52 protein-coding genes, 1 other RNA gene, 1 pseudogene and 1 riboswitch (1 of these 55 running past the window's edge) are annotated in these 57671 nt (G+C 40.9%); of the genes and pseudogenes, 32 read left to right on the top strand and 22 right to left on the bottom strand.

Features of this window, described 5'->3' with window-relative positions; translation table 11 throughout:
* A protein-coding gene (locus RI561_RS04410) for a TonB-dependent receptor domain-containing protein (RefSeq protein WP_395079015.1) crosses the window boundary here: on the bottom strand, positions 1 to 464 show its beginning. Its footprint begins 1393 nt before the window's first position; 464 of the gene's 1857 nt are visible here — the first part of the coding sequence; its start codon is at positions 462 to 464; its stop codon lies off the left edge, out of view.
* Between the two features lie 171 nt (positions 465 to 635).
* A riboswitch (cobalamin riboswitch) is annotated at positions 636 to 844 on the bottom strand.
* Between the two features lie 168 nt (positions 845 to 1012).
* Here RI561_RS04410 and RI561_RS04405 point away from each other — a divergent pair.
* Positions 1013 to 2683 (top strand): amidase, encoded by a 1671-nt coding sequence (locus tag RI561_RS04405; protein ID WP_395079014.1) that lies wholly within the window; start codon positions 1013 to 1015, stop codon positions 2681 to 2683.
* Between the two features lie 161 nt (positions 2684 to 2844).
* Positions 2845 to 3531 (top strand): hypothetical protein, encoded by a 687-nt coding sequence (locus RI561_RS04400; RefSeq protein WP_395079013.1) that lies wholly within the window; start codon positions 2845 to 2847, stop codon positions 3529 to 3531.
* 177 nt (positions 3532 to 3708) lie between these two features.
* Here the strand turns inward: RI561_RS04400 and RI561_RS04395 are convergent, their stop codons facing one another.
* The 3 genes from RI561_RS04395 to ssrA all read right to left on the bottom strand — a co-directional run bounded on the left by RI561_RS04395 (position 3709) and on the right by ssrA (position 6403).
* Positions 3709 to 4764, bottom strand: coding sequence for an alcohol dehydrogenase family protein (locus tag RI561_RS04395; protein WP_395079012.1), 1056 nt, complete (start codon positions 4762 to 4764; stop codon positions 3709 to 3711).
* 177 nt (positions 4765 to 4941) lie between these two features.
* Complete coding sequence (locus RI561_RS04390; protein WP_395079011.1) at positions 4942 to 5856, bottom strand: sensor histidine kinase; 915 nt, start codon at positions 5854 to 5856, stop codon at positions 4942 to 4944.
* A gap of 180 nt (positions 5857 to 6036) precedes the next feature.
* Positions 6037 to 6403, bottom strand: a transfer-messenger RNA (tmRNA) gene (gene ssrA, locus RI561_RS04385).
* A gap of 170 nt (positions 6404 to 6573) precedes the next feature.
* Between ssrA and RI561_RS04380 the strand changes: the two genes are divergently transcribed.
* From RI561_RS04380 to RI561_RS04365, 4 genes are all read left to right on the top strand, one after another.
* Entirely contained in the window at positions 6574 to 7461 is an 888-nt protein-coding gene (locus tag RI561_RS04380) for a DUF72 domain-containing protein (RefSeq protein WP_395079010.1), read from the top strand.
* Between the two features lie 69 nt (positions 7462 to 7530).
* Positions 7531 to 9798 carry a TonB-dependent receptor domain-containing protein gene (locus tag RI561_RS04375; RefSeq protein ID WP_395079009.1) on the top strand — a complete coding sequence of 756 codons (2268 nt, stop codon included), beginning with the start codon at positions 7531 to 7533 and terminating at the stop codon, positions 9796 to 9798.
* 4 nt (positions 9799 to 9802) lie between these two features.
* Entirely contained in the window at positions 9803 to 10708 is a 906-nt protein-coding gene (locus RI561_RS04370) for a DUF4249 family protein (RefSeq protein WP_395079008.1), read from the top strand.
* Between the two features lies 1 nt (position 10709).
* Positions 10710 to 11375, top strand: a complete 666-nt coding sequence (locus RI561_RS04365) for a DUF4159 domain-containing protein (RefSeq protein ID WP_395079007.1) — start codon at positions 10710 to 10712, stop codon at positions 11373 to 11375.
* Positions 11376 to 11516: 141 nt separating this feature from the next.
* Here the strand turns inward: RI561_RS04365 and dnaG are convergent, their stop codons facing one another.
* On the bottom strand, positions 11517 to 13523 hold the full coding sequence (gene dnaG, locus RI561_RS04360; protein ID WP_395079006.1) for a DNA primase: 2007 nt from the start codon (positions 13521 to 13523) through the stop codon (positions 11517 to 11519).
* A gap of 317 nt (positions 13524 to 13840) precedes the next feature.
* Between dnaG and RI561_RS04355 the strand changes: the two genes are divergently transcribed.
* The 6 genes from RI561_RS04355 to RI561_RS04330 all read left to right on the top strand — a co-directional run bounded on the left by RI561_RS04355 (position 13841) and on the right by RI561_RS04330 (position 19618).
* Positions 13841 to 14107 (top strand): GIY-YIG nuclease family protein, encoded by a 267-nt coding sequence (locus RI561_RS04355; protein WP_395079005.1) that lies wholly within the window; start codon positions 13841 to 13843, stop codon positions 14105 to 14107.
* Positions 14108 to 14577: 470 nt separating this feature from the next.
* Positions 14578 to 17475, top strand: coding sequence for a glycoside hydrolase family 3 N-terminal domain-containing protein (locus tag RI561_RS04350; RefSeq protein WP_395079004.1), 2898 nt, complete (start codon positions 14578 to 14580; stop codon positions 17473 to 17475).
* A gap of 5 nt (positions 17476 to 17480) precedes the next feature.
* Positions 17481 to 18185: a cytidine deaminase gene (locus RI561_RS04345; protein ID WP_395079003.1), complete on the top strand. Its 705-nt coding sequence runs from the start codon at positions 17481 to 17483 to the stop codon at positions 18183 to 18185.
* Positions 18186 to 18270: 85 nt separating this feature from the next.
* Complete coding sequence (locus RI561_RS04340; protein ID WP_395079002.1) at positions 18271 to 18915, top strand: hypothetical protein; 645 nt, start codon at positions 18271 to 18273, stop codon at positions 18913 to 18915.
* A gap of 128 nt (positions 18916 to 19043) precedes the next feature.
* Positions 19044 to 19220 carry a histone H1 gene (locus RI561_RS04335; RefSeq protein WP_395079001.1) on the top strand — a complete coding sequence of 59 codons (177 nt, stop codon included), beginning with the start codon at positions 19044 to 19046 and terminating at the stop codon, positions 19218 to 19220.
* 101 nt (positions 19221 to 19321) lie between these two features.
* Positions 19322 to 19618 (top strand): hypothetical protein, encoded by a 297-nt coding sequence (locus tag RI561_RS04330; protein ID WP_395079000.1) that lies wholly within the window; start codon positions 19322 to 19324, stop codon positions 19616 to 19618.
* A 27-nt stretch (positions 19619 to 19645) separates the two neighbouring features.
* On the opposite strand, the gene RI561_RS04325 is transcribed toward RI561_RS04330, so the two are convergent.
* Positions 19646 to 20080, bottom strand: a complete 435-nt coding sequence (locus RI561_RS04325; RefSeq protein WP_395078999.1) for a nuclear transport factor 2 family protein — start codon at positions 20078 to 20080, stop codon at positions 19646 to 19648.
* A gap of 563 nt (positions 20081 to 20643) precedes the next feature.
* On the opposite strand from RI561_RS04325, the gene RI561_RS04320 reads away from it, so the two are divergent.
* Entirely contained in the window at positions 20644 to 21225 is a 582-nt protein-coding gene (locus tag RI561_RS04320; RefSeq protein ID WP_395078998.1) for a DUF502 domain-containing protein, read from the top strand.
* 171 nt (positions 21226 to 21396) lie between these two features.
* Here RI561_RS04320 and RI561_RS04315 read toward each other — a convergent pair whose 3' ends face one another.
* The 4 genes from RI561_RS04315 to RI561_RS04300 form a co-directional block, all read right to left on the bottom strand.
* Positions 21397 to 22320, bottom strand: coding sequence for an FAD-binding oxidoreductase (locus RI561_RS04315; RefSeq protein ID WP_395078997.1), 924 nt, complete (start codon positions 22318 to 22320; stop codon positions 21397 to 21399).
* Between the two features lie 114 nt (positions 22321 to 22434).
* The gene (locus RI561_RS04310; protein WP_395078996.1) at positions 22435 to 23211 is read right to left on the bottom strand and encodes a hypothetical protein; all 777 of its coding nucleotides are present in this window, start codon (positions 23209 to 23211) and stop codon (positions 22435 to 22437) included.
* 59 nt (positions 23212 to 23270) lie between these two features.
* Positions 23271 to 23642, bottom strand: a complete 372-nt coding sequence (locus RI561_RS04305) for a response regulator (RefSeq protein ID WP_395078995.1) — start codon at positions 23640 to 23642, stop codon at positions 23271 to 23273.
* Positions 23643 to 23742: 100 nt separating this feature from the next.
* Complete coding sequence (locus RI561_RS04300) at positions 23743 to 24627, bottom strand: hypothetical protein (RefSeq protein WP_395078994.1); 885 nt, start codon at positions 24625 to 24627, stop codon at positions 23743 to 23745.
* A 101-nt stretch (positions 24628 to 24728) separates the two neighbouring features.
* Between RI561_RS04300 and RI561_RS04295 the strand changes: the two genes are divergently transcribed.
* Positions 24729 to 25838, top strand: coding sequence for an FAD-dependent oxidoreductase (locus RI561_RS04295; RefSeq protein WP_395078993.1), 1110 nt, complete (start codon positions 24729 to 24731; stop codon positions 25836 to 25838).
* A gap of 141 nt (positions 25839 to 25979) precedes the next feature.
* Here the strand turns inward: RI561_RS04295 and RI561_RS04290 are convergent, their stop codons facing one another.
* Positions 25980 to 26234: a TIGR03643 family protein gene (locus RI561_RS04290; RefSeq protein ID WP_395078992.1), complete on the bottom strand. Its 255-nt coding sequence runs from the start codon at positions 26232 to 26234 to the stop codon at positions 25980 to 25982.
* A gap of 564 nt (positions 26235 to 26798) precedes the next feature.
* On the bottom strand, positions 26799 to 27491 hold the full coding sequence (locus RI561_RS04285) for a Bax inhibitor-1/YccA family protein (protein ID WP_395078991.1): 693 nt from the start codon (positions 27489 to 27491) through the stop codon (positions 26799 to 26801).
* Positions 27492 to 27695: 204 nt separating this feature from the next.
* Here RI561_RS04285 and RI561_RS04280 point away from each other — a divergent pair, with 204 nt between their 5' ends.
* Positions 27696 to 27899: a DUF2892 domain-containing protein gene (locus RI561_RS04280; RefSeq protein WP_395078990.1), complete on the top strand. Its 204-nt coding sequence runs from the start codon at positions 27696 to 27698 to the stop codon at positions 27897 to 27899.
* Between the two features lie 717 nt (positions 27900 to 28616).
* Here the strand turns inward: RI561_RS04280 and RI561_RS04275 are convergent.
* From RI561_RS04275 to RI561_RS04250, 6 genes are all read right to left on the bottom strand, one after another.
* Positions 28617 to 31331: a DUF5916 domain-containing protein gene (locus RI561_RS04275; RefSeq protein WP_395078989.1), complete on the bottom strand. Its 2715-nt coding sequence runs from the start codon at positions 31329 to 31331 to the stop codon at positions 28617 to 28619.
* A 116-nt stretch (positions 31332 to 31447) separates the two neighbouring features.
* Positions 31448 to 32260 carry a DUF4097 family beta strand repeat-containing protein gene (locus RI561_RS04270; RefSeq protein ID WP_395078988.1) on the bottom strand — a complete coding sequence of 271 codons (813 nt, stop codon included), beginning with the start codon at positions 32258 to 32260 and terminating at the stop codon, positions 31448 to 31450.
* 11 nt (positions 32261 to 32271) lie between these two features.
* The gene (locus tag RI561_RS04265; protein ID WP_395078987.1) at positions 32272 to 32886 is read right to left on the bottom strand and encodes a hypothetical protein; all 615 of its coding nucleotides are present in this window, start codon (positions 32884 to 32886) and stop codon (positions 32272 to 32274) included.
* A 93-nt stretch (positions 32887 to 32979) separates the two neighbouring features.
* The gene (locus RI561_RS04260; protein WP_395078986.1) at positions 32980 to 33159 is read right to left on the bottom strand and encodes a hypothetical protein; all 180 of its coding nucleotides are present in this window, start codon (positions 33157 to 33159) and stop codon (positions 32980 to 32982) included.
* Between the two features lie 382 nt (positions 33160 to 33541).
* Positions 33542 to 34333, bottom strand: a complete 792-nt coding sequence (locus RI561_RS04255) for a HEAT repeat domain-containing protein (RefSeq protein ID WP_395078985.1) — start codon at positions 34331 to 34333, stop codon at positions 33542 to 33544.
* Complete coding sequence (locus tag RI561_RS04250; protein ID WP_395078984.1) at positions 34326 to 34889, bottom strand: RNA polymerase sigma factor; 564 nt, start codon at positions 34887 to 34889, stop codon at positions 34326 to 34328. Before RI561_RS04250 ends, RI561_RS04255 begins: the two co-directional genes overlap by 8 nt.
* Before the next feature lie 130 nt (positions 34890 to 35019).
* Here RI561_RS04250 and RI561_RS04245 point away from each other — a divergent pair.
* Positions 35020 to 35667 (top strand): annotated as a pseudogene (locus RI561_RS04245) (IS1595 family transposase).
* 354 nt (positions 35668 to 36021) lie between these two features.
* On the opposite strand, the gene RI561_RS04240 reads toward RI561_RS04245, so the two are convergent.
* Positions 36022 to 37356, bottom strand: a complete 1335-nt coding sequence (locus RI561_RS04240) for a nucleotide sugar dehydrogenase (RefSeq protein ID WP_395078983.1) — start codon at positions 37354 to 37356, stop codon at positions 36022 to 36024.
* 140 nt (positions 37357 to 37496) lie between these two features.
* On the bottom strand, positions 37497 to 40166 hold the full coding sequence (alaS, locus tag RI561_RS04235; RefSeq protein WP_395078982.1) for an alanine--tRNA ligase: 2670 nt from the start codon (positions 40164 to 40166) through the stop codon (positions 37497 to 37499).
* Positions 40167 to 40534: 368 nt separating this feature from the next.
* Between alaS and RI561_RS04230 the strand changes: the two genes are divergently transcribed.
* The 8 genes from RI561_RS04230 (at position 40535) to RI561_RS04195 (ending at position 48304) form a co-directional block, all read left to right on the top strand.
* The gene (locus RI561_RS04230) at positions 40535 to 41488 is read left to right on the top strand and encodes a Gfo/Idh/MocA family oxidoreductase (RefSeq protein ID WP_395078981.1); all 954 of its coding nucleotides are present in this window, start codon (positions 40535 to 40537) and stop codon (positions 41486 to 41488) included.
* A 57-nt stretch (positions 41489 to 41545) separates the two neighbouring features.
* Positions 41546 to 42196, top strand: coding sequence for an acyltransferase (locus RI561_RS04225; RefSeq protein ID WP_395078980.1), 651 nt, complete (start codon positions 41546 to 41548; stop codon positions 42194 to 42196).
* Between the two features lie 230 nt (positions 42197 to 42426).
* Positions 42427 to 42627 (top strand): GxxExxY protein, encoded by a 201-nt coding sequence (locus RI561_RS04220; RefSeq protein WP_395078979.1) that lies wholly within the window; start codon positions 42427 to 42429, stop codon positions 42625 to 42627.
* A gap of 86 nt (positions 42628 to 42713) precedes the next feature.
* Positions 42714 to 43811: a DegT/DnrJ/EryC1/StrS family aminotransferase gene (locus tag RI561_RS04215; RefSeq protein WP_395078978.1), complete on the top strand. Its 1098-nt coding sequence runs from the start codon at positions 42714 to 42716 to the stop codon at positions 43809 to 43811.
* Between the two features lie 147 nt (positions 43812 to 43958).
* On the top strand, positions 43959 to 44147 hold the full coding sequence (locus RI561_RS04210) for a hypothetical protein (RefSeq protein ID WP_395078977.1): 189 nt from the start codon (positions 43959 to 43961) through the stop codon (positions 44145 to 44147).
* A gap of 622 nt (positions 44148 to 44769) precedes the next feature.
* The gene (gene pdhA, locus RI561_RS04205; protein WP_395078976.1) at positions 44770 to 45870 is read left to right on the top strand and encodes a pyruvate dehydrogenase (acetyl-transferring) E1 component subunit alpha; all 1101 of its coding nucleotides are present in this window, start codon (positions 44770 to 44772) and stop codon (positions 45868 to 45870) included.
* A 23-nt stretch (positions 45871 to 45893) separates the two neighbouring features.
* On the top strand, positions 45894 to 46877 hold the full coding sequence (locus RI561_RS04200) for a pyruvate dehydrogenase complex E1 component subunit beta (RefSeq protein ID WP_395078975.1): 984 nt from the start codon (positions 45894 to 45896) through the stop codon (positions 46875 to 46877).
* Between the two features lie 140 nt (positions 46878 to 47017).
* Entirely contained in the window at positions 47018 to 48304 is a 1287-nt protein-coding gene (locus tag RI561_RS04195) for a pyruvate dehydrogenase complex dihydrolipoamide acetyltransferase (RefSeq protein WP_395078974.1), read from the top strand.
* A gap of 767 nt (positions 48305 to 49071) precedes the next feature.
* On the opposite strand, the gene RI561_RS04190 is transcribed toward RI561_RS04195, so the two are convergent.
* Complete coding sequence (locus RI561_RS04190) at positions 49072 to 49734, bottom strand: hypothetical protein (RefSeq protein WP_395078973.1); 663 nt, start codon at positions 49732 to 49734, stop codon at positions 49072 to 49074.
* Between the two features lie 748 nt (positions 49735 to 50482).
* Here RI561_RS04190 and RI561_RS04185 point away from each other — a divergent pair.
* The 8 genes from RI561_RS04185 to RI561_RS04150 all read left to right on the top strand — a co-directional run bounded on the left by RI561_RS04185 (position 50483) and on the right by RI561_RS04150 (position 56476).
* The gene (locus RI561_RS04185; RefSeq protein ID WP_395078972.1) at positions 50483 to 51088 is read left to right on the top strand and encodes a hypothetical protein; all 606 of its coding nucleotides are present in this window, start codon (positions 50483 to 50485) and stop codon (positions 51086 to 51088) included.
* 6 nt (positions 51089 to 51094) lie between these two features.
* Entirely contained in the window at positions 51095 to 51394 is a 300-nt protein-coding gene (locus RI561_RS04180) for a winged helix-turn-helix domain-containing protein (protein ID WP_395078971.1), read from the top strand.
* A gap of 2 nt (positions 51395 to 51396) precedes the next feature.
* Positions 51397 to 51591: a hypothetical protein gene (locus RI561_RS04175; protein ID WP_395078970.1), complete on the top strand. Its 195-nt coding sequence runs from the start codon at positions 51397 to 51399 to the stop codon at positions 51589 to 51591.
* Positions 51592 to 51656: 65 nt separating this feature from the next.
* On the top strand, positions 51657 to 52766 hold the full coding sequence (locus tag RI561_RS04170; protein WP_395078969.1) for a hypothetical protein: 1110 nt from the start codon (positions 51657 to 51659) through the stop codon (positions 52764 to 52766).
* Between the two features lie 52 nt (positions 52767 to 52818).
* Positions 52819 to 53397, top strand: a complete 579-nt coding sequence (locus tag RI561_RS04165; protein WP_395078968.1) for a hypothetical protein — start codon at positions 52819 to 52821, stop codon at positions 53395 to 53397.
* A gap of 121 nt (positions 53398 to 53518) precedes the next feature.
* Positions 53519 to 54298, top strand: a complete 780-nt coding sequence (locus RI561_RS04160) for a S1/P1 nuclease (protein WP_395078967.1) — start codon at positions 53519 to 53521, stop codon at positions 54296 to 54298.
* Positions 54299 to 54543: 245 nt separating this feature from the next.
* Entirely contained in the window at positions 54544 to 54753 is a 210-nt protein-coding gene (locus RI561_RS04155) for a cold-shock protein (RefSeq protein ID WP_395078966.1), read from the top strand.
* A 211-nt stretch (positions 54754 to 54964) separates the two neighbouring features.
* A complete protein-coding gene (locus RI561_RS04150) occupies positions 54965 to 56476 on the top strand; it encodes a capsule assembly Wzi family protein (RefSeq protein WP_395078965.1) in 1512 nt (503 codons plus the stop codon).
* A gap of 28 nt (positions 56477 to 56504) precedes the next feature.
* Here the strand turns inward: RI561_RS04150 and RI561_RS04145 are convergent, their stop codons facing one another.
* Complete coding sequence (locus RI561_RS04145) at positions 56505 to 57416, bottom strand: sirohydrochlorin chelatase (protein ID WP_395078964.1); 912 nt, start codon at positions 57414 to 57416, stop codon at positions 56505 to 56507.
* Positions 57417 to 57671 lie beyond the last annotated feature (255 nt).

The following is a 57671-nucleotide window of genomic DNA, read 5'->3' as shown; positions in this document are numbered from 1 at the left end:
ATATTAATGACCCCTGAGATAGCATCAGAGCCGTAAAGCGTACTCATACTTCCTTTTACAATTTCTATTCGTTCTACATTTTCGAGCGACATTAAGCGTAGATCAAACGCTCCACCCTCGCTGGAAGGATCGGTAACGGGATATCCATCAATTAATATCAGGGTGTACTGTGTTGATGCCCCGCGAAGGTATACAGATTTATCTTTTCCAGGGCTTGAAACCGCTCCATTTATCATTAGCCCATTTTGTTGATTTAGTAATTCTGCAACGGAAGCACTGGGTTGTTGCTCAATTTCAGCCCTACTTATAACGGTAACCGGTTTGGTAGTTTCCCGTTCGGTAGTAGGGGTTTTTGATGCCGTGATTACAATTTCCCCAAGATCGAGGGTGTCGGCAACTTGTGCGTGAACCAGTTGTGTGACCGCCAATAGAACAGTAGTAATTATGGTAATTGGATACTTCATGTATCTGTTTTTTTAAGTTTGAATTTAGATTATGGCGGGTAAAAGAAGATCTACAATACAATCAGGTATAGCTATTCCAAGAACTTATGAACGTTCAGATACGATATAGCTATTCTTTGATGGTGTGTAGAACATGAAAATAATTACGGCACGTCTTTTTACCCGAAAGAGGTGCTACGGTTCGATGATGGCAGGTCTCCTGACTTTCCGTTGGCAGCGCCTTCCCGTCCCTTCCGGAACAGTGGCAAAGGTAAGGCTGCAAGTGATCCACCAAACGGCGGATTCGGATTACAGTTGCGGGAACAGTTCTCGGTTTTCACGAGATTCCCTTTTAACTTCGGATCAAAAAATATCCAAAGACCATCATTAATCGGCTAAGAAACTAAACAGTATCTCAATTAATTCAAATATTTCTTTTCTACAGTTATCAAAAGAATTATAGTACACCTCAAATTCTTGTTAATGGCATTGACTTAGTCCTCGATTCTACCAATAATTGAGCCCCTTTTAATTGTTACGTAATAAATTAATAAACCTTCCAATCTACCATGAAAAAGTTTAATAAAATCATGCTTTTCGCTGGAGGAATAACACTTGGGTTCCTACTGGCATTTACAATCATTAAAGATAAAGATGCTCCCATTACTTCAGAAATGATCGCAGATGCTGCTACGGTGATCGGACTGGAGTTTACAGAAACAGAGCGTGATACCATGATACAAGCTCTTGAAAATACCCGAGAGGATCTGCAAAGTATCAGAGATCTCAAACTTGATAACTCGATACCTCCTGCTATCAACTTTAACCCCATACCGGTGGGTAAAAGATTTGATTTTCAACAAAGATCTCAAACCTGGGATTTACCGGAAAATATAGAGTTACCTGAAAACAGAGCTGACCTGGCCTTCTATACCATTGGCGAATTAGCCTCCCTCATCAAAGACCGGAAAATTACCTCCCTTGAGCTTACTGAGTTTTTCCTTGATCGTATTGAGAAGTATGATGAAAAACTGGAAGCTATTATAACGATAACCCGCGAACGTGCCTTAGAAAAAGCCCAACAAATGGATGCTGAACTGGAAAATGGTATTTATAGAGGTCCCTTGCACGGAATACCCTATGGTGCCAAAGATCTGTTGGCTGTGGAAGGATACAAAACGACATGGGGAGCAGAACCTTATAAGAATCAAACTATTGACCAAACGGCCAGTGTGGTTCAAAAATTGGATGAAGCCGGAGCCGTACTCATTGCAAAAACTACTTTGGGAGCATTGGCTTATGGCGACATTTGGTTTGGTGGACGCACCAACAATCCCTGGAATTTGGAACAAGGATCAAGCGGTTCTTCAGCAGGATCAGCGGCAGGCACTTCGGCAGGTCTATTCCCTTTTGCCATTGGCACGGAGACATTAGGTTCCATTGTATCTCCTTCTACCCGCAACGGCACCACCGGATTACGACCTACGTATGGTCGGGTATCAAGAACGGGAGCCATGGCTTTGAGCTGGAGCATGGATAAAATTGGCCCCATTACCCGAAGTATTGAAGATGCAGCCTTGGTTTTCAATGCAATGTACGGCCCGGACGGTGTAGACCAAACCATCATCGATTTACCCTTTAATTATAATGCAGAACTGGATCTGTCTACAGTAAAAATTGGATACCTAAAATCAGCTTTTGAACAAAACTACTGGAATAAAAAGCGAGACAGCCTGGTATTGGAAACATACCGAGATTTAGGGGTTGAACTTATTCCTATAGAATTACCTGATTACGATGTATCTCCTCTCCGTCTTATTTTAAATGCAGAAGCCGCCGCTGCCTTTGATCAGCTAACTCTATCGAATCAGGATGACCTTATGCACTGGCAAGAGCCGAATGCCTGGCCAAATACATTTAGGGCAGCACATTTCATACCCGCCACTGAATACATCAACGCCAACCGGGCTCGCTATGAACTTATTCAACGTATGGATTCTGTTTTCCAGGAAGTGGATGTGTATATCTCCCCTGCTTTTGGTGGAGGAAACTTATTGGTAACGAATTTGACCGGCCATCCGAGTGTGGTTTTACCAAATGGTTTTACAGATAATAGTCAGCCTACCAGCATCACTTTTACCGGAGATTTATTTGATGAGGCTACATTGCTTGCTGTAGCTAAGGCCTATCAGGAGGCAACAGACCATCACGATAAACATCCTTCTTTATTTTTGGAGTGATTTATAGATAAAGTAATTCATTGTACTTGGATATTGTGAGTTGGCTATTCGTTATTGGATATTCGATACTTCCATTTATGTCTTAAACACAAAACTTTTCCCGGGAACATATCTGATCTTTGCGTGTTTAAGGGATAGAACCATTAAATAAAAAAACCAAAATGAAACTATTAAAACTATTTGTTACTACGATACTAATTACTTCCTTTGCCTTTTTAACCGGATGTGATATTACCACTTCAAACAACGATGGTGACAAGTCGAAATCAGTGGCAGTGAATATGCAGGTTAAAACTAACACCGCTGCTAAATCTAAAGCTGTTAGTCTTGATTCCCTCACGGAAATCAAACTGCTTGTTGAGGAATTGGAACTGGAAAGTGTAAATGATGATTCTTCAGATTTCGAAGTTGAAAATTTCATCATCAACATTCCGGTCACAGGTGATTCCGTTCAGCTAACTACAAGTGAAATTCCTGTCGGAATATATGATGAATTCAGTATAGAAATTGAATATGACGACGACAACAATTCCATATCAAACCCTGATTTTACTGATGGAGATACTAACTATTCTTTTGTGGTTAAAGGAGTTTACAACGGTGAAGAATTCATGTTTCGATCTGCGGAAGATTTTGAGATTGAACTGGATCTAAATCCTGTTTTAGAAATTTCGGAAACTACCTCCTCTGCTGCAATTACTGTCAGTCTTGATACTTCCGGATGGTTTGTTGATGAAAATGGCAATCCCCTTGATCCCAATGAGTCATCTAACCGGGAACAAATTGAGCAAAACATAGAAAATTCTTTTGAAGCCGAAGGTGAAGAAGAAGATGATGACGATGATTAAACCTATTTAACGACAAATCGAAATAGTTTTCTGATACTTTTAAGCCTCATCATTATGGTGGGGCTTTTTTGTTTTGGTGGATACCAAAGGTTGGACTTTGCGAGGAACTTCATTGGAAAATTGATCTATCGTCCATGGGTTAATCGCAATTCTAAATGAAATGATTTACCCCGAATGCTATGGCTTTAACAAGACCTTAATGCATTCATCTTTTTGCTCATCAAACAACCGATAGGCCTCCACCCCTTCCTCCAAGGAAAATGTATGCGTGATGACGGTTGTTAAATCCAATTGTTCTTTTTGCACAAGAGGAATAAGCTTTTCCATATAAGATCGCGCCGGGCAGCGTCCGAATTTCATGGTAATATTCTTGTCATATAATCCCGGAGGATTGAATGGAAGCTGCTCATAGGCCTGAACTCCAACCGAGGCAAGAATACCTCCCGGCCGTACCATATCAAATGCAAGCTTCATCGTTGCTGCACTGCCCACGGCTTCCATCACCCCGTCAAACCCACGACCTTCGGTGTACTCGTTAACAACTTCCTTCCAGCTTTTGTCATTTGTGTTGATGGGTATCGCTCCCAGCTGCTTTGCTTTTTTCAGCCTGTTTTGCAGCAAATCAACAGCAAACACGTTTTCAGCTCCCTGCAGAAACGTTGAGATAATAGTCATCAAACCAATCGGACCGCATCCAATTACTCCAATTACTATGTACGTTTGATCCGGTTTTATCTCAGCCATTTCAGCACAAAAGTATCCGGTTGGAAAATTATCGCCCATCAATACGCCCGTCTCCCAGCTGATTTCATCCGGAAGTTTCACCAAGGTTGAGTCTCCGAATGGAACTCTTACATATTTGGTATGGACACCTTGCAACCCAATCCCATTTTCAACCCAGCCAAATAACCGGCTCTTTTCGCAGCGGGCCGATAGTCCTTTTTTACAATAAAAACAATCCCCACAGTTGAGAGTAAAAGGTGAAGCAACCCTGTCCCCTTGCTTAAAATTTGAAACTTCTTTTCCTGTCTCCATAACGGTTCCGGTGAATTCATGCCCCATCACCGTTCCCTCATCAATACCCGTTTCCCTCCCGTTATACACGTGCATATCCGAACCACAAAGGGCACCTCGTTCCACCCTTATAATTACATCCCTTGAATCCTGAATCCGAGGTTCCGGTACTTCAGCAATCTTAATCTTCCTTATTCCTTCAAATGTAATTGCTTTCATAGGCTGTCTTTTTTGGGTTGTGATTCCATAGACAGAGAAGTATTAAAAAATTTATTAGTAATTCTGTGCAGACTAAGCTAACAACACCTTCCAAGATTGGGACTCTTCCTTGCCTATCATGAAATACTTGTCGAGGTTTATTTTTAGTGAAAAGCAAATAAGTAGTTTGGAGTGTTATTAGATTTTAACTCTATCAGGAATGGGTATTTCTACAGTTATTTTAGTGCCCTCCCCTTTTTCTGATTCAATCCATAACTCCCCATTCAGTTCCCTAATCACATGATATGCTTTGGTCAATCCAAATCCCCCACCCATAGTACGTACAACATCTTTAACATTGCTTCCACGATATCCGTATTCAACTACTTGCTCAATTTCATTTTTAGGAATACCAAGCCCTGTGTCTTCAACAACAAACTTAAATACCTTCTCTTTTTGTGAGATTCCTATGGTGATTTCACCTCCCGGAGGAGTATACTTACGGGCATTTGCAATCAGATCTCTTATGACATCCTTCAAGATCAGGGGCATGTAAATAATGTCGTTGCCTTCGCTATTGATGGCAAAATTAACCAGATAATCTTTGTCTTCCTGCTCTGCAATATTGTATATAATATGGTACCTGCCTTTGCTGTTCTTTTCCATAGCATAAAAGAACTCCTTAAAATCATTAACAAAGTTTTCCACCTTAAAAGGAACCCATTTATTAGGGGCCTCCCATCGATTAATAATCTCTTTGAGTCGTACTTCAAACACATCAAAAACATTACCAAAGATTTTCAGATACTCATCAACCGCCGTCCCGTCATTCAAAACCGGCTGATCTTTCCTCAGATTATTTACGGATTCTTTAATTAATTCTTCAAATTCCTGAAGCGATTCTTCGTTAAAAAATGATTTATTCTTTGAGTGTGCGGCATCACCAAATTCTGAAGCTTTCTTTATAGCAGGATCAAGTAATTCCGGATGATCACTATCCATCTGCATCAATTGTAACTGACTACTAATGACGGATATAATATTTATAACCGAATGCATTTCAAGACTTTCGATATCTTCTTCAGTGGCTTTTATCTCTTTTTTAATTTTCATGTGCTTGCAAAGTTATTGTGATCGAATTATAAAATGTGAGTTATTTAACAAATTCAAAGAAATGTAATCTTTTTTACACTTGATGACTATGTAAAATTTAGCCTCCCCCATATAAGTACCTGAACAAGCCAAATTTTTTAAAAAAAAAGCCAACTCAGAATTCTGAGTTGGCTTAAATTATAGTGGAGGTGCGGGGAGTCGAACCCCGGTCCGGGAAGGTAGACCTGTTAGCATCTACATGTGTAGGTACTGATTGACATTCGCCTGAAGCCGAGCCCAGTACCTAAGCGACTTCAAACTATTCTGTTTTAGTTTTACGCTAAAGCGACAGAAAGCACTTTAACGCTATCCTATCTTGTATGACGTCCGGGCTGGCAATGATAGGCACTTAACCAGCGGGACGGCTCAACAGTTTAAGCTGCTAAGCGGTATGAGTAATTATTGTCAATTACTTTTGAACCATAATGATTGTTATTACGAGAATCATTGGACAATCTCGACATGCAACCAACGGTGATACTCAACCCGTCGAATCCAGAACACCCCCAATACGTCAATGAACTGATTTAATATACGAAAAACTAAGCTTTTTATTTGACTGTAATACTGCGTAATAATTTTCTGTCTTTCACTAATTTAGATTCTAAATGTTAAGTGTTAAATGTTAAATTGCATCCGCTATTTAACATTTAAAATTCAACATTTAACATTCCAGTTATGAAATTCGGTAAGGTAGATAATCCCGAAAATATTGATTTCACCCTCCCTCCTGATCATCCCGATACACTTAAAATTCTGCATCAAAAAGGCGGAGAAAATTTGGATACCTATGTTGGCTGTGCCAAATGGAACAAAAAAGACCTGAAGGGGTTTTATCCGCGAGGGACTAAAGATGAATTGGAGTACTATTCCCGTCAGTTTAATTCTATTGAGCTGAATGCCACATTTTATGGTAGAAAAAGTCCGGAACAGACAAAAGCATGGGCAGAAAAAACACCCGATGACTTCAAGTTCTTTCCCAAGGTGGTAAATTCCATTAGTCATTTTAAGCGATTAAAAAACATTGAAGCTTCTCTTGAAGAATACCTGCATGGCATGCGTGGCTTTGAAGATCAACTGGAAATGGTTTTCTTACAGCTTCGCGATGATTTTAAACCCAAAAATTTTGATCGTATTCAGCGTTTGGTAGAAATTTGGCCGGATGATATCCCCCTTGCCGTCGAATTAAGGCATAGTGATTGGTATAATGATGACGTGGTATCCAATCAATTATATAAGCTATTTGAAGAGAATAAGGTTACAAACATAATTACAGATACAGCCGGCCGAAGAGATTTATTACATATGCGACTTACCACCCCAGTGGCATTCGTCAGATATGTGGGAGCAAATCACCCAAGCGACTATTCCAGGCTCGATGACTGGATTGAAAGACTTCATTTTTGGAATGATAGCGGATTAGAAAAAATTTATTTCTTTGTTCATCAAAATGTAGAAAAAGAATCACCGTTACTTTCTGCTCACTTTATAAAAGGAATCAACAAGAAACTTGGAACTAATTTGAAAATTCCCAATGATGATATGCAAGGAAGTCTTGAGTTGTAATATGTACTTTATATCGAACCTTTTTACCATTTCATTCGTGAAAGTGCCTGCATTTAAATCATTCCTTCGATGAAGTATATTTTGAGATTTATTTTATTACTTACTTTTATGGGGGCAAAAAATGCATCTGCGCAAGAGGCTGCATCAATAAGTGGTTATGTAACCGATAGTGAATCTGGTGAAACCTTAATCAGTGCCAGTGTAGGCTTTCTTGAATTGAACCGTGGAGCAGCCACCAACTCCCTGGGATACTACACAATTACAAATATTAAACCCGGCACCTACACCATAGTGGGTACTTACGTTGGATATGAAACATTTAGACAACAAATTACGCTGGAAGAAGGACAAAATATCAGGCTTGATATTGAGCTTGATCCACAGAGTGTTCAGTTAGGAGAAATTGAAGTGCGTTCTTTCCGGGAAGAACAAGAGCTTAAAAATATTAGTATAAGTCAGGTGGAGACAGAGCTTATCAAAGAACTTCCTGCTGTTTTTGAGGCCGATGTATTTCGTTCAATTCAATTGCTTCCAGGCGTAAAAGCCGCTTCTGATTTCTCAAGTGGCTTATATATTCGAGGCGGGAGCCCTGACCAAACCTTAATCCTCCTTGACCGAACCACTGTATATAATCCCAGCCACTTTTTTGGTTTCTTTTCTACCTTTAATCCGGATGCCATAAAGGATGTCCGGCTTTACAAAGGGGGATATCCCTCAGAGTATGGGGGACGCTTAGGCTCGGTTCTCACTATCTATAACAAAGACGGAAATAGAAACGAAATGGAAGGTACAGTCACGGCCAGTTTACTTGCTTCCCGTGCCTCCATTGAAGGTCCTTATAGCAAAGGTTCCTGGATGATTGCTGCACGACGTTCTACCATTGAGCCGCTGCTTGCTGCCATTCGGCAATCGGAAGAAAACGTACCAAGTAAATTTTACTTTTATGATATAAACAGTAAAATTAATTTTGACGCATCAGATTCCGATAAATTTTCACTCGCTATCTACGCAGGACAAGACCGGGTAACCTTTCCTTTTAGTGAAGATGCAGAATTTGAACTTGATTATGGAAATCAAACCATCAGTGGAAATTGGACCCATATATTTTCTGAAAAACTTTTTTCAAATTTTGTACTCACCGGTTCCAGATACTTCAACTATCCCGAATTTGAAATAGCCGGCACTAATTTTCAGCGCAATAACATCCTCTATGATTTTTCTCTTAAATCTGATTTAGAGTACATCCCAAATCAAAAAAATTTGGTTAAAACCGGTTTTTGGGCCGGTAACTTTACTTTCAAACTTCGGGATAGGTTTGATGACTCCAACAATTTTACCAACCGTATTCAAAATCAATATGCATCACTGTATGTTCAAGATGAATGGAGGCCGGCTGAAAGATGGATTATCACTCCGGGACTTCGTCTAAATTACTTTTCCGATGGCGATTACCTGCGCCTGGCTCCCCGCCTGTCTGTAGAGCATCAGCCAAACAGTAAAGTACGTCTCCAAGCAGCCTATGGTCGCTATAATCAGTTTTTAACCCTGATTTCGAACGAAGCATTTTCTGGTTTTGATGTGTGGCTTACTTCAGCAGAAGGTGTCTCTCCGGCTTATGGAGATCAATACATTATTGGAGCCAAAACGATCCCATTTGAAGGCTATGGATTCGATGTGGAACTCTACTACCGAAATATGATTGATCTCTTTGAACTAGATCCTTTCTTACCTGATGTAGCCGGCTTGCCTTATCAAGATGTATTCCGCTTTGGAGAAGGATATGCGTACGGAATGGAGGTTTTTTTTGAAAAACGACAAGGTGATTTCTCTGGCTTTATCGGATATACCCTGGGATACACCTGGCGTAAATTTCCCGGGTTCAATTCCCCCATTGGTGCCGATTCTGAAAATGCCCGATTTTATCCTCCAAAGTATGATCGCCGACATGACATTAATATTGTTGCCAACTATCAAATTACAGATCGGTGGAAGCTAACATCATCGTTCAATTTTGCGACCGGTCAGTCTTACACCAAAGTACTTGGTCGCTATGCTCAATTTGAGTTACCATGGACCAATGATAACCGAAATGTATTCACAGTAGGTAAAGTAAATGCATCCCGCTTACCTAACTATCACCGATTGGACCTTTCTCTTTCCAGGACCGGATCCTTTTTCGGAATTGCAGAATCTATTCTTCAGCTTCAAGTTATAAATGTATACTCACGTCGAAACGTATGGTTCTACAATTTTGATTTTAGTGAAAACCCTGTGCTACGAACAGAAGCAAATTTGTTACCCATATTACCTTCAATTTCATATACCGTAAATTTTTAGTCCTATGCATAAACAACTTTTAATTGTTTTATTTCTTACCGGTATAGTTGCTTCATGCGAAACTTATCCTCAGGATGAATATCAGGAGCAATATGTGGTTGAAGCTTATTTGGTAGCTAACCGTCAATTACCGTCAATTTTGCTCTCTAAAACTGTTCGTGCTGATGTTTTATATGATTTTGAAGAACAATCCATCAACAATGCCAGTATTGAAGTTCAACTGCTTGAATCAGGACCTAATAGTGCTCCCGAGCAAATATTTACTTATCAAAATCAATTGCCCGGTATCTATATTCCTAACCCTAACCATAAAGTACTTCCCACCCGCACGTATCAACTTAAAATTACATTTCCGTATTCCGATGATATTGTAACTGCATACACTGTAGTGCCTGATACATTTAGAGTTGTTGGAGAAGTACAAGATACGGTTGAATATCAATCACCCGAACAATTGGAACTCACTTTAACACAAAGCAGTTACCCGGGACGGCAGAATATTTACGTATTTAACGCTCTGGCTCAAAATATTATACCACAAAACCTGACTCCGTTTTACAAAGAAGTGTATGATGAAAGTGAAACACCTGAACAAGAGTTGGAAAGCTTTTCCAACAATAGCTCCGGAATTATCAACGAGGGAAATTTTGAGCTTAATCCTAATGGTTCATTTACATTCGACTTTCCGTGGATTGGAATTGCTTTCTATCAAGAGAATTTTATAGTAGCTAATACCATCGATGACAATATTTATGATTTTATACGTTCTCAAGAAACTCAGTTAGGTGGAAGCACCTTTTCTCCAGGACAAATACAAAATGTTATTTATCGTATGAATGGCGGAATAGGTATCTTTGGTTCGTTAGCAACTGATACAGTAAAAACTTTTGTTGAATTACCGGTTCTTTAAAATGATCAAACACTCTACACTCCTTGTTCTTACACTCTTAATATTTGGTAGTCCTATAATGGCTCAAACCTCCGGAGAGTTTGAAATTGCCCGTGCTAAGTATCGGGGCGGTGGCGATTGGTATAACGATCCTTCCGCCCTCCAAAACCTAATTCAATTTACCAAGGCCAACGCACCTGTACCGATTTCAGAATCCTATACTGATGTTTCACTGGGTAGTGCCGACCTTCACTCTTATCCTTTCGTATTTCTTACAGGACATGGCAACATCACTCTTAATTCCTCTGAAACCCGCAATGTAAGAGAATACCTGCAAAATGGAGGGTTTCTGTACGTGGATGATGATTACGGATTGGATGAATACATCCGCCCGGTAATAGAGCAGGTTTTTCCTGATGAAGAGTTTATAGAAGTCCCCTTTAACCATTCAATTTACGATCAACTGTATACCTTCGAGAATGGATTACCTAAAATCCATGAACACGATAACCAGCCTCCTCAGGGATTTGCCATCTTTCATGAGGGTAGAATGGTTGTATTTTATACCTATGAATCTAATCTCGGGGATGGATGGGCTGATGCCAGAGTTCATAATACACCTGAGACACTCCGGCAACAGGCTTTTCAGATGGGGGCGAATATTCTTATTTATGCTTTGACGAAGTGATAAAGTGAAGAGTGATGAAGTAGGCTTTGGCTATTTTTCTATTTCTAAATATTATCCTTTAGATAATAAAAAAACTTATAGAACTGGCCGTTTGAAGAGGGTAGTTGCTAAATAAGGCTTACTTGATCACTCTTCACTTTATCACTTATCCCCTTTCATTTTGTATTGGAATACGTTTTCATTGACTTCATCGTAAAGGCCTGTTTCGGGGTCAGGAAATAAGTCATCGGGATCCGTAGTTTCTCTTCTTGTTAACTTTGACTTCACATCCTTTTGCCGCTTCATCAGCTCAAGTTTTTCATCTCCGCTAACACTCCCGATCCGGTCGGCCAGTTCGTTGACCTTTCGGCGATAAAAACTTATCTGGGCTGCACGGATCGAACTTTTTGCAGTTTTATAGGGATTTTTATCCTTTTCATATTTCATTCCAATTTTCTCTTCATGCCGATCGCTGGCGGTATGCTGCTCAAGGGACACATCTCCAACCAATCGAGGGAAAGGAGCTTCTGCTCCGGAATACGCACTCAGGGAAAAGTCTTTTTCGGCTTTATATTTTTCGATGATGTCGTTGTAAAACATCCGCAGTTCATCATCTTCAAAAAGTTTGGCATTGGTAAAAGAGCATATGTATTCCACCATATTGCGCCCATAACTGATCATCAGGCGAATCAACTCTTTCTCATAATGCGGCTTCTTTTTTGATGCCACAGCAGCGGTCTTTGTGCCGGGGTGAGGTGGTTCTTCATCTGTCTCACTCCGCTCGTCATTATTAGCTTGTTGCTGAACTTTCTTTCTCGCCTCTTCTCTCCTTTTCGAACGCTTTTCTTCCCAACGCTTATCATTCATGATGCGCTCTAATTGCTCAAACAGATCTTTCTCTTTTACTTTCTGGAACTTTTGAATTTTCTGATGAAAATATTGTACGTAGACCTGTCGCTGTATGGAATCTTCGATATTGGCTATAGATTCCAAAATCTCAGTTATAACTTTCGGTTTCTCAGTAGGCTTATCGAGGCGGCCTTCTTCCCCGGCTTTCATGAGCAAGAAATCGACGAAGTCACAGGCTTCTTCTTTTTTAAGGTCTTCAAAAGATTCCTTTCCAAACTGTTTGACGAATGAATCCGGGTCCTGATCTTCGGGCAGTTCAAGCAACTCTACTTCCATGCCTTCTGCCAGTGCAATATTAATGCCGCGCTTCATGGCGGTTTGCCCGGCACTGTCGGAGTCGTATATCATCACAATGCGTTCTCCGTATCGGTGCAAGATCTTCATTTGTCCCGGAGTAAGTGAGGTTCCACTGCTTGCTACTACATTGCCTATGCCATGCTCCATCAGTGTAATAACATCCGTATAACCTTCCACAAGAATTACTTCTTTGTGTTTACGAATCTCATTTTTCGCAAAATTCACCCCATACACTACTTCACTTTTATTATATACTTTGGTCTGCGAGGAATTGATGTACTTGGCCGTTTTTTCATTTCCCAACACTCTTCCGGCAAACGCGATTACCTTTCCGGTGGGATTAAAAATTGGGAACATCAATCGTCCCCGAAATGTATCGTAATATCCACTACCCCTGTTACTTGGTTTTATTAAGTCCGCTTCTACCAGGTATTTTTCATCGATGCCTGCATTTTTAGCGGCTTTCAATAATTCTTCACCTCCGGAAGGTGCGTAGCCCAAGCCATACTTTTTGAACACTTTTCCGGAATATCTTCGCCCCTCCAAATAGGTGAGCGCTTTTTCGGCTTCAGAATTTTCAATCAAATTTCGATAGAAGAAAACACCTGCAAATTTCAGTGCATGTAAAATTCCTTCCCGAAGCTGTTTATCTTCCGTATGCTCGTCATCTTCTTCCTCCGGGATGTACACCCCATAGCGCTCAGCAAGCTGCCGAATGGCTTCCGTGAATCCCACTCCTTCCTGATCCATCACAAACTTAAATACATCACCCGATTCGCCACAGCCGAAGCATTTAAAAATTTGGAGTCTCGGAGTGACGTTAAAGGATGGCGTTTTTTCATCATGATAGGGACACAACCCTACAAAACTGCTACCCGAGCGCTTAAGTTTAACATAATCTTGCACCACTTCTACAATATCTGCAGCGGCCCTGACTTCCTCTTTTTTTTCGTCACTGATCATGGTCAATAATGAGCATTTAGAAACTGGAAATAAAGTAAAAACCTGAGTTCGATTAAAAGTTTCAAGAAGTTGTCATTCTGAGCGCTTAGAATGCATTTTAAAAAAATAGTTCCTTAACGCGAAGGATCTCAAAACCCTTAAATGCTAACGATGTTGGTGTTCTTTTGAGACTCTTCGCGTTACACATCGATACTAATTGAAACTTTCGGTACGCTCAGAGTGGTAGATGTTATGCAATTCGATGACAAATAAAAAAATTTGTAAGCAATTGTATTCTCATCGCTCTAACAAGTATGAAAAAGCGTTTTTATGTTTATATGCTAGGTAATACCTCCAAAATGATCTATACCGGGATGACCGGTAATCTTGAGCGAAGAATCTATGAGCATAAGAATAAGTTAGTAGAAGGCTTTACCAAAAAATATAACCTACACTCATTGGTCTATTACGACTGGACGGACGATGTTGGATATGCTATACAAAGAGAGAAGGAGATTAAAGGGTGGAGTCGAAAAAAGAAAATTGAGCTTATTGAAAGTATGAACCCTAACTGGGAAGATCTCGCTAAGGATTGGTTTTCTTGAATACCCTCAATAGTTGTCATCCAAAGCGCCCGGCGGGTTGCATGGGGCCTGTTATGGTGAACGCGATGGATCTCAAGGTTTGAACGACATCCCTAATAAGACGTTGAGATCCCTCGTGTTCACTTATATAATTATAATCTTTTGATTTTTATGGGGCACTCGGGATGACAACTTTTGGGAATGTAGTATTAGTTTTGGAAGTATTAGGGCAACCTCATTTTTGTCATCGAATTATCTAATATCTACAAGAGTGACAACTAAGGTTATTTGCAAATCAATATAAATCGAACTCAGGTCAAAATTATAAATTCATTCATTTTCAATCATATTCAAAAACTTAGACGACTTTGTACCGGAACTACCATTTCCATATTCACTGTTTACAAAACTTGAAATAATTCATTGGTTTAGACTGTTTGTATAACGTACATTTCGAAAGTCAACGACTATCATTTACGGCACATAATTCTATGAAACCAGTCTTCAACGTTTTCTTTCTGTTACTTAGCTTATCGCTTTTACTCACGAATCCTGCATCAGCTCAAAATTTTCCGTGGTCCTTTTCCGGTGAAGCTGAAAATAATATATCTGCACGTAGTATTGACGATGAATATGAAAAATATATTGATTCCTTAGTCGCTCATACTCCACTGAAGGAAAAAATTGGTCAACTATTTTTTGTGCGGGCTGAAGGTGAATTCACTCCAAGATATTCTCAAAGCTTTCATGAACTTGAGAAAATGGTAACCGATTACCATGTGGGCGGCCTCATTTTTATGCAGGGTGAAATTTATGGGCAGGCTGTTCTGAATAACAAACTCCAGCAAATGGCAAAATTCCCTTTATGGATCACCCAGGATATGGAATTTGGTGCAGCTATGCGGATCAGCCGAACTACCCGATTCACTCCGGCTATGGGAGTGGCTGCCACCGGCGATAAGAGAAATGCTTTTATGATGGGCAAAATCACGGCCATTGAAGCAAAAGCTTTGGGAGTCCATCAAATATTTGCCCCGGTGCTGGATGTCAACAACAACCCCGAGAACCCGGTGATTAATGTCCGCTCTTTTTCAGCAGATCCTGATATTGTAGGTGATTTTGGTACGGCCTTTATGCAGGGGGTTCAAAGTGAACAAATTATCCCTACCGGCAAGCATTTTCCGGGCCATGGCGATACCGATGTTGATTCACATCTCGACTTCCCCATCATCGACCATAACTACAGCAGTCTTGATTCAGTAGAACTTAAACCTTTCAGAGCGGCTATCAATAAAGGTATGCCCAGCATCATGAGTGCCCATATAGCCTTCCCTAAAATTAATAACGGACAGAACCTTCTGGCAACCTTAGATTCCCTGATTTTGGGAGATGTTCTGCAAGATTCTTTAAAATTTAACGGCATGGTTGTAACCGATGGACTTGATATGCGGGGTATTACGTCTCAATTTTCTCCCGGACAGGCCGTGGTAAGGGCTTTAAAAGCCGGGGCCGATATCATGCTAATCAGTCCTGATACCTTCACTGCTATTAATGAAGTAGAAGCCGCAGTAAATAACGGGGAATTAAGTGAGGAACGGATCAATAAATCCTTTGCCAAATTGATGGTTTGGAAGCAGATTCATGGGCTTTTCGATTCTAACAATCAGATCGTACTTAATGATCTTGATACCAAAATTAATACGTCTTTTCATCAGGCAGAAGCAGCAAGGATTGCCCGAGAGTCCATTTCCGTATTGAAGAATGAAGATCAGATTCTACCTATACAAGCTAAGGAATATCCTGAGGTGATGATGCTCGCTGTATCAGACGATGAAGATGGCCGGACAGGAAGCACTTTTGCACGAGCATTAAGAGACTATCACCCTGACGTCAATTACAGAGTGTATGACAACAGAACGAGTGAAAAGGAAAAACAAGAAATTCTCAGAGAAGCGGCTGAAGCTGACCTTGTCATTATCGGCTCATTTATCTATCTCCGTTTTGCCCAACCTATCCACCTGACAGGAGAGAAATTGGCCTTTCTTAAACAAGTTCTTAATCGTAACAATAAGTCAGTACTTGTTTCTTTTGGTAATCCTTACATAGTATCTGACCTGGAAGAGGCTGATGTCCATATTCAGGGTTGGGCTAATACGAACGAACAAATCGATGGAGTAACAGCAGCTCTTTTTGGGGCTTCTAAAGTTGATGCGAAACTACCCATAGATATTCCTAATTTATATGAGATTGGCGATGGACTTTCTTTCGAACATACCGCTCTTCGCTATGGCTCACCGGAGGAAGTTGGTCTTGACCCTAAAGAGTTGTTTAAAGTTGATGATATCATTAATGATGCCATCAGGGATTCTGTATTTCCGGGAGCGGTTGTTGGTATTATGAAGGATGGCGTTTTAGCTTACAATCGGGGATATGGCTATCAAGATTATACAAAAACCGAAGCTGTTCAGCCTACTGATGTTTACGATCTTGCCTCGATAACAAAAGTGATGGCTACCACTGCCTCAACCATGAAATTAATTGACGAGGGTAAGCTTTCACTGGATGACCGAATCGCTTATTTCTTCCCTGAATTTGATACCGATGAAAAACGAAAAATTACGATTCGGGATATTTTGCTGCATCAATCGGGACTTCCCCCTTTCAGGGTCTATGTAGATTCTATCCGAACCCGACCGGAAATCATCAATGCCATCAAAAATGAACCTTTGACTTATGAAACAGGCACGGATTATGTGTACAGTGACTTGGGAATGATTTTATTGGGCGAAATTATCCATGAAGTTTCTGGTAAACCATTGGATGTGTATTCCAGAAGCGAATTTTATTATCCCATGGGTATGTACAGTACATTCTTCAATCCCCATAGCCAGAGTCGATGGTTGGTAAATCGTATCCCTCCCACTGAAATTGACACCGTATATGATCGCGGTTTGGTGCATGCCAAAGTTCATGATGAACGGGCATATTATATGGATGGAGTTGCCGGACATGCCGGACTTTTTTCATCGGCAGCAGATATTGCCAAATTCGCAACTATGCTTTTGAATGAAGGGGTCTATGGAGATCAGCGTTATTTAGATAGTGAAACCGTAGAACTATTTACTACCAAACAATCTGAACACAGCGGGCGCGGACTTGGTTTTGACCGTAGAAGCGCTGAAGGATTTACTACCGCCGGAAGTCTGTCCGGTTCCGATACTTTTGGTCATCTTGGCTTTACAGGTACCAGTTTCTGGATTGACCGGAAGAAGAATATGGCTGTTATTTTGTTGACAAACCGTACCTTCCCTAACCGCTCGTACGGAAGTAGAATTAGCCGAATCAGAGCTGAAGTTGCCGATGCAGCTTACTCTGCAATCATAGATTAGTCAGTATGAATTGGAAATCCATTTTAGATAAAGCGTACACCCCTTATTCAAAATCACCGAAAGCTTGTGTAGTGGAAAGTGAAAAAGGAAATCTCTATGTCGGAGTTCGGGTTGAAAATATTTCGTACCCAATCACCATATCAGCCATACAAGCTGCTTGTTCCATTTGTTTGAGCGAGGGAGAAATTCCATCAAAAGTATATGTTCAAAACCAACCGCTTTCTCAATTTCATTTTTGGGTACATGAATTCAATCTTGAAGTTATAGAAACGGAGGGGCTTCCAAATAAACCAACGGCAAATCTGCTGCATACTTTAAACCCTGACATGAATGTATCTCAACATTTAAAAGATCTTTTAGGTCAGGCTGTCGTCCCAAATTCTGATTTCCCGGTTTCTTGCTTACTCTTCACTGAAAACGGATATTTTGAGGGAGTAAACGTTGAAGTTAGTGACTGGAGTCAAGGTCTATGTGCTGAGCGTGTTGCCATATCAAAAGCTATTGCAGCCGGTTTCCGATCATTTACGGGGATTGAAGTGCATACCAAAAAAGGTGAGGTCAGCAGTCCCTGTGGTGCTTGCCGGCAGGTCATTGCCGAGCACCTTCCCTATAATAACATAACTCTTCACCATTCTGATGATACCGTATCTGAACACATCACTATAGACTTGTTGCCCCTTAATTTTAAATCTTCAATTCTTCAGAAGTGATTACTTTACCAAATTATTATTCCCGGTATATAGTTATTACAGTACTACAAAAATTTTAATTCTTCCTTTAGAAATCCAATTATAGATGTCCATTCAATTTATTGCCGTTCTGGATCATGAACACTTAGACAATTCCGTATTCTTAACTGCATTCGCACGTTCACTGTCAAATCTTGGAGACCGAAAAGGATTGGTCGTACATGGAGACAGTCCCTATACCGACCGGCTCATTCAAACCGGGATGATGCGTGAAGATGCCAGGCTCAGAGCCATCAAAGATTTAAACAAACGCTTGATCGGTCTTTTTGCAGATCAGGGAATTCCAACCATTGGTCTTCATGGATTCCAAAAGGGGCTAATCACTAAAAAAAGTACTTTCCTCCACGTTGATATAGAAGGATTAAATAAACTCCATTCTGCTCCTAATTTATTGATTTCAAACCTGGTGGACAAGAATGGAGAGCCTGAACATATCCCACTGCCCGACTTTATTAACTCACTCTCCGGCACTTTTACCAATGCAGAAGTGCTGTTATTCTCAAAAAATGAAAAGGATGAGATTATAATTTCTGAATCAGAAGATGAATTTACCTGGAATAAATTACCATCTACCGTCTCAGAAGAGACTATTCCCGAAGAATTCAAGAATTACGGGCAACCGGTTAAAGTCACAACTGCAAGTGATTTCAGTAACTGGCCTGATTTAAAAAAAGTGACTGCTATACAGTAAAATCAGCGGGAAAAAATAATTTATAAAAAAACTCACTTTTTATTTGACTCAATACCCCCAATTGAATAGCTTCAACGCACTTCTAATAACAATACACTTAATCAATAAATAATTTAACGGAGCTATAAATGAGCAGAGTTGAAGAAATCAAAAATCTCGTAGATGAAACCGCAGTTGAAATGGAAAAATTCTACGACAAAGGCAATAAAGCTGCCGGAACCCGTGCACGCAAAGGCCTTCAGGAATTAAAAAAATTAGCCCAGGAAATCCGCCTGGAAATTCAGGATATTAAAAACAACGGCTAATTTATAGTTCTGCGTTTTTTACGATATAATTAAAGCCGCTTGAACGAGCGGCTTTTTTATTTTGTATTATATAAATGAAAATCAATTAAAGTAAGATCCTCATGTACAGAGACTTAGCCGAAGCTACTGAAGCCCTTAAAGAAAAAGGATTTGATCACACATTTGAGCTTGGTAAAAACTGTATTACCTGCAAAACGTTAGACACTGAATATGGAGCTGACAAGCTCACAATCAAAGAAACGCATGAGTTTGATCAGGGTACCGATCCCGCCTCCGAAGCCACTTTATATGCTATCGAAGCCGATTCCGGTATTAAGGGAACACTTATCATTTCCTATGGAAAGTATGTAGATCCGGATAAGGCAAAGTTAATTGATAAGCTTTTGAGCTCGATTTAAGACCTGTCAGCTTTCAGGCTTCAGCTCTCAACTACAGTTTTCTTGGCGGCGAGTATCTACAATGTGGAAGATTTTCCAGCCGTCTGCTGTTTTCATAAGCTGAAAAGAATTTGCACCGCAATGTGAGAATTCCTCGCCTACATAAAATTCATAGGGCGTCCACGCTGATGCGAGTTCACCGTCAATTTTTATTTCGTATCCTTTAATTTTTTCGTTCAGTCGAGCCGATTCTGCGCCATTGATGCTGTTTACAAATGCTTCTAAACTCCCCTCACGCACCATTACTTCTCCTGCTTCATTTTTAACGATGGTCTGCATAATTGCATTATTGTAAAATGTACCTGATACTTTTTCACCGTTGGCTTCTAACATTCCCTCAAATAAAGTTTCTATTGTGGCTTTTACCTGTTCTTCTGCAGAGGACTGGCTTGCAAATCGGTAGTACAGAAAGCAATTAAACATATAGGAAGCAGTAAATGTAAATAGGATCTCATTGAATATAATTTGGTTAAAGTTATTTAGTCAATTACGGAAATATTTGGGATAAGTTTAATGGAAATTTTTTTTTAGCACAAGGACGGATTAATGCAGTTTGAGCCTTGGTGGGAGATCCCGGATTGGCGACTCCATTTCATTTTGTCTTTTCTGGGATGATGGGGGTTTATAGGGTTCGGAGGTGGTTTAAACGAAAATTCCAATGGCTGCTTTCTTTGTTCATTTTGGCTTGACCCAAAACGAACCAAAAACTCAAGAAAACATTAAATCGCATACGTTTTGGACTATTTTGAATTGATTACTTAACTGATCTAAAGTTCAATTAACTATACTTTCCCGATGTTTTCGGAAATTGACGCGCTAATCGAACTGCTTCGCTTTTATTTTTGCCAAAGACTCTTTGTACTATCTCCTGAACCAAATCCGGGATGACGGGCTACTACTACTGTATGAAATGAAAATTACCCTGTAGCTTCACATCTTTAAAGTTTTCATGGTAGATTCTTTAAAACTTATAAATCATCTCTCCTATGAAAACGATTTTAAATTACTTCTTTAGAGGAATGCTCGTGATTTTGCCGGTCACGGCAACAGTGTACTTGGTATATATCACGCTGGTATCAATAAATAATCTATTTAATGACTTATTCTACAGCTGGTTTGATCTTGAAATCCCCGGCCTTGGCATCTTAACTGGATTTTTTGCCATTACTTTGGTTGGGTTTATTCTTACTCAAAAATATGCCCGCCCCCTTCTACACTTATTTGAAAAACTTTTGGCTAAAACGCCTTTAGTTAATATTGTTTATGCCTCCCTTAAAGATTTGACTGAAGCATTTGTAGGCGATAAAAAGAAATTCACTAAACCGGTTTCTATAGAATTCAGTGAGCCCGGAGGCATGAAACGACTCGGTTTTATCACCGAAGAATCGCTTGGGCAGTTTGGTTTAAGGGATGAAGTAGCCGTTTACTGTCCCCACTCCTATAATTTTTCGGGAAATTTATACATCGTACCTAAGGAAAAGGTAACCCCTATTAAAACCGATTCCACAAACTTTATGCGGTTTATTGTATCGGGTGGTGTTACCAAAATACATACCCAAAATGATTAATAGAACGTGTTTACCGATTAAAAATAGCCTGGAGAAACCTCTGAGCAAAGTAACCTCGCAGCGTCCGAAGAACCTGCGAGCGTTACGGGATTCTTACCAGAAAGCAAAACACTACGAGGACTTACAGACGCTCGCAGGTTCTCCAGATAAAATTACTAACCGGTAAACGAGTTAATAGACTTCCTCAAAAGTGCGGTCGCCGGGTTTAACTTTACGGCGCATTTCATCCCAATCCCATTCATCGGGATGCATATCCATATAATCTCCTTTAATGAGTAGATACTCAGGATAACCTTTCTTGGACAAGCTTTTGTAGATGCCATTTTCCATCCCCTTGATACCACAAATATAAATAAGCGTGTTTTCTTGTTTTAGGATGGGATCAAGGATTTCTGCCTCATCTTCGATGGCGGTTTGCACATAATATTTAGAACCATCAGGACGACGATCTTCTCTCGATATTTTTGCGATATAGTGAAAATTATCATGCTGCTTTTCCATTTCCATGAAATAATCGGGATAAATGAGATCGGTTCTGTAGGCTGCACCAAAAACTAATGCGATGTGTCCTTGGAAACCCGAGTCAAGCAGCTCCATAATCATTCCCCGAAATGGTGCAATTCCGGTTCCGGTTGCAAAAAAAACGTAATTAAAATCTTTTGGATTTTCGGGTAACAAAAATCGCTTTCCGCTGGGCCCTGTGGCCTTTACCGTGTCACCGGGTTTTAAGTCAGCAAGGTAATTGGAACAAACTCCGGTGTATAATTTACCATCAAGCTCCTCAATGGTTCTTTTAACTGTGGTTGAAATAAGGTGAGACTTCCCGTCTTCTCCTTCCGTGGGCGAAGAAACAGAGTATAGACGAAGTTTATGAGGTCTTCCCCTTTCGTTTTCACCGGGAGGCAATATTCCAATTGACTGACCAATCCGAACCCTTCCCTCCAAATCGGTTCCAGAGACATCGAAAGTCATGTGTCGTACAAAATTTGGGCTGCTTTCTTTGGTACAAATATAGTTTTCTACAACAGTAATCTCAGTTGGATCTTTGGGAGAGTAGATATTGAGTTCAACTTCAGGAAGGGTAATTTCCGCCATTTTAGGTATTGGTGATTAAGTTCAAATAAAAAAGCCCGCACCTTCATCGGTTGCGGGCTCCAAAAATAGGTGTTTCTGACTTAGAAATAAAATGTTAGTCCGGCTGAAATAACATTACTGGTTACTGATTCTGTCGCGTACCAGTTCATCTATGGTTGGGCGTTCCCCTCTTTCATTCATCAATTGTTCAGCTCTTTGGTGTGTAACCCCAAATTCACGCATTCTTGTCAGGTTTTCTTTGGTAAGTTCTTCTAAAGTGTATCCAAGATCCAACATATTGCTGGTGAAATAAGCCGTTACACCTGCATTTTCAAGATCTAATAAATCTTGAACAGAAAGTTCGTATCCCAATTCTTTCATCATTCTTGTGAAAGTAACACTGACTCCGGCATTCTCAAGTTCTATAAGTTGATCTATGGTGATATCAGGATAACCGACTTCTTTTATTCCGGCAATGTATGAAGAGCTTACTCCTGCATTTCCCAATTCTACCATCTGGTCAAGGGTTACATCGGGAAAGCCGGCTTCTCTTACATTACTGGTAAATGTAGCGGTAACGCCTTCGTTTCTTAAATCAATAAGTTCCTCACGGGTGAGGGTTCCATATCCCATTTCCTCCATCCATTCGCCCATGCCCGTCAAAATTTCTTCATCCGGCTGATTTAGGGTTTGAACAATATTGTCAACCGGATTAAAGACAATGTTAGAAAAGTTCAGCCTTGATCCGGTGTAAAAAATCAACGTAGCGAGGAAGGCAAATAGCAATATATAATTCGCAATATTTGACGTTGAGGATCCCCCGGAATTTCCCGAACGCTCATTGATATCGAGATTTCGGCCTTGCTCGAGGTCCTCTAAATCATTCTTTAAATTCTTGAATTTTGTACTCATAAAGTAGCCCTTTTGTTCAACACGCTATATTACGAATAAAAGAAAGAAAAGATACAATCTCAGGAGGGAATCAAATCAAGCGATCGGGTAAGCTCACCAATGGTAAATGGTTTGGATACAAGGTCAATACAACCGCTTTGTTTGGCACGATCATAATTTACTTTATCAGAATTTCCGGTTAGATAAATCACATTTGTATCAATGTGATTTTTAATTTCATTAATAGCCTCAATACCATCCATCTCCCCTTTTAAGCGAATATCCATGAGTATAATCTCAGGTTCATGTTCTTTAGCAAGATTTATACTTTCTGCTCCGGATGCAGCTTTTCCAACTAAGGTATACCCCAATTTTTTGATCATATTTTCGACCACGAGTGCAATAATCATATCATCTTCTACAATGAGTACCTTTCCTTTAGAATCAGCCAATGTATTACCTAAATGTCTTGGTATGTTTAATACTTATTTTAGTTATATATAATAGAGTAGCAAAGAACTGTTTTGTTACAAAATTTTATCGAATATTTTGTTATTGATATTTTTCCTGAACCATTTTTATCGATTTTAGTTCAACAAAAAATCCTTCCTCAATATCAATAAAAGCTATCCAACCCTCAAAATTTTCTCCGGAATAATTAATGGGAACGGCCCAGCAATATCTAATCTCTATTATATCATCTTCATCATTTTTAAAAGGAAGTATTACTTTTTGGGGCCTCTCTGTAACATCATCTTCTTGAACGACATAAATTTCATCTTCTCCCGTGAAACGTCGCATATCAATCTGCCAGTCCACTAAACCTGCTTGTACTTCAAGGTATCCATAGTTCACAAATTGCGGTATCATTACATCCTTATACCAATTTCCCCATATTCTATTTACACCTTCTGCATCCACAAAAACCGTTATTTCAGTATCTAAGACTTCTACAGAATCTATGGTTTGATTTTCAAATGTCAGTTTCCATTCAATATTTGCACTATACTCATCGGGGCGGCCACAATTTATGCACCCCGGAAGTGGAACCATTTCTTTTAATACCAATTCGGTGGTATCATCAACACCCGTGTATGAACTGTTTTTCAGTAGAATTTCTTTTGCTGCCGTTAAAAGTGTATCCGTTCTAGTAACTTCTATCCTAACTATCTCTCTATTAGCCGGCTCACAAGGATTTTCCCCATCTTCAAACAAAACCTCACTAAAACCTGTTAAACCATATTCATTTAGGGTTGAACATAATTGACCATTGTTTGCTGCATGATATTCTTCGTTCAATGCTTCTAACTCAGGTTTTTCAAGGGGGGAAATGCGGGTGGGGTATCCTCCATAGTCTTCTTGTACTGTGAGTAGATCACATGAGGAAAATGCGATACCAAAACTTAAGAAAACTGCTAAATAAACTGTTTTTTGCACGGTTACGGCCTGTAATATGATATACTGATATTACCGAAATAAGCACCTTTATACAACCTTGTTAATTTGTAATTTCAGCTAAAACACTTTTTTTATCATCTATGAAGCATTCAAAAAATGTATTTGTAATTGGATGTGGTGTCAGTGGCCTCAGCTGTGCTTTACTGCTCCATAACAAGGGGTGGAATGTGACTATTATCACCAAAGAGCATCCAGAGCAGGTCTCTAAAAATCCTGAATTTGCCAGTTTAATACCGGCTGCTTCCATTATTCCTCACACTCTAAGCTCTGATATTTCGGAGGAACTTTTCGCCGGCAGTAAGGCCTATTTTAAAAAACTTCATGAACAAGGATTTCCGGGAGTTAAAATTGACGAGCATTATGAGCTATTTGGCCACTACAGAGACGTCCCTCATTATGCAACTCAAATGGATCATTTTGAATCCTTTTCTACCTTTAAAAAAGGTTTTTACCCTCATCATCCCGATATCGAGATTTTGACAGGCTGGAAATTTGACTGCTATTTTGCTGATTGGAGTCAATACTTCCCTGCCTTGTTAGAAGAGGTTAAAAAGTCCGGTATTGATATAATAGTACAAAAACTGAACCGAGATGACCTAACTGCCCTTCCATCTGAAATTATTGTCAACTGTACTGAAATTGGCGCAATTGAATTATTTAATGACCCTCATGCCATAATCTATCGGGGACATATTTTAAAAATCCCTGGAGCACCCACTCTTACAAACCCGGAAGGAAAACGAGTTTCCTATAATTTCTCACCGGGTGGCGATATTTTTCAAAGTGAAAGTGGTTTTCAGCAAGATGTGTATTGTTACTCACGATCTGATGGTTGGGTTTGGGGTGGCAGTAGGCAAAGGGGCATTCTTTCAGATTCCGGTTCATGGGATATTGAAGATAATAAAGGGGAAACACATTCGATTGATGGTCATGATGTGCCTGTAGAAATATCACAACTCAATAAAGAAATTATAGAGCATTCTTTTGGTATTAATACGGCTGAATTTGAACCTGTTTCTACAAAAATGGGGTATCGTTATGTGCGTAAAAATCAAAATGGACTTCGGCTTGAAAAGGAAAAATTGGGCGACAAATTGATTATTCATAATTATGGCCATGGCGGTGCCGGGGTTACTTTGAGTTGGGGGTGTGCGGAGAAAATGGTTGAAATGTTAAATGTTGAATTTTAAATGTTAAATGGTAGGCATTTAACATTTAAAATTACTGTAGCCAGTATTAGGGAGATCCCGGATCGGCGTCTACGCATGCGCTCCGACTTGTCCGGGATGACGGACTATTATTACATAGGAAGTTGTTTTGAACAATACGTGTCAATACTGGTTGGGGCTTACGAATCTGTTTACTTCATCTTTGCGTTTTTTGCGGTGTTTGGTATACCGGCCGGAAACACGTTTTCGCCACATTTTGAAGCTTGAGGATTTCATTTCAGATCGCATGAGCTCAATGGTATCTTTTTCATTTAGTCCAAACTGGAATTCTATCGCATCGAAAGGGGTACGGTCTTCCCATGCCATTTCAATGATTCTGCTTTTATCAGCTTTACTGAGTTTTTTGTGCTTTGCCATATCTTTGTTTTGATATGTATTACAAAAAATTAGCGCATTTCAATCCGCTGGGATTACGGTAAGGAAGAATATTCAATATTGAACAGAGGAATATTCTATATCGAAGTGTAGTTGTCCGGGTTTTTTAAAACGAAGCTACCCAAAGGCTGTCATCCCGCACGGAATGAACATGGAAATGTGGGGTCTCCCGCCATTGGGGATTTATTTACCAATGGGACGTTGTTGAACAACACAAGTTGTATTAGGGGGATTGCTTCGTTGTTAGAGTATCCCCACCTACGTTATATGTTGTTTCCGCCTCGCAATGACGGGTTTTCATGGGTTTTAAAGTGGTATTTTAAAAACCCCTCCACCAACCCGTCATTGCGAAGGCTGACTTGAGCGATAGCGAATACAGCCTGCGGCAATCTGTTTAATCATAGCAATGCAATATCCTCTGTCTCGCTGTTTCACATCCCAAGCCGAATCAGGGAGATCCCGGTTCTGCAATTTCGCTTTGCTGCATCTTGTCAGGGATGACGGGGTTTTTTATGTGGTTCGGAGGTAGTTTTTTAGAACACTAAATCACTTACGATCACCGAATATGCGGAGCAGCATGATGAAGAGATTGATGAAATCGAGATACAGGGCTAATGCGCCCATGATAGCCCCTTTACTTCCCTCTTCACTGTTTATGTCCAGCTCAAGGCTCATTTTTTTAATTTTTTGGGTATCGTATGCTGTCAGTCCCACAAAGACTAACACCCCAATGTAGGTAATGGCCCAATAGAGCGTCTCATTATGCCAAAATATATTTACTACGCTCGCAATAATGATTCCAATAAGTCCCATGAAGGCAATATTTCCTATGGATGTGAGATCCGTTTTAGTGAAGTAGCCATAGGCACTCATCACCCCAAAATTACCGGCGGTAATAAAAAATGTTGAAGCAATAGATCCCGCCGTATATACCAAAAATAAAATGGAAAAAGTGAGTCCGTTTAAAGCAGAATACAATAAGAAAAGGGAAATTGCTTTGGTCGCGTTCATGCTATCTATGCGCCCCGATAGCCACACTACCAATCCCAATTCTGCAATGATAATTCCAAAAAACAGAATCTGGTTACCGGCTATAATATCAATTAAACCTGTATTGGCTGTTCTGAGTGCTACAAAACCGGTAATAGCAAGGGCCAGGGCCATCCAACCGTATACCTTATTTATAAAACTTACCTGTATGGATTTGACCTGCTCGGCTGTTAATTGGTGTGTATTCATCTATTTTCTTTTTCTCAGTAAAATTAGTTAAGATTCAATTGGCCCTGTGAAGCTTCTATTAACTTCACAAAACCTTCAAAGTTAATGTTTATTGTGTGATGAAAATACTAAAACTTATAGCGGTTTGTGTACTTTGCGTACTGATTATTATTGGTTTGGTATTTCTATTTGATTCAATTTTTTAATTCTAATAATGAGGTTATTATGAAAAAGAATATGGGCTCTGCTGACAAAATAATTCGTTTTATCCTGGCTGCTATTTTTGTGGCTCTTTACTTTACCGGAACGGTTACTGGCACTGCCGGAATCGTGTTGATTGTCTTGGCCGGTGTGTTTGTGCTTACCAGCTTGGTGAGTTTTTGCCCTCTTTACGCTCCTTTTGGGTTGAGTACGTGTAAGGTGGAGTAGGGTGTTAGGTGTTAGGTGTTAGGGAGATCCCGGATCGGCGACTCCATTTCATTTCGTCTTTTCCGGGATGACGGACATTTATGGAGTTCAGAGTAGATTTAAACGAAACTACCTAGAGGCTGTCATCCCGCACGGAATAAACATGGAGATGCTGGGTCTCCTGCCATTGGGGCACTTACTTGCTAAGGGCGCGTTGGTGAACATCAAGCCTGTGTCCAGGAGATTGTTTCGTCGTTATATTTACCAAATCGACATTATACTTTGACGTTTCCTCGAAATTGTAGGTGTTAGATAATTCGTTGACAAAAGTTTAGGAAAGTGAAGTCTCCCCTGGAGGGGAGATAAATCAGTCAGTTGTTCCTGACTGATTTTGAGGGGTGTTGGTGCCAAGGAAAATGTAGTCTGATACAGCTCAGAATCAAAATTAATGGAGATAATGAGATAATAAAAGACGTGTTGCCCTTAGCTTCAACACCCACCGCCAGACTTCGCATCTGCTCAGTCAGGCACCTCCTTCAAGGGAGGACTTTAACGTATTATTTGAAAAACTAACTAGTAGGTGTCAACGAATTATCTAACATCTACAGCAATGATGGGGTTTTTATGGGTTGGTGGTGATATTTTTCCAACTCGCTATTGCGTAAAGTAAAAAAGGACATACAAGTTGTATGTCCTTTTCTATTTTGTGAATCTAACTCACTGAAACTTATGCCAACATTACCTGCCGAACCAGTAGCTTAGTTTTACTAAGAATACGTTGGTTGGTTTGGCATCGAAGAGGTCGTTGAGCTGGTCGCCAAGATTAAAGGCGCCGATTTGGGAATAGTCTTCGCGCTGTTGTTGCCATACTAAATACAGGGTTGAACCGGGGGTATATTCCCAACGGAATACGGCATTTCCTTGTACAGAACGGAAGTTGAAGTCCGGATCTGCAAAGCTGAATGAAGAAGAACTTCCGCTGCCATCGGGATCAATAGTGTACGTTCCATTCTGCTCTTCGATAGAGCCAATATCTTCCCCGTATACATCATAGTTATAGGTTCGGGGTTGAGCCACTTCCTTAAAGGAGGTGAAATCACCAGTGGAGACAAAGGGCCTGATGTAGGTCTGCAAACTCATTGTGGGACTAAAAGTCCAATTCAGGCGCAGATTGGCACTAATGGTATGCTGTTCGATATCTGAAAAGACATACCGCTTTCCATAGGTATGTGTGGCATTGTCATCTTCAACTGCCGTAATATACTGATCTATGTCTGCTTGGTGGGTGTATTGTGGGCCAAAACTAAGCTGAATAAAACTCGTTGGACGATAATTTACATTTGCCCAAATTGCATTATCAAATTCACCGGCTACTTCCCGTCGGATATTTCCACCGAGGTTAAAGCTGATGTCTTTACTGCGATCTGTATTGATATCCCCACGTAAATTCCAGTCCTTAGGTCGTTCTATAACAGGCCCGCCTCGACTAATGCGATCATTGTACTGCTTAAAGTTATAACCAAGATTGTACCTAAATGACCATTGGTTATTGAACGAAAAGTACCCCCCATTCATCACGCTATTTCGAATTTGATCTCCATCATAATTCCAACCTCTGTCATGGCCAAGAAAAACTTCATAATAACGAAGAAAATCAGGATCTGTTTCACGATATACCAATACGCCCCCTACCCATTTCAAGTCTGCACGGGTTTGGAAACCCAGGTCATTGACCTCATATCCGGGAGACGTTTGGGAGTAGGTTACAGCTGCAAGCCAGGGATCATCGCCGCCTTGTTTTTTGAGGCTTAGTTCCGTTGAAAACCCCTGAAGGGCTGTTTCATCTTCATCCACGGACAATACATCGGAATCCACCCTGTTGAAATATCGAACGGGGGAACGCTGGGTTCTTGCGATTGCATCAGGACTCCCTTGCACGCTGCTTACAGATAATGCTCCGCTTGCTACCCATTTTTGATCTGCAAACTGGTGTTCATAATCCGCTCCAACAACATAGGCAGAACTATGCATGAAATCTTCAAAATAGCGTCCATCCAGAGAGCGGTTTACTGCTGTAGCAAATCCACCCACATAGGTATTCCCTTTGTTGAAATCCTTTTTAACCCGTCCCACTAAGTAGTTGGTGGCCGGTTCTACTGCGATAGATCCATTGTTTCCATTGCCAAGGGTATAATCCGCATTTTCTTGGACTGTGTAGGCATCTAATAACCCAACTGACCAACCATTCTTAGTTTTACCACTTAATTTGGCTGCTGTAGCAATGGTTGTAAAGTCAGGTACATCGCTATACTCAGAATTCATGTCTGCCCGGCTTGGAGAACCCTGTGGAGAACGACCAATCCTTCTTGAGTAGAAAGGCCTTGGAGCGTTGTATCTCATAAATGTTTTTGTTTCCCCAAACTGAAAAATATCCCTCCCCTCCAAAAAGAACGGACGTTTTTCGGAAAAGAAATTCTCATTTGCTGTTAAATTTATGACAGCAGGATCCGCTTCCACCTGCCCAAAATCAGGATTGATGGTAGCTGATAATGTCATATCCGAAGTTATACCATATTTTATATCGGCACCGAGGCGGCCAGCAAAATCGTTATGCTCATAATAAGGGTTTGCCGTATTTTGATTAGGTACCCGTGTTAAATCAGCGGAAACGTATGGCATCACCTCCAGTCGTCTTGGCTCAGATAAATTTTTGATTCCATTCAGCTCAGCGAAGTTTGATACTATCCCGGAGGCCGACTGAGGAGTGGGTTTCCAAAATATATCCTCCCCGGTTCGCGCGATACTACGCTGGAAATTAACTCCCCACTGTTGTTCATCAGCCTTTGCATTAAAGCGAAGCTGCGATAACGGAATCTTCATTTCGGCAGACCAGCCGAAGTCCGTTATTTGAGCTTTTGCTTCCCAAACGGCATTCCAACTAAAATCTTCGTTGGTATCATTTATAATCATAAAATCTCTTTGAACGCCCCGGGGGTTCACTCCAAAAACAAATCCGGTTCGTTGATCATTGTAGCTGTCAAATCCCACGGTGACCCAATCACTTGACTCGTTTCCATCTCTTCGAAATAAAGGAGCCACAATGGAATCAGGGGCAGAATCATAAGCATTTATGCCTACATATATATGTGAATTGGTGTAGAGTACTTTTGCCTCTGTTCTTTTGGTAGCGCGGGCGCCATCATCGGGAGCACGCTGTGTAAAATGGGTGGCTGTTGGCAGGTTATTCCATACTTCTTCATTCACTAAACCATCCAGCTCCAGTTGTGCATCATTATCTAATTTAAAGGCATTTAGGGAGGGCGAATCTGCGCGACCTGACCTGATATTTTTCTCCTTTAAAGAGTCAATTATTCTCGTGTTTTGATAAGAATTTTGGGCCTGTGTGCTAATGGCAAAACACAGTAATCCCAGGGTTAAGCATACAAATCTCATAGTGATATTTTGTTTAGTTAGAAAGGAGTCCTATCCCTGTAACCACCTATATGGTAAATGATTACAGCTCCCAACGATTTTTTTTCTTACACGAAGAGCAGAAGAAAAAGTTACCCTTAATTTTCTTTTTTCCTGATGGAAATATCGCCATGCAATGTTTTAAACAGAAACTCAGGTCCGCCCCCGTTTACTTGTCCTATAATCCATTTATTGATGGCAATTTTAAACTCATTATCATCGTCAGACTCAGACTTTGAGCTGCTTCGGTCTATATCCATATCAAAGTTGGTGTACACATCGCCCCATTCGGTTTTCATTTTTGCTGTAAAGGCTGCATCCTCAGGAAATGAGACCTCCATATCTCCATTCACCCCGGTAAAAGACATCGGGTTTTCTTGATTGATGGCGGTGAAATCTATATTCATATCGCCGTTAACGCTATTGACCAGTACCGTACCTGCAACATCGGACACCTCAATATCACCGTTCACAGCACTTATTTCCATCTCTCCGCGAAGTCCGGAAACTTTTACATCTCCCTGTACCGTATTCAACTTCAACCCAAAGTTTCGGGGAACTAAAACCAGCATCTCCAGATCGCCATTGGGCATAGGGCCGGTTGTTATATGGACTTCATTATCTTCTTCGGTGACCTCAAGGCCGAGTCCGCCCCCGGAAATTCTGCGAAGCCCGTCTTTCATGGCTTCACTGTCGTCTTCATGCTGCTCTTCCCCATTATAATTAACAATCACGTTATTTTGGTTATGGGTTCGCACCTCAATTTCATCTGAGAACATGGCACTGATCACGAGCTTTCCGGGCTCTCCGGGGTTTGAAAGAGGCACGTCAATGCTGTTTTGAGCAAGTGCCGGGATGGTTAAAGCACTTATAATGATTCCTAAAAGGATTGTTGTTTTTAATTTCTTCATGGTAGTTATTTTTATGATTTAATTTTTTTGATGTAGGCGTTTCCATTTAGTAATTCGAAACGCAGTTCAGGTCCGCCTTCGCCAAATTGTATGGCATCGGAAACGTCAATGCTGAACCGTTTCATCCCATCCGTATTACGTTTCTTTCGGTTTGATACATGTTTGATTTGTTCGAAGTCGGTATATAATTCACCGCGTAAACTCTTAAAGGTTACAAGGGCTGATAAATTTTTTGGAGCAATGACCTCGATAGAGCCATTAATGGTTCCAAAATCTGCTTCTCCTGAGGGAGCTTCTGCATATTCCACCTTCACATCCCCGTTAATGGTTTTAGCTTTGACAGGTCCCCTTACTTCACTTACAAACACATTTCCATTTATATTTCCTGCGCTGGCGCCATTGAACATACCGGTAATACTGACTTCCTTCCCGTTAATGGTTGAAAGTTCCGACGTCATTTCTCTCGGAATTTTAATCTGTAAGTTGAATTCAAAATTGAGTTCATTTTCATCATAGCTGTGATTCCTTTTCTTTCGGTGGAAAGAGTAATGCAGTTCATTTCCTTCTAATTTTATTTCGGCATCAGGGTGTCTTACAAAAACAAAAAGGTTGTTCTGCCCACTCAATCGATCCAGGTAAATTTCATCGGGATTTATTCCGCTATTGCCTGATTTGTCTTTAATAATCTTCTCACCGGTAATCAGAATGTTATCACCATTCTATCCGACCGCCTCTAAAGTCCCGTTTATGTTCTTTAAATGAAAGATGGTCTTTGCATTAAACTCGGAAGCCGGAATTCGCATTTCTACATCTTCAGACGATGAGCTCGTTGAACTTGGTTGCTGTTCGGCACTAGTAAATCCAAGTCCCCATATCAATAACGGTATTATCCAATTCATAATTAATTACTTTATTCTATTCCCGTTTATAGTGTTTTCATTGTTATACACTGATGTCAGAAGAAAAGGTTACAGGGTTTTTGGGGTTGGGGATTTGAATATCGAATATTGAACAGAGGAATATTCAATGTCGAAGGGTATTTTTCCGGGCTTTTTAAAACAATGCTACCCAAGAATTGTCATCCCGAGTCGCTCGTAAATTATGGTGAGCTCGTTGTTTATCGCGAGGGATCTCAAATAATAAAACTACTTGCCAGATCAATATTTGAGACCCATCGCGTAATACTATCTATTCCTCCCTAACTCATTTCCTGCTCTGGGTGACAAGTTGTTGGAAGTTAATTTAGTAATAGCAATGACGGGGGTTTTTTGAAGAGAGGGATTACATTAGTACAGCGATGCTGCTTTGGAGTTTTTGTTCTACGGTGTAGTCGAATTCTCTCTCCTGCAGGAGACGTTCGAATTCTGAGGCTCCGTTTTTGAGTTCCAGTTCAATCATGGCGTCCGCAAGTTCAATGATCACAATAGGGGATTCTTGTTTGGCGATGGAGCGTACTAATCCCTCGCGTACATACTCATTATCTCCCAATCGCTTTAAGGCCTCAATAGCCTGTACGCGAACATTTACGCTGGAATCTTTATTGAGTGTGAAAAGCAGGGCTTGTATGGCTTCGGTGTCGGCTGAGGGGAGTTCGGTGCTGATATTCACGGCTTTCAGCCGATCGGCGGCGGATGAGCCTTCGAGCATATTTACCATCATCATTTCCTTCATGGCCTGCATCTCCTGACTCAGCTGTTCAATTTGAGTTTGGTTATTATTATTTAACAATGTCCCGGCAAATCCACCTATCAATAACAGTACCACCGTGTAGGCCAATCGCGGCATCGTAATTTCTGCTGCCACATTTTGTATGTGGTGAATAAGGTATTCACTCCATGATTTTGCTTTAGCCTTCTTTTCCTTTTCGAGCATCGTATAAAAGCGGGTACTCAGCTCATCGGATGGTTTGGGAGTTGAAATCGTATCCAGATCATCATACATCTTTTCCAGCTCACGAAACTCGGTAAAGTCAATTTCACCGTTTGCAATAAGTTCCTCCACTCTATTCTTACCGGCTTGTTCCAGGTTTCCGGATATATAATCGGCTATAAGTTGTTCATAGTTCTTATTCATAGCTGCATTCCTCACTTAACATGTTTACCAAATCTTTGATCTCTTTTAATGCCCTAAACATCTTTGTTTTGATGGCCCCTTCCGTGGTGTCCAGGATTTGAGCAATTTCTTTATATTTGAGTCCTTCAAAGCGACTCAATATCACAACTTCTCTTTTCTCATCATCCAGACGATCGAGGGCAATTTCGAGTAATTCTTTTTTCTCTTTTTTGTTTATCACTTCCGGCTCTTCGGTCTCTTCTGACTCCAACCGGTTTTCATAAATTTCAACCGGCACGGCCTCTCTTTGCTTCTTTCGATAATGATCGATGTGTGCATTTCGGGCTATGCTGAATATCCAGGTACTGAATTTACCATCGCCGGTATAGGTCTCTCGGTATTTCAGGATTCGTTCAAATACGGACTGCACAAGATCTTCGCTGGTGTCAGTGCATTTACACATCCGATAGAAAAAACTGAACAACGGCCGGTTATACCGTTCAAAAAGCAAACCTAACTTATCGAGGTCTCCTTTTTTTACCTTCATCATAAGTGCTTTATCCGATGTTGAATCCAACTTTTCTATCCCGGGTTTTGTGTTTTCATACTTATACACTCATCCCAGGGGAAAAGGTTACAGTTTCGTTATTGGTATTTTTAAAGGGTCAAGATAACTTAAGGAAATTTATAATTCCGTAAGTTATTGCATGCCAATCAATAAAAAACTTGTTTACCGTTCAAAAATTTCAGAGGGTAAATTCAAGCAGCTTTTGAAGCTTTTTTGTCTAGATTTGACCGCCACTCAGATAACCGAATTGAATCACCTGAGTCCTAATTCTGTAAACAAGTATTTGAAGGGGATTCGTGCTCGCATTGCTCAGCTTTGTGAGAGCCCCCTTTTAGTGGGCAAGTTGAAGTCGATGAATCTTACTTCGGTGCCGCAGGACCAAAGGTAAACGAGGCCGGGTAGCCAGAGGTAAAACCATTGTTTTCGGTATCTTTAAACGTAATGGAAACGTGTATTCAAAAATTACTCCAAATGCTTCCAAAAAAGCCTTCAAGGTGTTATTCGAGGCAAAGTGAGTCCCAAGTATTATTCACTCCGATTGATGGAGAGGCTGTAACGGAGTGGGGTATGCCAAACACTTTTGGGTTGATCACGCTTGCAATGAATTTGTCAATTCGACCAGTGATATTAATGGTATTAAAGGGTTCTGGGGATTTGCTAAACCCGATTAGTTAAGTGTCGGGGAATGTATCCGTTCACGTTCTATTTGCACCTAAAAGAGTCTGAATTTCGGTTTAATTATCGTAAAGAAAATATTTCTCCAAAATTGTTAACATTCATCAGTTAAGAACCGCTTAAGTTTTCTTGACCCTTATTAAATAATAAATCAATAATTGATAAAAAAAACCAACCTATACAGTAATCATATATCTCTAACTAGTCAGTTGCGTTTTCTTCCAATTTTTCTAAAACTGTGTAATATGCCTCTTCAAAGTGTTCTGCCGTGTATATTTTAGAGTCTTTGTTCATATTCTTTGAGGAACTCAAAATGAAAAATTAAAGATTAGAAATTAGTTTGCTTAAGATACATGAACTGAAATCACACTATATATTTTCTTAGTCCCGAATTCTAGTGATCAAAATGATCAATAGTATTTAAGGCGTTATACCTAATTTTAATCTTTAATTTTTCATTACCCTGTCACGCTTTAAAAATATGAATATCATTTTTGACCTCAACACTCGCCATTGTATTCCTCGTATCAATAATGCAGTCACTCCACTCAGCAAGCTCTACATAATCAATGCTCGAATGATTGGTGGAGATCAACACGGCATCAAAACCTGAGACATTTTCTTTATTCCACTCAATAGATTTTGCTCCTGTCCAATCTGCATGTTCACGAGTTGGCAACACCTCAGGAATGAACGGATCGTAATAGGCAATTTCAGCTCCTTTTGCTTTGAGCAGATCAAAGATCTTGAAAGTTGGGGATTCACGCATGTCGTCCACATCCGGTTTGTAGGCGAGTCCGATCACAAGGATCTTGCTGCCGTTCATAGCTTTTTTGTGGGTGTTTAAGGCGTGCATGGTTCGGTCCACCACGTAGGTGGGCATATTCGTGTTTACCTCTCCGGCCAGCTCAATGAAGCGGGTGTGCTTCTCAAACTCGCGGGCTTTCCAGGTGAGGTAGAACGGGTCAATGGGAATACAGTGTCCACCCAGCCCGGGTCCGGGTGTAAATTTCATGAAGCCAAACGGCTTGGTAGCCGCCGCATCCAGCACTTCGTGTACATCAATGCCCATGGCTTCGTAAACCACCTTCAGCTCATTCACCAGGGCAATATTAACCGAGCGGAAGATGTTTTCGGTCAGCTTGGTGGCCTCGGCGGTCTTGCAATCAGAGACCGGCACGGTTTGCACAATTGCCGTATCGTACATGGCGGTGGCCAGCTTCAGGGCCTCGTCTCCATGTCCGCCCACCACTTTGGGGATCTTGGCGGTATTGAAATCCGGGTTGCCCGGGTCTTCGCGCTCGGGACTGTAGGCTACATAAAAATCGGTTCCGGCTTTCAGTCCGGAGTTCTTCTCCAAAATTGGGATCATCAGCTCCTCAGTCGTCCCCGGCCAGGTAGTAGATTCGAGGATCACCAACTGCCCCTTCCGCAAATATTTTGAGACCGTTTCAGTGGTCTGCTCCACATAGCTCATATCCGGCTCGCGGTGGTGGTCAAGCGGCGTGGGCACACATAACAAAATAGCATCGGCTTCATCGAGGCGGGAGAAATCGGTGGTGGCATCGGCTTTATCGGAGTTGGCGAGGATTTCCATCATCTCGGTTCCGAGGTGCTTGATGTAGGGGATACCGTTTTTCAGGTTTTGGATTTTCTTTGGGTCAATATCAAAACCGAGGACGGGCATTCCGCTTTGGTGGAAGGTCCACATTAAGGGTAAACCTACGTACCCTAAGCCTACGATGCCTATGGTGTAGTTTTTGTATTCTATTTTGTTTAAAAGACTTTTTAATTGATTCATTTAACAGTAATCTTTTTTAGAGCTTAAATTTTGCTAACAGTGCTTTCGGTTAAGTAAAGATAAATTTAAAAAACTCTTTTTTTTTGTAATTACCTTGTGAAGACGCTTCAATTCCTCAAGATTACGACTTTTCGAACTTTTCACTTATCTACTGAATCAATCAATTCATTCACTTTTTCTAAGGCTTCGGCAAGTTTTTCGGGCTGACGTCCACCGGCCGTTGCTAAGTTAGGCTGACCGCCGCCGCCGCCGCCAACAAGCCTTCCAAGCTGACCAACCAATGCCCCGGCCTTCAATCCTTTTCCTTTGATGAGATCGTCGGTAACAGCCACCATCAAATAGACTTTGCCTTCGTCCTCATCCCTGGTACCAAGTACGATGACGGTATTCTCCTTCACTTTCTGAAGACCATCATAGCCTAATTGTTTGAGGGCATCCATATCGGCGCCTGAGATTTCCCCTTTCACCAGTTTGATTCCCGAGTCATATGAACTGGCACTTTGTATGAGTTCATCCAGCTTGGCGCCCGTGTTTTGCATCTGTACTTTTTCGAGCTCCTTCTCGAGGGCTTTCTTATCCTCGATCAATTTGTTGATGTCAGCTGCCAAGTCCTGGGTTTGACCGATAGCACCTTTCACCTGTTGTAATAAATGTTTTTCATTGCGGAGAAGCTTGTCAGCCTGAGTTCCACAAACCGCCTCAATTCGTCGGATTCCTGCTGCCACAGAAGTTTCATTAGTGAACCGGAAATAGCCGATCTCACCGGTAGCGCCTACATGGGTACCCCCACACAATTCCACCGAATAATCTTCGTCAAAAGTAATTACCCGAACGGACTCACCATACTTTTCACCAAACAACATCATGGCACCTCGCTCTTTGGCTTCATCTATTGGCACATTTCGCTCTTCCTGCAGCGGGATATTTTCCTGGATTTTCTCATTTACCAACTGCTCCACTTCATCCAGTTGCTCATCCGTCATAGCTTCAAAGTGGGAGAAGTCAAACCGCAGATGCTCTTCATCCACCAGCGAGCCTTTCTGTTGCACATGATCTCCCAAAATTCCGCGAAGCGCAGCATGAACCAAGTGTGTAGCTGAGTGATGTTTTTGAATTTCAACGCGTCGGTCAAAATCAATGGAAGCTGTCCAGGTACCGGAAAGGTCTTCAGGGAGTTTGTCCACATAATGAATGAACTGCCCGTTAGACTTCTGCACATCCACCACTTTGATATATTCATCACCATTAGTAATAAGACCAGTGTCTGCTACCTGACCTCCACTTTCAGCATAAAAAGGAGTGCGATTGAGTTGCAGTGCAAAACGTTCACCTTCTTTTCGGTATGCAGTGATCTCAACTTCAGCTTCGGCATCATCATAACCTACGAATTCAAAATCGTCTGTATCTTTAAGCACATTCCAGGATTTGGAATCACTCTGATCCACAGAAAACTTACCTGCAGCGCGAGCACGATCTTTCTGGGCTTGCATGTGCTTGTTGAAGCCTTCCACATCTACCTCAACGCCACGTTCCCGGGCCATCAGTTCGGTCAAGTCAATAGGAAATCCATAAGTATCGTGAAGCTTGAAAGCATCCTCTCCGGATAATTTCTTTTTGCCTTCCACCATCTCATTGAACAACTCAATGCCCTGTCCCAGTGTTTTCAGGAAGCTCTTTTCTTCAGAGCGGATCACGTTTACGATATATTCTTTCTGAGCTTTGATTTCCAGGAACACATCCTTGAACTGCTCGGCCAACACATCCACCAATTTGTAGAAAAAGGGCTCTTTGAAATCCAAAACATCCCATCCATATCTAATAGCCCGACGAAGAATTCTTCGTATCACATAACCGCGCCCATCATTTCCGGGAGAAGCTCCATCTGCAATAGAAAAAGTAACCGCCCGAATGTGATCGGAAATAACCCGCATGGCAATATCTTTTTCTTCATCCTCGCCGTAGGTCAGTCCCGCCATATCCGAAATTTCATTTAGCAGCGGAGTGAAGACATCGGTATCGTAATTAGAGGTCTTTTCCTGCAGCACTGCACAAATTCGTTCGAAGCCCATTCCGGTATCCACGTGTTGGGCAGGCAGTTTTTCAAGGGAGGTATCCGGTTTTCTGTTAAACTGAATGAAAACCAGGTTCCAGATCTCCATGACGCGGGGATCGTCCATATTCACCAAATCGCGACCGGGTTTCTTTTTGCGTTCTTCATCGGAACGGAGGTCGATGTGTACTTCAGAACAAGGTCCGCACGGACCGGTTTCACCCATTTCCCAAAAATTATCTTTCTTACTACACTTCAGGATGTGATCGTGATCAATACTCGTTTCACTTTTCCAAAGTTCGATGGCTTCATCATCCACCGGCAGTCCATCAGCTTCATCACCTTCAAAAACGGTGGCATATAATCGGTCAGAATCAAGGCCCCATTTATCCACTAGTAATTCCCAAGCCCAGCCAATTGCTTCTTTTTTGAAATAATCCCCAAATGACCAATTCCCCAGCATCTCAAATAAGGTGTGGTGGTAGGTATCGTGGCCAACTTCCTCGAGGTCATTATGCTTACCGCTCACACGAATACATTTTTGGGTATCCGCCGCACGTTTCCATGTTTTTCCTTCATGTTGAAGGGCGTCTTCCTCCCCCAGAAAAATAGACTTAAACTGGTTCATCCCCGCATTAGTAAAGAGAAGGGTAGGGTCGTTTTTGGGAACTACAGGAGCACTGTCAACAATAGCGTGATTCTTTTCGGCAAAGAAATCAAAAAATTCTTGGCGAATCTGGGCGGAAGTCTTATGAGACATTAAATCTGATGTGTGAGTGTTGAATTTTAAGAGGTTTGAAGATAGGAAAAATATGCTTTGAACTCATCCGTGGTTTAAAGGGGATTTCAAATCATACAATCATACAGGGACGTCATCTCAGATAATCCCGACAGCTGTCGGAATCCGGTCCGGGATCTCCTTGATCAGATTTGTTTGCCCCAAATCCGCACCTCGGTTCTTTGAGCCATAAAAAGGTCTAAAAGGTCAATAAATTACGATAATAATACTACACAAATAAAAATTTGAAATCTGCAAACAAAACCCTATTACGAATGGATACAAGAATTTGTACTTTCGAAAAGGTAAATTGTGAAACGTTTAAGAATTAAATAAACCATATTTATTCAATGAAAAATTTCGCGCTAACCGGATTGGCCGGTTACATTGCACCAAGACATTTAAAAGCGATAAAAGATACCGGGAACAGGCTCGTTGCTGCGGTAGATCCGCATGACTCCGTGGGTATAATAGATAGTTTTTTTCCAGAGGCTGCATTTTTTACTGAGGTTGAACGTTTTGATCGACATCTTGAAAAAATACGCAGGGAAGATAATGGGGAAGGTGTTGACTATCTGACAATATGCTCTCCTAATCATTTACATGATGCTCATATTCGGCTTGCTATGCGTGTGGGAGCAGATGCCATTTGTGAAAAACCATTGGTATTGAATCCATGGAACTTAGATATCCTGCAGGAGCTGGAAGACGAATATGGTCAGCGAGTTTGGACTATTCTTCAACTTCGGGTTCATCCGTCATTAATTGAGCTTAAGAAAAAAATTGATGTTGAGAAAAGTGGGAAACGTAACAAAATTAGACTTACCTACATAACCTCTCGCGGCACTTGGTATCATTATTCATGGAAAGGAGATAAGGAAAAGTCAGGAGGTATTGGTACCAATATTGGTATTCACTTTTTTGATATGTTGATGTGGTTATTTGGGGCACCCCAAACTATGGAACTACATGTTAGAGATAATAATAGAATGGGAGGTTTTTTAGAGCTTCCCAATGCTGATGTTGAGTGGTATCTGTCATTGGAACCTGAAGATATTCCTAATAATGCTGATAATTCTCAACGAACTTTTCGGTCCATAGATATTGATGGTGATGAAATCGAATTCAGTGGTGGCTTTACCGATCTGCATACCAAAGTGTATAAAGAAACACTCAAAGGAAACGGCTTCGGAATCGAAGATGCCCGTCCGTCTATTGAACTGGTTCATAAGTTGCGGACTATGGACCTTACACAGAATCCTAAAGGGTTAGTACATCCAAGCATCCAAGAACTGAAAGATTGACCGCAGTGTGTAACTCTGTGGTCAACCGAAAGGTTTTATAAAAATTGAAAATCAGATATGAAAAACGTTAAAATCCACGAATCCGCCTATGTCGATGAGCCCGTATCCATAGGAGAGGGTACCAGTATCTGGCACTTCTGTCATATTTCGAAAGGGGTTGATATCGGTAAAAATTGCGTATTCGGGCAAAATGTGTTTGTAGCAAATGATGTAAAGATAGGTAATCGGGTGAAGGTGCAAAATAATGTGGCCATCTATACGGGATGCGAGCTGGAGGATGAAGTCTTTTTAGGACCAAGTTGTGTACTTACTAATGTCACAAACCCCCGAAGCCAAGTAAATCGGCATTCACTCTATGAAAGAACCCTGTTCAGAAGAGGAAGTACAGTAGGGGCCAATGCCACTATTGTTTGCGGGATCACCTTAGGACGATATTCCTTTATTGGAGCAGGAGCCGTAGTAACCAAAGACGTCCCCGATTACGCCCTCATCCTCGGCAACCCCGGCAGACAAAAAGGCTGGATGAGCCGACACGGACATCCCCTCAAAAACCCCGACGAAAACGGAATCATGACCTGCCCCGAATCCAGATTCAGATATCAGCTAAAAGATGAAAAACTACGTTGTTTGGATTTAGATGAAGAAATGCCACTGCCGGATAAACTCACCATAGGCGAGAAAAAGTATGATGATTTCAAAACCAATTAAATTTAACCACAGAGTTTCTCGGAGGAATCCACAGAGTTACACAGCTTTTTTTCACTCAATGTTTAATGGTAATTAAATAATGAAAACTAATGATATAACACATAAGATCCTTAACGCAGCTTACAAAGTCATACAGAGTTAGGGCCCGGTTTAATTGAGTCTGCTTATGAACACTGCCTGGTCTATATATATTAAAGGAAGCAGGCATATATATGTAAGCTCAAAAACCCTTGCCACTTTTCTATAAAGAAATTAAACTGGAATATGACTATCGGGTTAATTTATTTGTCGAAAATGAGGTTGTAGTAGAAACTAAGACCACAAAAGGTATAAATGATCTTCATCTGACACAGACATTAACCTACTTGAAACTACTTAATAAAGAAGTAGGGTTGATCCTCAACTTTAATGTTACCTCACTTAAAAAGTAATTAACAAATTATAAATACACGCTAAAACACCGCGAAACCCTGTGCAACACTGCGGTTAGCCAAAAGATTATTACAAAGACTCCAAAATGGAATTCATAGACCTAAAAACACAATACGAGACCTACAAAGACGAAATCGACCGTAAAATGCGAGAAGTTGTTGATCATGGTCAGTTCATTATGGGACCGGAGATTGACGAACTTGAAAAAGTATTAGCGGAATACGTCGGAGTGAAACACTGCATCACCGTAGCCAGCGGGACTGTCAGCCTAGAGATTGCCCTGCGGGCATTAGATATTGGAGCTGGAGATGAGGTTATTACCGTACCCTTTTCATGGATAAGTACAGCAGAAGTCATTGCAGCGGTTGGGGCCAACCCGGTATTCATCGATATTGAGTCAGATACCTATAATATGGATCCTGATTTGTTAGAAGAGGCTATCACCGAAAATACCAAAGCCATTATGCCCGTCAGTTTATTTGGACAGATGCCCGCCCTGGAGCGCATAAACGCTATTGCCGAGAAACACGATATTGCCGTCATCGAAGATGCCGCCCAGAGTTTTGGAGCCACCCGCAATGGAAAACGAAGTTGTGGCGCCTCATTGATAGGAAGCACCTCCTTCTTTCCTGCCAAGCCCTTAGGTTGTTTTGGTGATGGAGGAGCACTTTTCACCGATGATGATGACCTCGCCGACATCATGAAAGCCATTCGTTCCCACGGGGGCATAAAGCGACACCACCATACTCATATTGGACTAAACGGCCGATTTGATACCCTACAAGCCGCCGTAATTTTAGGCAAATGGGAACATTTTGATAAAGAAGTACAAACACGTGGAGAAATCGGAGCCCGATACAGTAAGTTGCTAAAAGGACAGATAAAAACCCCAAAAATAGCCGAAGGCAATACCCATGTTTATGCCCAATACACCATTCGAGTAAATGAAGAGCACAGAGATGAAGTGGTGGCACGAATAAAAGAAGCTGGCATCCCCGTTGGAATCTACTACCCTAAATGCTTCCACGAACAGCCCGTTTTTCAAAACCTGGGCTACAATTACGGCGATTTTCCCAAATCTGAAAAAGCCAGCCGCGAAGTACTAAGCCTTCCCATGCATCCTTTCCTAAGTGAAGAAGATCAGGACAAAGTCTGTGAGCAATTGATTAAGATCATCAATTGAAAATTGGTTATTAATTATTAGATATTCCCATAGAATCAAATATCATAACTCCCCTTGATCTCATAGATAAAATTGAGCACTTTTATTACTTATTTTTCAAAAATTTGCTTTAGGTAAAACCATTCATCTTAGATTAAAAACTACTACATGATCGACAAGTTAATCTCAATTCAATTACGAGTAAAGCTGTTGCAAAAGTTCTTCATCAATCTTGAGCTAAAATCAGACCTCAAAGGGTTATCAAGGGAATTTGAGTTGTCAAGTAATACCGTACCACAGGAATTAAACCGACTTCAAAAAGCCGGTATCATTGAAGCCGAACCGAAGGCAATATGAAATAGTATAAATAAAATTTACCAATGTTAACAAGGTGCGAACTCTCCTAATGAAAACTGTTGGGTGGAAAAAATCTTAAAAAAAGTAATAAACCGGCTCGGTAATCCCGAAAAGGTGGCTTCCTTGTGCACAGACTTGAAGGCGTCACCATATACTTCTATGTGATTGGAGATATAGATCGAGATTACTTAAACGAATTAACCCGGAAAGCCGAAAAGCCGAAAAGATGACCGAAAAATCAGGATATCCTTTTTTACTCCTAACGAATGGGAACCGGAACTACTCGAAAACCAAGAACATGTATTGAATTTTGAGCGATAATCGATGACTTTTGATAATGGACTTGTAAATCTTCAATCCACAATCTTATAAATCCAAAATTCAGGGTTTAAACTCATACTAATGTACCAGAAGTCCTTGCCAAAACTCAAACAGATAAGAAGAATTTTAACCATGATTTATAAAGTATTATCCTATGTTTGTGAAAGTAAGTGAGATGGCTGATATTTTATTTAATAAAATTGGTGGAAGTTCCAGAATCAAAATCACAAAATCTTCATAAAAATTGGATATATTTGCGTCCCTTTTGATTTGACGCAAAAATTGACTTGAAAAGATTATTATGGCTAAAAAGAAAAATGACGAAATTAATTTTGCCCCTTGGGGTATTGGAAATGAAAAAGACGGTGCCGTCCAAAAAGGCGTTGATCTCCCCTCCCCTACACGAAAAAAACATAAATCCCTTGGCCTAAGTGAGGATGACCTCAAAGCCATGTATGAGCAAATGTATCTTCAGCGACGCTTTGAAGAACGAGCCATGCAGCAATATCAGAAAGGGAAATTTGGTGGGTTCCTTCACCTTTATATAGGTCAGGAAGCAGTTTCAACCGGAACAGTGTTTGCCCTGAATGATGACGATGATATCATTACAGCTTATCGCGATCATGGGTGGGGATTGTGCCGAGGCATCACCCCAAAAGAAGGTATGGCGGAGCTGTTTGGGAAGAAAACCGGATGCTCGAAAGGAAAAGGTGGTTCCATGCACTTTGCCAAAACTGAAAATCACTTCTGGGGTGGTTATGGAATTGTAGGTGGACATATTCCCATTGGCGGCGGTATTGCTTTTGCCAATAAATACAACCAAACCGGTCGTGTCACTGCTACTTTCTTCGGAGACGGCGCTGTAGATCAGGGTGCCCTTCATGAGACTTTTAATATTGCCAACTTATGGGGACTGCCCGGAATATTTGCTGTTGAAAATAACGGTTATTCTATGGGAACTGCCGCTCGCCGACATACGGTGACCGAAATTGTAGATCGTGCCAAAGCGTATGGAATGAAAAGCAAAGTTGTTAACGGAATGGATGTGTTTTCTGTGTACGAGGCTATGAAAGAGGTTTCTGAATATGTTCGTGAAAATTCTGAGCCGTATTTCCTTGAGATCAGAACCTATCGCTATCGCGGTCACTCCATGTCCGATCCTCAAAAATATCGTGATAAAGAGGAGCTGGAAGAATATCAGAAGAATGACCCGATAGAGCGACTGAAGACTTATCTGAAAGATGAGAAGATTCTCAAAGACAAAGAAATTGAGGAAATAGAAGAAAAGGTAGAGCAGCAAGTATTAGATGCCGTGGAGTTTGCAGATGAATCTGAATTCCCGGATGAGTCTGAGCTCTACGATGACATGTTCGCTGAAGATGATCCATATTTCCACACCTAATTTTAAAAGACAGAAACAGAGTAATGGCTGAATTACAATTTAGAGAAGCAATACGAGAGGCAATTGACGAGGAAATGGCCCGTGAAGAAAAAGTCTTCATTATGGGTGAGGAAGTTGCCGAGTACAATGGTGCATACAAAGCTACCGAAGGACTTTTAGACAAATACGGCTACAAGCGCGTGATCGATACCCCGATCTCTGAACTTGGATTTGCCGGAATTGGTGTGGGTGCTGCAATGAACGGACTTCGTCCCATTGTGGAATTCATGACCTTCAACTTTGCGGTGTTGGCAGCTGACCAAATCATCAACCATGCCTCCAAAGCGGGCTATATGACCGGTGGACAAATTTCGATGCCCATTGTATTTCGTGGGCCTAATGCCTCTGCGGGTCAGTTAGGAGCTACTCACTCCGTGGCTTATGATTCTATGTACGCCCACTTCCCCGGACTGAAAGTAATTTATACCTCGGAGCCGGATGATGCCAAAGGATTGCTGAAATCTGCCATCCGTGATGACAATCCCGTATTGTTCATGGAATCGGAGCAGATGTACGGAATGAAAGGTGAAGTTTCTGAAGAAGATGATTACATCATTCCAATTGGAAAAGGAAAAATAAAACGTGAAGGAAGTGATGTAACCATCGTTGCCCATGGGAAAATGTACCATGTAGCAAAACAAGCGGCGACTCAGTTAGAGAAAGATGGAGTTGAAGTTGAAATTATCGACCCAAGAACAGTGAAGCCGCTGGATCTTCCTCTGATTGTGGAATCCATAAAGAAAACGAACCGTTGTGTGGTCGTGGATGAAGCACACCCGTTTGCCGGATTTGCTGCTGAGATTGGGTTCCTGATCCAGCGCGAAGCCTTCGATTATTTGGATGCGCCTGTTCAACGTGTTACCCTTCCGGATGTAAACGCACCGTTTGCCAAGAATTTATTTGATGCATGGTTACCGGATGCAAAAAATGTAATCGAAGCAGTAAATCAGGTTACGTATCGGAATTAGGTGAAAAGTGAAAGGGCAAAAGTGAAATTGTGCATAGCATAATTTTTCACTTTTGCGTTTTGCCTTTTCACTCTAACACCCGTTAAATTAGCAAATGCTTAAAAAATTAATAACTCACTCAACAGTATAGACTAAAGATTATGGCGATTAAGATTGAAATGCCGAAGCTAAGCGACACCATGGAAGAAGGGGTTATCGCATCGTGGAATGTTAATCAAGGAGATCAGGTAGAACCCGGTGATATTATTGCCGAGGTAGAAACCGACAAAGCCACGATGGAAGTGGAAGCTTTTGACGCAGGAACCGTACTCAAAATTTTGGTAGATGAAGGTGATGCCGTTCCGCTAGGTGGACTAATGGCTGTTCTGGGTGAGGAAGGGGAAGACATCTCTGAGATCCTTGAAAATGCCGGCTCCTCTTCCTCCGACAACACCGAAGAGAAAGCAGAATCTAAATCTGAAGAAAAAGAAGAATCAACTTCCGGTTCAAGCAACAGGGCAACTCTTACTTCCCCTAAATCAGAAAGAAGTTCTGCTGATTCTGACGATATTGCCGCTTCAACAGGGAAGCATGGCCGAATTTTAGCTTCTCCCCTTGCCCGTAAAATGGCCGAAGATAAAGGCATTGAATTAGAAAACGTGAGCGGTTCAGGACCAAATGGTCGTATTATCAAGGCTGATATTGAAGATTATAAAGAAGAAGCACCAACCGCAGTATCCACCCCTGCTCAAACTTTCGAAAGTATTGAGAGTAAAGAGGTCAAAGTTTCTCAAATGCGTAAGACTATTGCTCGCCGATTGTCTGAGAGCAAGTTTACGAGTCCACATTTCTACGAGACTATCGATATTGATATGAAGGCGGTAGTAGCAGCTCGCAAGCAAATCAATGATACCAATGAGGATGTAAAAATCAGCTTCAACGATATTGTGGTGAAGGCATGTGCTACCGCGCTAACCCGTCACCAATATGTGAACAGCTCTTGGCATGATGATGTCATTAAACAACACGGAGATATCCATGTAGCAGTAGCCGTTGCTATTGAAGAAGGGCTTATGACTCCTGTTATACGTCACACTGACAAAAAGGGGCTGGCACAGATTTCATCCGAGACCCGTGAGTTGGCTGGGCTGGCAAGAGAGCGTAAACTTCAACCCGAGCAAATGGAAGGAAGTACGTTTACCATCAGTAACCTGGGGATGTTTGGCATTGAAGAGTTTACAGCCATCATCAACCCGCCAAATGCTTGTATTTTGGCCGTTGGAGCAATTCGAGACGTGCCTGTAGTTGAGAACGGAGAAGTAGTCCCGGGCAAACGCATGAAAGTTACTTTATCTTCTGACCACCGAATTGTGGATGGAGCCAAAGCCGCAGAATTCCTGAATACAGTTAAGAATCTGCTGGAAAATCCGCTTTCCATGTTGCTGTAATAGGCTGTAATAGATAGATAGCATTAAAAAAAATTTGGAAGCCCCTCATTTCAGTTGAAGTGCGGGGCTTTTTTGTGGACCTGAAAACTTATGAATGGAACGCGGATGAGGCGGATTTTGCGGATAGGCACTGATTTAAAATTTACAAGAAAACACAAACCATTCCGCGATTATCAGCTCAATCCTTGTTATCCGTGTTCTGTTCCTTAGCCACCACCGAACCGGAACGCAGATGAAGCAGGTCTAGCGGATGACCACTGATTTGCAATGTTAGTTTGCTGACTTGTTTACTCCATGATGAGCTGCAAGTACTTTTGCAGTTGTGTTTTGGACCGGTGGTCCATGCTGGCATTCCCAGTGAGAGCGTTGGGAACAAGGGAAAGGTTGTCATCCTGAGCGCAAGAACGGTTGAATTAAAAATGGTTGTATTACGCGAAGGATCTCAAAGTTTACATCTACCTGGTAGTTAGTTTTGAGATCCCTCGTGTTAAACTTAATTGACTTATTTATAGCACCATACACTCGGGATGACAACCTTAATCTTTTGTCTTCCAGTACACAAGCATGGGTTTTAACCCTTTTCAATATCAGGCAAATTAAAGTGGCCACAAGGACCAAGATTTGCTATTTCAACACCGCAGAAGTGAAACGCTTGCGCTAATATAATTGGTTAACTTTTCCCACGATTATCCGTCGAATCCGTGTTATCCGTGTTCTGTTCCCTAGTCACCATCGAATTGGAAAAGGGAACAATGGCAGCCTGTAGTTTAAAAGTATACAGACAAACCAAACCTAACGCCATTGCTGCCCAAAGAGAATCTGTTCTCGTTGTATTTATCAGTTGTTTCCTGGCTGGTTTGATGGTCTTCTGTTATTACTTTTCGGCTCTCGAAAGTGGCTCGGAATGATGCCCGGTATTCGGCATGAAGGCTGAACGAAGAACTGATAAACCATTCAACCCCGGAATAACCTATTGCTTTTACCCCCAAGGTTAACCTATCCTGCGTAATGGTATCATTGACTCTTTCCAGGTTATTTGAGTTATACCCAAAACTAATTCCGGGTCCATAGCCATAATATGCTTTTACTTCGTCTTGGGGATTCACATAGTTCTGCCAGCTTATAATGGCTGCAATATCAGTTCCAAAATCTGTTGTCTCCTGATCATTTGAACTATTAGGAAAAGTCCGATTTCGAAGAGCACTTTGAAAACTAAGACTAAATCTTTGCGCCTTTTCTTCTGACAGTTGTCTTTTATAAGAGAGAGCACTGCCCCCAAAAGAACCAAGAGTGAAATTACTGTTTACCTGAAATTGTATGGCCCTTGCACCCTCTATCAAACTATGCTCATGTTCCTGGGCTTGAAGTGTCAATGTAGATGATATCAACAAGAGGATAACAATTGATGTCAGTTTGTAAAATTGTTTCATAGTATGTATGGGTTTAATGATGGTTAAGGAGATCCAATAAAAACATAATTGAAGTTAGCTATAATGGCATGATGATGTTAAGCTTTTGATTGAACTTTCAAAATCTCAGGAACCGAACGCGTATATGCCGACGTAGTGGATGAACACTGATATTAAGTGTAAAATTACTATAATATTAGCTCCGCGATTATCCGTCGAATCCGTGTTATCCGTGTTCTATTCCTTAGTCACCATCGAATTAGAACGCGGATAAAGTGGATTTTGCAGATGGGCACTGATTTGCAATGTTAGTTTGCTGACTTGTTTACTCCATGATGAGCTGTAAGTACTTTTTTAGTTGTGTTTTGGACCGGTGGTCCATACTGGCATTCCCAACGTGGGCGTTGGGAACGAGGGTGGATTGGGAAATTGAAACTACCCAAAAGGTTGTCATCCTTGTAGATGTTAGATAATTCGTTGACAAAAACAACGAAGAGCACTAGCGCAGGCGTCGTCCCGAAAGTCGGGATGCGGTGGTTGAATTGGTAAACAAGTTGGTCCAAGCGAGACGCTTGAACTAGATCGAGACTCATTTCCTGCTCCGGGTGAGAACTTGGGGGGATTGATAAAATCACACTTCCTTCCGCGATTATCCGCCCAATCCGCTTTATCCGTGTTCTATTCCTTAGTAACTATCGAGTGAAAAATAATCACCCCCCTATTGTTACTTTCGTATTTCCTATGTACTTTGTAATAAAAAGTACTTTGCATGAAAGAAGAACAAGATTACATTCAGGACATTGCTGAGATTCGTTCCATGATGGAGCGGTCTTCCAAATTTTTATCTCTTTCCGGATGGGCGGGTATATTGGCAGGAGTTTATGCTCTAATTGGAGCCGCAATAGCATACAGTGTTTTTGAATTTCACCCTAATGAAGTCACATATTCTTATACAAATTTGTCGACTATCATTTTAGTTGCAACCGGAGTGTTAGTATTTGCAATTGGCAGCGCTCTTCTGGATTCCCGAAGAAAGGCACAGAAACAAGATAAGAAAGCCTGGAATGCAACTTCCCGCCGCCTCTTAGTCAGTATGGCCATTCCGTTATTAGCGGGTGGGGTTTTAATATTGCTATTCATTTCAAAAGGGTTACTTGGATTGATAGCTCCCTTCACCCTTCTATTCTACGGACTTGCCTTATACAATGCCGGATTCTATACCATTAAGGAAGTTCGGATTATGGGATTGGTTCAAATGATTCTAGGGCTTCTGAATGTAGCCTTTATCAGCTATGGACTCCTTTTCTGGGTGACAGGATTTGGAGCTGTTCATATCGTTTACGGAATATACATGTACTTCAAATATGAGCGGTGATCATACGTGAAGGTATCATTTGACGATTTACATAAAGCGTTTGAAAATCGGGTAAGACTGGGAATAATGTCGGCATTGGCCGTTAACGACTCCCTCGATTTCACTTCCCTGAAGGAATTCCTTGAAGTAACCGATGGAAATCTGGCTACTCATATTAAAAAGCTGGAACAAGAAGGATTTGTGGAAGTAGAAAAATCATTTATCGACAAGAAACCTAATACCAGTTATTCTATGACACCGGAAGGAAAAAAGGCATTTGAGGAACATCTTAAAGTGCTTGAACAAATAATAAAATCACAGAAATAGCTATGAAAACAGAGTGTTTTGCTCAGCATAAAATGCACAAAATTATTTCACTGCTTATCACCTTTGTTGGTGTTGCTCTGCTGACCTTCATGATCGTAGTCGAAGATGAACCGGGCGCTATTCCACTTGCACTTATAGTGACAGGTCTTGGATGGTATATCTTTACCCGTATTAAATCAAACCACAGAAGAGTTTAAAAAAATTTAGGCACTTACTTTGTAATTCAAAGTTCTTTCAATATAAAATTTAAAATACTGTAACAATGACTAACACCACCTCTGAGCCCCATAATGACTCTATCTTTAAAGAAGCTATCGTTGTGTTTAGCCTGGCGGTATTGGCTGCAGTACTGATAAAGCTACCCTCAATATTTGGGTATGATTTAGATCAAAACGAAAACTTGTATTTCCGCAATATGAGCTTTTTCGCCCTCCCTTTGGTGACTGCTTATTTTGCCTGGAAAAGAGAATTGAAAACAAAGACTATTTTGTTTCTGACCATTCCATTTCTGATGGCCCTCACCTTTGCCAATATTTACCCCTTTGAACAACATGCAGATACGGAAGTTCTGTTGGCTTTGCACCTGCCTGTTACATTATGGCTCTTGGTTGGGATAGCTTTCTCAGGCAGACAATGGCGTCAGTCTAATGAAAGAATGAATTTCATACGGTTTTACGGTGAATCTTTTATCTACTACGTGCTCATTGCTCTTGGAGGAGGTGTGCTATCGGGTTTCATGGCTTTAATATTCGGAACCATCGATATTGATATAGAACCATTTTTCGAATCGTGGCTACTGCCATGCGGTGCCACCGGAGCTATAATTATTGCTGTATGGCTGGCTGAAATACGGAGTAACCTGGCCGCCAATTTTGCTCCGGTTCTGGCAAAACTCTTCTCCCCCCTCTTTGCTATTATGCTTATTACTTTTCTTGGCGTAATGGCTTTTACCGGAAAAGAGCTCATCACGGATCGTGAGGTGCTTATAGCCTTTGACCTACTACTAATAGTGGTTTTAGCATTGCTGCTTTACTCTATCTCTGCCCGAAATTCCGAGGATACTCCCGGCGTATTTGATGTGATACAAGTTGTGTTGGTAGTTAGCGCACTAATAGCTGATGCAGTAGCCCTTTTGGGGATCTCAGAACGAATAGCTGAATTTGGATTCACCCCAAACAGAGTTGCTGCCCTTGGTCTAAACTTAATACTCTTGGTTAATTTAATTTGGTCGGTGGTTCTGTATATCAGATTTCTTCGGGGAAAGTCTTCATTTTCGGTTTTAGAAAAATGGCAAACTGGTTACCTGACGGTTTACGCAGCTTGGGGTGCAATCGTAGTCATCGTATTTCCTCTGCTTTTTGGATTTGAATGATGAAGTCAATGCATGACCAACAAATTTTCAACAATCACATAATCACATAATCATGAATACACAACAAGATCTCTCAAAAGCTTTTCTATATCCTGCACTTATCACCGTATCTATTTTACTGATTCCATTGATAGCAATGCAGTTTTCAGAAAATGTAATCTGGACGGTATCTGACTTTATCTTTGCCGGACTGCTAATTCTTTCATGCAGTCTGACCTATACCTTAGTCACCAAAAAAACTACTACCGTTGCATATAGAGTTGCCACGGGATTTGCTCTTTTAACCGGACTGTTCCTCATCTGGAGTAATCTTGCCGTGGGACTCATCGGCTCAGAGGATAACGAATTCAACCTATTGTATTTCCTGGTGATTGGGGTGGGCGTTATGGGTGCTTTTATTGCTAAATTTAAAGCCTCCGGACTGAAGTACACTTTATTCGCTATGGCTGCTGCACAATTTATAATTACCATAGTTGCTCTATTCACCGGCATGGCTGAAGTTCCAGACAGCTCTGTGTATGAAATTCTGGCTGTAAATGGCTTCTTCATTACCCTTTTTGTTGTAGCAGGGATGCTGTTTCAGTATGCAGCAGATGAAGAAAAATCCAATCTGTCAGCTGATTTTGATTAGTTTGAAAAACTAATCCTGATTTCTTTTTACAAGCTCAAAAACAAAGACATTATCGGATGATTAATAACCTCACGGCTGTTATCTTTGTTGGAGAATAAATCAAAACACATTCTTTCAAATTATGCCGAAATTCGTAGCCCTCATATCCATCTTCATTTTTGGTTTTACCTCAACAGCTAATGAAACCTTACGGTGGGGACAAATTGGTCACCGTGCTACAGGACTTGTAGCTGAACACTATCTAACTGATAAAGCAGCAAAAGAGGTAAAACGAGTGTTGGGCAATGAGTCGCTTGCAGAAGTAAGCACATGGATGGATGAGGTTCGTTCTGATGGAGGCTATGATTATATGGCTCCCTGGCATTATGTGACCATACCGGAAGGAGAAACCTATGAATCGGCTGAAAAAAATCCTGACGGTGATATCATTTGGGCTATCGATAAAGTAGTATCTGAATTAAAAGAAGGCGGATTATCTGCAAAACAAGAAGCTGAAAACCTAAAGGTATTGGTTCATTTAGTTGGCGATCTCCATCAACCCCTGCATGTGGGAAATGGCTCCGATCGCGGTGGTAACGATGTACGTCTGCAATGGTTTTGGGAGAACTCTAACTTACATCGGGTTTGGGACAGTGAAATGATTGATGATAAACAGCTCAGTTTTACAGAACTCACCCGCTTTATCAATCACCCTACTGAAAGCCAAATTCGAGACTGGCAAAGCAGCTCGGTATTAAATTGGGCTTATGAATCACAGGCGCTGCTACCCCAAGTATATGATATGCCTGAAAACAAGGAACTTAGTTACGAGTATTCGTACAAAAACTGGGATACTGTTGAAACCAGATTACTGAAAGCCGGTGTTCGTATGGCCGGTCTCATTAATGAAATTTACGAATGATCTTATCCGTCTTTCACTTACTGACTCTCCGGAAGAATAAAGTTTGTTATTGGACAGAATAAAGGAGAACTTTGAATTGCAAATTAATTAAAGGACGTCGGTATTTTTTTAGTACAGTAATATTTCCCTTCTCTGGTTTGTATAACTAACATTTAAATTCTCGCAGCCGATTTTTGAAATGAAGTATGCCCATTTTTAAGCATACAATACACTGTGCCTGCGAACAACACAACACAACATATATTATGGAATACGGTAAAGTAAAATGGTTTGATACTCAAAAAGGATTTGGGTTTATCAAGCCTGACAACGGTGAAAAGGATATCTTTCTCCACCGAAATAACATCGAGAACCTTGGTTTTAACGAAGGTATCGAAGACGGTGAAGAAGTTGAATTTTCCGTAGAAGAAACTGACAAAGGCCTTAGCGCTACTGAAGTTTACATTCTCGAATAATTCAATTCGATATTGATTTCATCTTTGTATGAAATTAGAACCCGCACATTAATTTGTGCGGGTTTTTTTATGAGCTTTATTTTTTTGATCAAGAGTGAGTCGTTCTGGATTAAATTCAAAAGATTGGTTACCCTTTGCTCAAACAGATACCAAAAACTCATTCTTCCGGCTATTGATGAAATTCAGAACTTCAATTCTTTTACTGGTCGTCATGTTATTTATTTCGGGGCATGTACTTGGGCAGCAAAATCGTCTGCTATCCATGTCTGATTATACCTACGACTATATTAAAAGGCTACAAAACCGGGGGATGATGTTAGATCTTAATCCTACCGCCCTTCCCTATTCATACGGAGAAATAAAGTCTGCACTCGACAAAATTAATGAAAACAAACTCAGCGAGAATGAGGTCGTGTGGTTTGAAATGATTAGAGCAAGGGTAGATCAGAATGATCCATCAGAAAAAAATGAATTAGGTCTTGAACTTACCGTTGCAAGCAGAGTGAGTGACACCAAACGTCAGGATGTTCTGCGACCTCTAAATCAAAAACTATACGCATACCCATATCCTACTTTATCGGGATACATGGAACAAGGTGATTTTGTAGGACAATTTTCCATCCGACATGATTATTATTACGATCAGGACCCCGACGGACTTGATGCAGTACGGCGGCTTCATATTCGCAGCGAAGAATCTTACGCAGGATATCAAAATAATAATTTCCGCATAACACTTGGAAGATTTCAAAATCAATGGGGCAAATATGGAGAACCCTCTGCTGTCATGAGTACCAATGCCCGATCTTTTGATCAGATTAATATCAGCATGAAGGGAAAGCACTTTTCATTACGGAGTATTCTAGGTGAACTTGATGGTATTACAGCGGATGGAAACTTCACGGGAGATCCCTATCGAGAAGGCTCAAAAAACAGGTTTATAGCTACTCATCGCTTCGATTGGAGGCCTTCAAAGTATTTTGGAATTAGTTTTTTTGAATCTGTTATTTATTCAGGAAATAATTCCGGGATTTCATTAAAGTATGCCAATCCATTCCTAATATTTGGATTTGTTACCGATAATTACCCTAAGAATGATGAACATAATCTATTAATTGGAGGAATGGTCTGGGGTTTCTACCAAAACCTGTCATACAATATGCAATTTATGCTTGATGATTTTGAGCATACAGAAGACTTCGGAGAACCTATTACCTTTACTTACCTAACATCTTTGACCTACGCACTTAATAATCCTTCGATAGATCTTAATCTTGAATTTGAGGCTGTTGCTTATCAAACTTACAATACTCATCAAGCCGAGGGGCGTTATCTTTACCTTGGTCGAAGCATGGCCACCCCAACTAATGATTACATAAAGCTCAGACTAACTCCCGATTTTTATCTCGATCAATATCTTCGAGGGCTAAAAGTATCACCTTATCTCGCTTATTATGTACAGGGAGAGCAAGTGATTAATCAAGAGTTTAACCGAAGATATCCCGACGGAAGCGTAATTGATGTTATTTTAACGGGTAATGAAGAGAAAACTATCAGGGGCGGACTTCATGTACTCTATCAACCCCGGTCTTATTTGTGGTTTGAATTAGATACCGGATACAACAATTTTCAAAATAGAAGTCACGTACAGGGACAATCAGATTCCCGCTTTGTAACCATTTTTAAAGCAGGTGTGAGATTCGGTTTGTATGGTGGAAATTAGAGTGATTACAGATTTTAGAAATGACCGTCTATTGTTTTAGAGCATTGTTTACGGTTTCTGTTAACAAGTTGGTAAGTCTGTCATCGGGTAGTAAGGTTTCGCCATTCCATTTAAAATTCAATCCCTCTAATCGCTGAGCCACTGATTTTTCTCTACCACCCGGTGAGAGAAATACAGGAACTACAATCACTTCACCCGAAATATTTCCTTGTCGAACTACCGCCCTCAGATGTTGTTTGGCTTGCTCATGAATGTCTTCCGGGGCATCATCACGAACTGTCAAGGCATTTATATTTCTGAAAGTCGATGCTCCCTCCTTTTTTTGCATGTGCTGAACCTGAGCTGCCAGCGACTCCATGCTTTTTACCCATCCGATATTGTCTTCTTCTCCATTGGGACCATGAGCTGCTAACACAACTGTTTCATTTGATGGATCTTTGCTAAGTGATAAAATGCGCTCTCTTAAGATTCCGGCTACCGTGGGGTGATCATCGAGAGCATCAGTGAACTGAACCGGAGTTTTTATTTCAATCTGATTGAGTGTGGGAGGAAACAGCATATTATGCATGAAATGGGAATCATCTAATTCAACTCCTGACATTTCCCTGAATTCATCTGTGTAATGCATAACCGGCATAGGTGGATCGGCCAGCTTATCCCTCAAACCCAAGAGGAATTCTGTTTGCCGAAAAATAGGGCTGTGTTTCGAAATGAAAAGTGGAACAACTATGATCCTATCAACTTTTTTGGCCTCCAAATTCTGAACCGCTTTCTGAAGCGAAACAAAATTGGCCATCCCCCAGGCAAATTCGACAGGGTGTTTTTCGGTCAGTGGTGCTGCAGCATTTTTTACCATGTTATTCCAGGTAGTCCCGCCACCGTGGGCCATTATTAAGATGCCAATATTTGATTGATCTGTATTTTTTTCAGATGCGCTCATTGAAAATTAGTCTGCTTATTTGATGAATTTATTTGCACCTAAGATACAAATTGATAAAATATCTTTGAGCTAAAAATCGGTTAAATGAATAGAAATGGTGTTTTTTGGAACCCTGATGTTTGGGATTATAGGATTTACCTGTGTTTCGTCGGTACTGTAGATGTTAGATAATTCGATGACAAAAGTTTAGGAAAGTGAAGTCTCCCCTGGAGGGGAGATAAATCAGTCAGTTGTTCCTGTCCCGATTTTTTCGGG

The organism is Gracilimonas sp., from assembly GCF_031581265.1.
GTDB lineage: Bacteria > Bacteroidota > Rhodothermia > Balneolales > Balneolaceae > Gracilimonas.
Note: the sequence above shows the minus strand (reverse complement) of the source record. Positions and strands in the feature narration are given on the sequence as shown.

What these genes read in the sequence shown, in the direction of transcription:
- RI561_RS04375 (WP_395079009.1), top strand. Translation starts at nt 7,531, where the DNA reads ATGAAGTATATTTTGAGATTTATTTTATTACTTACTTTTATGGGGGCA.
- RI561_RS04365 (WP_395079007.1), top strand. Translation starts at nt 10,710, where the DNA reads ATGATCAAACACTCTACACTCCTTGTTCTTACACTCTTAATATTTGGT.
- RI561_RS04325 (WP_395078999.1), bottom strand. Translation starts at nt 20,080, where the DNA reads ATGTTTAATTGCTTTCTGTACTACCGATTTGCAAGCCAGTCCTCTGCA.
- RI561_RS04230 (WP_395078981.1), top strand. Translation starts at nt 40,535, where the DNA reads ATGAAAAATTTCGCGCTAACCGGATTGGCCGGTTACATTGCACCAAGA.
- RI561_RS04190 (WP_395078973.1), bottom strand. Translation starts at nt 49,734, where the DNA reads ATGAAACAATTTTACAAACTGACATCAATTGTTATCCTCTTGTTGATA.
- RI561_RS04240 (WP_395078983.1), bottom strand. Translation starts at nt 37,356, where the DNA reads ATGAATCAATTAAAAAGTCTTTTAAACAAAATAGAATACAAAAACTAC.
- RI561_RS04275 (WP_395078989.1), bottom strand. Translation starts at nt 31,331, where the DNA reads ATGAGATTTGTATGCTTAACCCTGGGATTACTGTGTTTTGCCATTAGC.
- RI561_RS04170 (WP_395078969.1), top strand. Translation starts at nt 51,657, where the DNA reads ATGACTAACACCACCTCTGAGCCCCATAATGACTCTATCTTTAAAGAA.
- RI561_RS04175 (WP_395078970.1), top strand. Translation starts at nt 51,397, where the DNA reads ATGAAAACAGAGTGTTTTGCTCAGCATAAAATGCACAAAATTATTTCA.
- RI561_RS04280 (WP_395078990.1), top strand. Translation starts at nt 27,696, where the DNA reads ATGAAAAAGAATATGGGCTCTGCTGACAAAATAATTCGTTTTATCCTG.
- RI561_RS04380 (WP_395079010.1), top strand. Translation starts at nt 6,574, where the DNA reads ATGAAATTCGGTAAGGTAGATAATCCCGAAAATATTGATTTCACCCTC.
- RI561_RS04260 (WP_395078986.1), bottom strand. Translation starts at nt 33,159, where the DNA reads ATGAATTGGATAATACCGTTATTGATATGGGGACTTGGATTTACTAGT.
- RI561_RS04330 (WP_395079000.1), top strand. Translation starts at nt 19,322, where the DNA reads ATGTACAGAGACTTAGCCGAAGCTACTGAAGCCCTTAAAGAAAAAGGA.
- pdhA (WP_395078976.1), top strand. Translation starts at nt 44,770, where the DNA reads ATGGCTAAAAAGAAAAATGACGAAATTAATTTTGCCCCTTGGGGTATT.
- RI561_RS04270 (WP_395078988.1), bottom strand. Translation starts at nt 32,260, where the DNA reads ATGAAGAAATTAAAAACAACAATCCTTTTAGGAATCATTATAAGTGCT.
- RI561_RS04290 (WP_395078992.1), bottom strand. Translation starts at nt 26,234, where the DNA reads ATGGCAAAGCACAAAAAACTCAGTAAAGCTGATAAAAGCAGAATCATT.
- RI561_RS04225 (WP_395078980.1), top strand. Translation starts at nt 41,546, where the DNA reads ATGAAAAACGTTAAAATCCACGAATCCGCCTATGTCGATGAGCCCGTA.
- RI561_RS04345 (WP_395079003.1), top strand. Translation starts at nt 17,481, where the DNA reads ATGAATTGGAAATCCATTTTAGATAAAGCGTACACCCCTTATTCAAAA.
- RI561_RS04295 (WP_395078993.1), top strand. Translation starts at nt 24,729, where the DNA reads ATGAAGCATTCAAAAAATGTATTTGTAATTGGATGTGGTGTCAGTGGC.
- alaS (WP_395078982.1), bottom strand. Translation starts at nt 40,166, where the DNA reads ATGTCTCATAAGACTTCCGCCCAGATTCGCCAAGAATTTTTTGATTTC.
- RI561_RS04150 (WP_395078965.1), top strand. Translation starts at nt 54,965, where the DNA reads ATGTTATTTATTTCGGGGCATGTACTTGGGCAGCAAAATCGTCTGCTA.
- RI561_RS04310 (WP_395078996.1), bottom strand. Translation starts at nt 23,211, where the DNA reads ATGAGTACAAAATTCAAGAATTTAAAGAATGATTTAGAGGACCTCGAG.
- RI561_RS04340 (WP_395079002.1), top strand. Translation starts at nt 18,271, where the DNA reads ATGTCCATTCAATTTATTGCCGTTCTGGATCATGAACACTTAGACAAT.
- RI561_RS04155 (WP_395078966.1), top strand. Translation starts at nt 54,544, where the DNA reads ATGGAATACGGTAAAGTAAAATGGTTTGATACTCAAAAAGGATTTGGG.
- RI561_RS04335 (WP_395079001.1), top strand. Translation starts at nt 19,044, where the DNA reads ATGAGCAGAGTTGAAGAAATCAAAAATCTCGTAGATGAAACCGCAGTT.
- RI561_RS04370 (WP_395079008.1), top strand. Translation starts at nt 9,803, where the DNA reads ATGCATAAACAACTTTTAATTGTTTTATTTCTTACCGGTATAGTTGCT.
- RI561_RS04255 (WP_395078985.1), bottom strand. Translation starts at nt 34,333, where the DNA reads ATGAATAAGAACTATGAACAACTTATAGCCGATTATATATCCGGAAAC.
- RI561_RS04350 (WP_395079004.1), top strand. Translation starts at nt 14,578, where the DNA reads ATGAAACCAGTCTTCAACGTTTTCTTTCTGTTACTTAGCTTATCGCTT.
- RI561_RS04285 (WP_395078991.1), bottom strand. Translation starts at nt 27,491, where the DNA reads ATGAATACACACCAATTAACAGCCGAGCAGGTCAAATCCATACAGGTA.
- RI561_RS04165 (WP_395078968.1), top strand. Translation starts at nt 52,819, where the DNA reads ATGAATACACAACAAGATCTCTCAAAAGCTTTTCTATATCCTGCACTT.
- RI561_RS04160 (WP_395078967.1), top strand. Translation starts at nt 53,519, where the DNA reads ATGCCGAAATTCGTAGCCCTCATATCCATCTTCATTTTTGGTTTTACC.
- RI561_RS04145 (WP_395078964.1), bottom strand. Translation starts at nt 57,416, where the DNA reads ATGAGCGCATCTGAAAAAAATACAGATCAATCAAATATTGGCATCTTA.
- RI561_RS04405 (WP_395079014.1), top strand. Translation starts at nt 1,013, where the DNA reads ATGAAAAAGTTTAATAAAATCATGCTTTTCGCTGGAGGAATAACACTT.
- RI561_RS04185 (WP_395078972.1), top strand. Translation starts at nt 50,483, where the DNA reads ATGAAAGAAGAACAAGATTACATTCAGGACATTGCTGAGATTCGTTCC.
- dnaG (WP_395079006.1), bottom strand. Translation starts at nt 13,523, where the DNA reads ATGATCAGTGACGAAAAAAAAGAGGAAGTCAGGGCCGCTGCAGATATT.
- RI561_RS04195 (WP_395078974.1), top strand. Translation starts at nt 47,018, where the DNA reads ATGGCGATTAAGATTGAAATGCCGAAGCTAAGCGACACCATGGAAGAA.
- RI561_RS04210 (WP_395078977.1), top strand. Translation starts at nt 43,959, where the DNA reads ATGATCGACAAGTTAATCTCAATTCAATTACGAGTAAAGCTGTTGCAA.
- RI561_RS04400 (WP_395079013.1), top strand. Translation starts at nt 2,845, where the DNA reads ATGAAACTATTAAAACTATTTGTTACTACGATACTAATTACTTCCTTT.
- RI561_RS04215 (WP_395078978.1), top strand. Translation starts at nt 42,714, where the DNA reads ATGGAATTCATAGACCTAAAAACACAATACGAGACCTACAAAGACGAA.
- RI561_RS04395 (WP_395079012.1), bottom strand. Translation starts at nt 4,764, where the DNA reads ATGAAAGCAATTACATTTGAAGGAATAAGGAAGATTAAGATTGCTGAA.
- RI561_RS04355 (WP_395079005.1), top strand. Translation starts at nt 13,841, where the DNA reads ATGCTAGGTAATACCTCCAAAATGATCTATACCGGGATGACCGGTAAT.
- RI561_RS04315 (WP_395078997.1), bottom strand. Translation starts at nt 22,320, where the DNA reads ATGGCGGAAATTACCCTTCCTGAAGTTGAACTCAATATCTACTCTCCC.
- RI561_RS04390 (WP_395079011.1), bottom strand. Translation starts at nt 5,856, where the DNA reads ATGAAAATTAAAAAAGAGATAAAAGCCACTGAAGAAGATATCGAAAGT.
- RI561_RS04200 (WP_395078975.1), top strand. Translation starts at nt 45,894, where the DNA reads ATGGCTGAATTACAATTTAGAGAAGCAATACGAGAGGCAATTGACGAG.
- RI561_RS04320 (WP_395078998.1), top strand. Translation starts at nt 20,644, where the DNA reads ATGAAAACGATTTTAAATTACTTCTTTAGAGGAATGCTCGTGATTTTG.